The organism is Bartonella propinqua, assembly GCF_047263965.1.
In the GTDB taxonomy this organism is placed as follows: Bacteria; Pseudomonadota; Alphaproteobacteria; order Rhizobiales; family Rhizobiaceae; genus Bartonella.
The window spans coordinates 1-49,804 of the sequence record NZ_JBLEBK010000007.1; the positions used below are offsets into that span (position 1 = coordinate 1).

Annotated in this window: 51 protein-coding genes and 1 tRNA gene; 44 read left to right on the top strand and 8 right to left on the bottom strand. The window is 38.5% G+C overall.

Annotated elements, in window-relative coordinates:
• The 32 genes from ACMFKV_RS05580 to alaS all read left to right on the top strand — a co-directional run.
• A partial coding sequence (locus ACMFKV_RS05580; RefSeq protein WP_017196482.1) for an EF-Tu C-terminal domain-related protein occupies window positions 1–113 on the top strand: 113 nt, incomplete at its 5' end.
• A gap of 65 nt (window positions 114–178) precedes the next feature.
• Window positions 179–487, top strand: coding sequence for a 30S ribosomal protein S10 (gene rpsJ / locus ACMFKV_RS05585; protein ID WP_004855744.1), 309 nt, complete (start codon window positions 179–181; stop codon window positions 485–487).
• Window positions 488–514: 27 nt separating this feature from the next.
• Window positions 515–1,255 (top strand): 50S ribosomal protein L3, encoded by a 741-nt coding sequence (gene rplC / locus ACMFKV_RS05590; RefSeq protein ID WP_336288574.1) that lies wholly within the window; start codon window positions 515–517, stop codon window positions 1,253–1,255.
• The gene (gene rplD, locus ACMFKV_RS05595; protein WP_413154720.1) at window positions 1,255–1,875 is read left to right on the top strand and encodes a 50S ribosomal protein L4; all 621 of its coding nucleotides are present in this window, start codon (window positions 1,255–1,257) and stop codon (window positions 1,873–1,875) included. Before rplC ends, rplD begins: the two co-directional genes overlap by 1 nt.
• Window positions 1,872–2,165 (top strand): 50S ribosomal protein L23, encoded by a 294-nt coding sequence (locus tag ACMFKV_RS05600; protein WP_336288575.1) that lies wholly within the window; start codon window positions 1,872–1,874, stop codon window positions 2,163–2,165. Before rplD ends, ACMFKV_RS05600 begins: the two co-directional genes overlap by 4 nt.
• Before the next feature lie 20 nt (window positions 2,166–2,185).
• Window positions 2,186–3,019 (top strand): 50S ribosomal protein L2, encoded by an 834-nt coding sequence (gene rplB / locus ACMFKV_RS05605; RefSeq protein WP_336288576.1) that lies wholly within the window; start codon window positions 2,186–2,188, stop codon window positions 3,017–3,019.
• A 15-nt stretch (window positions 3,020–3,034) separates the two neighbouring features.
• On the top strand, window positions 3,035–3,313 hold the full coding sequence (gene rpsS, locus ACMFKV_RS05610) for a 30S ribosomal protein S19 (protein WP_004855734.1): 279 nt from the start codon (window positions 3,035–3,037) through the stop codon (window positions 3,311–3,313).
• Window positions 3,314–3,315: 2 nt separating this feature from the next.
• Window positions 3,316–3,705 (top strand): 50S ribosomal protein L22, encoded by a 390-nt coding sequence (gene rplV, locus ACMFKV_RS05615; RefSeq protein ID WP_336288577.1) that lies wholly within the window; start codon window positions 3,316–3,318, stop codon window positions 3,703–3,705.
• A complete protein-coding gene (gene rpsC, locus ACMFKV_RS05620) occupies window positions 3,705–4,415 on the top strand; it encodes a 30S ribosomal protein S3 (protein WP_336288578.1) in 711 nt (236 codons plus the stop codon). The genes rplV and rpsC overlap by 1 nt, the downstream gene beginning before the upstream one ends.
• 36 nt (window positions 4,416–4,451) lie before the next feature.
• Window positions 4,452–4,865: a 50S ribosomal protein L16 gene (rplP, locus tag ACMFKV_RS05625; protein ID WP_332060950.1), complete on the top strand. Its 414-nt coding sequence runs from the start codon at window positions 4,452–4,454 to the stop codon at window positions 4,863–4,865.
• 11 nt (window positions 4,866–4,876) lie between these two features.
• The gene (rpmC, locus tag ACMFKV_RS05630; protein WP_336288579.1) at window positions 4,877–5,077 is read left to right on the top strand and encodes a 50S ribosomal protein L29; all 201 of its coding nucleotides are present in this window, start codon (window positions 4,877–4,879) and stop codon (window positions 5,075–5,077) included.
• Window positions 5,078–5,088: 11 nt separating this feature from the next.
• Window positions 5,089–5,313: a 30S ribosomal protein S17 gene (rpsQ, locus tag ACMFKV_RS05635; RefSeq protein WP_336288580.1), complete on the top strand. Its 225-nt coding sequence runs from the start codon at window positions 5,089–5,091 to the stop codon at window positions 5,311–5,313.
• Window positions 5,314–5,469: 156 nt separating this feature from the next.
• A complete protein-coding gene (gene rplN, locus ACMFKV_RS05640; RefSeq protein WP_332060953.1) occupies window positions 5,470–5,838 on the top strand; it encodes a 50S ribosomal protein L14 in 369 nt (122 codons plus the stop codon).
• Between the two features lie 11 nt (window positions 5,839–5,849).
• Window positions 5,850–6,164, top strand: coding sequence for a 50S ribosomal protein L24 (rplX, locus tag ACMFKV_RS05645; protein WP_336288581.1), 315 nt, complete (start codon window positions 5,850–5,852; stop codon window positions 6,162–6,164).
• Complete coding sequence (rplE, locus tag ACMFKV_RS05650) at window positions 6,157–6,714, top strand: 50S ribosomal protein L5 (protein WP_332060955.1); 558 nt, start codon at window positions 6,157–6,159, stop codon at window positions 6,712–6,714. Before rplX ends, rplE begins: the two co-directional genes overlap by 8 nt.
• Before the next feature lie 24 nt (window positions 6,715–6,738).
• The gene (gene rpsN, locus ACMFKV_RS05655; protein ID WP_336288583.1) at window positions 6,739–7,044 is read left to right on the top strand and encodes a 30S ribosomal protein S14; all 306 of its coding nucleotides are present in this window, start codon (window positions 6,739–6,741) and stop codon (window positions 7,042–7,044) included.
• Window positions 7,045–7,058: 14 nt separating this feature from the next.
• The gene (gene rpsH, locus ACMFKV_RS05660) at window positions 7,059–7,457 is read left to right on the top strand and encodes a 30S ribosomal protein S8 (protein WP_413154709.1); all 399 of its coding nucleotides are present in this window, start codon (window positions 7,059–7,061) and stop codon (window positions 7,455–7,457) included.
• 38 nt (window positions 7,458–7,495) lie between these two features.
• Complete coding sequence (rplF, locus tag ACMFKV_RS05665) at window positions 7,496–8,029, top strand: 50S ribosomal protein L6 (RefSeq protein WP_336288585.1); 534 nt, start codon at window positions 7,496–7,498, stop codon at window positions 8,027–8,029.
• A 12-nt stretch (window positions 8,030–8,041) separates the two neighbouring features.
• Entirely contained in the window at window positions 8,042–8,404 is a 363-nt protein-coding gene (gene rplR, locus ACMFKV_RS05670; RefSeq protein WP_336288586.1) for a 50S ribosomal protein L18, read from the top strand.
• Between the two features lie 114 nt (window positions 8,405–8,518).
• Entirely contained in the window at window positions 8,519–9,067 is a 549-nt protein-coding gene (gene rpsE / locus ACMFKV_RS05675; protein WP_336288587.1) for a 30S ribosomal protein S5, read from the top strand.
• A 31-nt stretch (window positions 9,068–9,098) separates the two neighbouring features.
• Complete coding sequence (gene rpmD, locus ACMFKV_RS05680) at window positions 9,099–9,305, top strand: 50S ribosomal protein L30 (RefSeq protein ID WP_336288588.1); 207 nt, start codon at window positions 9,099–9,101, stop codon at window positions 9,303–9,305.
• Window positions 9,306–9,325: 20 nt separating this feature from the next.
• A complete protein-coding gene (rplO, locus tag ACMFKV_RS05685; protein ID WP_336288589.1) occupies window positions 9,326–9,793 on the top strand; it encodes a 50S ribosomal protein L15 in 468 nt (155 codons plus the stop codon).
• Window positions 9,794–9,959: 166 nt separating this feature from the next.
• Window positions 9,960–11,306 (top strand): preprotein translocase subunit SecY, encoded by a 1,347-nt coding sequence (gene secY / locus ACMFKV_RS05690; protein ID WP_413154710.1) that lies wholly within the window; start codon window positions 9,960–9,962, stop codon window positions 11,304–11,306.
• A complete protein-coding gene (locus ACMFKV_RS05695) occupies window positions 11,303–11,878 on the top strand; it encodes an adenylate kinase (protein ID WP_336288591.1) in 576 nt (191 codons plus the stop codon). The genes secY and ACMFKV_RS05695 overlap by 4 nt, the downstream gene beginning before the upstream one ends.
• Window positions 11,879–12,062: 184 nt before the next feature.
• Window positions 12,063–12,431, top strand: coding sequence for a 30S ribosomal protein S13 (rpsM, locus tag ACMFKV_RS05700; protein WP_336288592.1), 369 nt, complete (start codon window positions 12,063–12,065; stop codon window positions 12,429–12,431).
• Window positions 12,432–12,555: 124 nt separating this feature from the next.
• Entirely contained in the window at window positions 12,556–12,945 is a 390-nt protein-coding gene (gene rpsK / locus ACMFKV_RS05705; RefSeq protein WP_332060966.1) for a 30S ribosomal protein S11, read from the top strand.
• A 95-nt stretch (window positions 12,946–13,040) separates the two neighbouring features.
• Window positions 13,041–14,054, top strand: coding sequence for a DNA-directed RNA polymerase subunit alpha (locus ACMFKV_RS05710; RefSeq protein WP_336288593.1), 1,014 nt, complete (start codon window positions 13,041–13,043; stop codon window positions 14,052–14,054).
• Between the two features lie 25 nt (window positions 14,055–14,079).
• Window positions 14,080–14,508: a 50S ribosomal protein L17 gene (gene rplQ, locus ACMFKV_RS05715; RefSeq protein WP_336288594.1), complete on the top strand. Its 429-nt coding sequence runs from the start codon at window positions 14,080–14,082 to the stop codon at window positions 14,506–14,508.
• Between the two features lie 261 nt (window positions 14,509–14,769).
• The gene (locus tag ACMFKV_RS05720; RefSeq protein WP_413154711.1) at window positions 14,770–16,164 is read left to right on the top strand and encodes a DegQ family serine endoprotease; all 1,395 of its coding nucleotides are present in this window, start codon (window positions 14,770–14,772) and stop codon (window positions 16,162–16,164) included.
• A gap of 9 nt (window positions 16,165–16,173) precedes the next feature.
• On the top strand, window positions 16,174–17,487 hold the full coding sequence (locus tag ACMFKV_RS05725) for a replication-associated recombination protein A (RefSeq protein ID WP_413154712.1): 1,314 nt from the start codon (window positions 16,174–16,176) through the stop codon (window positions 17,485–17,487).
• 566 nt (window positions 17,488–18,053) lie between these two features.
• The gene (gene recA / locus ACMFKV_RS05730) at window positions 18,054–19,097 is read left to right on the top strand and encodes a recombinase RecA (protein ID WP_336288597.1); all 1,044 of its coding nucleotides are present in this window, start codon (window positions 18,054–18,056) and stop codon (window positions 19,095–19,097) included.
• A gap of 192 nt (window positions 19,098–19,289) precedes the next feature.
• Window positions 19,290–21,953 (top strand): alanine--tRNA ligase, encoded by a 2,664-nt coding sequence (gene alaS, locus ACMFKV_RS05735; protein WP_413154713.1) that lies wholly within the window; start codon window positions 19,290–19,292, stop codon window positions 21,951–21,953.
• A 65-nt stretch (window positions 21,954–22,018) separates the two neighbouring features.
• On the opposite strand, the gene ACMFKV_RS05740 is transcribed toward alaS, so the two are convergent.
• On the bottom strand, window positions 22,019–23,794 hold the full coding sequence (locus ACMFKV_RS05740; RefSeq protein ID WP_413154714.1) for a glucan ABC transporter ATP-binding protein/ permease: 1,776 nt from the start codon (window positions 23,792–23,794) through the stop codon (window positions 22,019–22,021).
• Window positions 23,795–24,002: 208 nt separating this feature from the next.
• On the opposite strand from ACMFKV_RS05740, the gene ACMFKV_RS05745 reads away from it, so the two are divergent.
• Window positions 24,003–24,986: an RluA family pseudouridine synthase gene (locus ACMFKV_RS05745; RefSeq protein WP_413154715.1), complete on the top strand. Its 984-nt coding sequence runs from the start codon at window positions 24,003–24,005 to the stop codon at window positions 24,984–24,986.
• Between the two features lie 205 nt (window positions 24,987–25,191).
• The gene (locus tag ACMFKV_RS05750) at window positions 25,192–25,974 is read left to right on the top strand and encodes an ATP12 family chaperone protein (RefSeq protein ID WP_336288601.1); all 783 of its coding nucleotides are present in this window, start codon (window positions 25,192–25,194) and stop codon (window positions 25,972–25,974) included.
• 506 nt (window positions 25,975–26,480) lie between these two features.
• On the opposite strand, the gene glnA is transcribed toward ACMFKV_RS05750, so the two are convergent.
• From glnA to uvrA, 3 genes are all read right to left on the bottom strand, one after another.
• Window positions 26,481–27,890: a type I glutamate--ammonia ligase gene (glnA, locus tag ACMFKV_RS05755; RefSeq protein ID WP_336288602.1), complete on the bottom strand. Its 1,410-nt coding sequence runs from the start codon at window positions 27,888–27,890 to the stop codon at window positions 26,481–26,483.
• 54 nt (window positions 27,891–27,944) lie between these two features.
• A complete protein-coding gene (locus tag ACMFKV_RS05760) occupies window positions 27,945–28,283 on the bottom strand; it encodes a P-II family nitrogen regulator (protein WP_413154716.1) in 339 nt (112 codons plus the stop codon).
• Window positions 28,284–28,563: 280 nt separating this feature from the next.
• Window positions 28,564–31,473, bottom strand: a complete 2,910-nt coding sequence (uvrA, locus tag ACMFKV_RS05765) for an excinuclease ABC subunit UvrA (protein WP_413154717.1) — start codon at window positions 31,471–31,473, stop codon at window positions 28,564–28,566.
• Between the two features lie 224 nt (window positions 31,474–31,697).
• Between uvrA and ssb the strand changes: the two genes are divergently transcribed.
• The 7 genes from ssb to ACMFKV_RS05800 all read left to right on the top strand — a co-directional run bounded on the left by ssb (window position 31,698) and on the right by ACMFKV_RS05800 (window position 40,935).
• Entirely contained in the window at window positions 31,698–32,216 is a 519-nt protein-coding gene (ssb, locus tag ACMFKV_RS05770) for a single-stranded DNA-binding protein (protein ID WP_336288605.1), read from the top strand.
• Window positions 32,217–32,448: 232 nt separating this feature from the next.
• Entirely contained in the window at window positions 32,449–35,229 is a 2,781-nt protein-coding gene (gene gyrA / locus ACMFKV_RS05775; RefSeq protein ID WP_336288606.1) for a DNA gyrase subunit A, read from the top strand.
• Window positions 35,230–35,253: 24 nt separating this feature from the next.
• Window positions 35,254–35,772 carry a pantetheine-phosphate adenylyltransferase gene (coaD, locus tag ACMFKV_RS05780; RefSeq protein ID WP_336288607.1) on the top strand — a complete coding sequence of 173 codons (519 nt, stop codon included), beginning with the start codon at window positions 35,254–35,256 and terminating at the stop codon, window positions 35,770–35,772.
• The gene (locus ACMFKV_RS05785) at window positions 35,762–36,337 is read left to right on the top strand and encodes a peptidylprolyl isomerase (protein WP_336288608.1); all 576 of its coding nucleotides are present in this window, start codon (window positions 35,762–35,764) and stop codon (window positions 36,335–36,337) included. Before coaD ends, ACMFKV_RS05785 begins: the two co-directional genes overlap by 11 nt.
• A gap of 17 nt (window positions 36,338–36,354) precedes the next feature.
• Window positions 36,355–36,867, top strand: coding sequence for a peptidylprolyl isomerase (locus ACMFKV_RS05790; RefSeq protein WP_413154718.1), 513 nt, complete (start codon window positions 36,355–36,357; stop codon window positions 36,865–36,867).
• Window positions 36,868–37,799: 932 nt separating this feature from the next.
• The gene (tgt, locus tag ACMFKV_RS05795; RefSeq protein WP_336288617.1) at window positions 37,800–38,918 is read left to right on the top strand and encodes a tRNA guanosine(34) transglycosylase Tgt; all 1,119 of its coding nucleotides are present in this window, start codon (window positions 37,800–37,802) and stop codon (window positions 38,916–38,918) included.
• An 802-nt stretch (window positions 38,919–39,720) separates the two neighbouring features.
• Window positions 39,721–40,935: an MFS transporter gene (locus tag ACMFKV_RS05800; protein WP_413154721.1), complete on the top strand. Its 1,215-nt coding sequence runs from the start codon at window positions 39,721–39,723 to the stop codon at window positions 40,933–40,935.
• A gap of 29 nt (window positions 40,936–40,964) precedes the next feature.
• Here the strand turns inward: ACMFKV_RS05800 and ACMFKV_RS05805 are convergent, their stop codons facing one another.
• The 3 genes from ACMFKV_RS05805 to ACMFKV_RS05815 all read right to left on the bottom strand — a co-directional run bounded on the left by ACMFKV_RS05805 (window position 40,965) and on the right by ACMFKV_RS05815 (window position 44,612).
• Entirely contained in the window at window positions 40,965–42,392 is a 1,428-nt protein-coding gene (locus tag ACMFKV_RS05805; RefSeq protein WP_336288610.1) for an MFS transporter, read from the bottom strand.
• A 126-nt stretch (window positions 42,393–42,518) separates the two neighbouring features.
• Window positions 42,519–43,733: an NADP-dependent isocitrate dehydrogenase gene (locus ACMFKV_RS05810; protein WP_336288611.1), complete on the bottom strand. Its 1,215-nt coding sequence runs from the start codon at window positions 43,731–43,733 to the stop codon at window positions 42,519–42,521.
• A gap of 804 nt (window positions 43,734–44,537) precedes the next feature.
• Window positions 44,538–44,612 (bottom strand) — tRNA-Glu (locus tag ACMFKV_RS05815).
• A gap of 354 nt (window positions 44,613–44,966) precedes the next feature.
• Here ACMFKV_RS05815 and ACMFKV_RS05820 point away from each other — a divergent pair.
• The 3 genes from ACMFKV_RS05820 to glpX all read left to right on the top strand — a co-directional run bounded on the left by ACMFKV_RS05820 (window position 44,967) and on the right by glpX (window position 48,261).
• Window positions 44,967–45,113, top strand: coding sequence for a hypothetical protein (locus ACMFKV_RS05820; RefSeq protein WP_336288677.1), 147 nt, complete (start codon window positions 44,967–44,969; stop codon window positions 45,111–45,113).
• Between the two features lie 690 nt (window positions 45,114–45,803).
• Complete coding sequence (locus tag ACMFKV_RS05825) at window positions 45,804–47,120, top strand: homoserine dehydrogenase (protein WP_413154719.1); 1,317 nt, start codon at window positions 45,804–45,806, stop codon at window positions 47,118–47,120.
• A gap of 154 nt (window positions 47,121–47,274) precedes the next feature.
• A complete protein-coding gene (glpX, locus tag ACMFKV_RS05830) occupies window positions 47,275–48,261 on the top strand; it encodes a class II fructose-bisphosphatase (protein ID WP_336288674.1) in 987 nt (328 codons plus the stop codon).
• Between the two features lie 108 nt (window positions 48,262–48,369).
• Here glpX and ACMFKV_RS05835 read toward each other — a convergent pair whose 3' ends face one another.
• Window positions 48,370–49,476 (bottom strand): branched-chain amino acid aminotransferase, encoded by a 1,107-nt coding sequence (locus tag ACMFKV_RS05835; protein WP_336288673.1) that lies wholly within the window; start codon window positions 49,474–49,476, stop codon window positions 48,370–48,372.
• Window positions 49,477–49,804 lie beyond the last annotated feature (328 nt).

Genomic DNA, 49,804 nt, shown 5'->3' on the forward strand with positions numbered 1-49,804 from the left:
CTATGGATGTTTCTTTGATTGTTCCAATTGCAATGGAAGAAAAACTTCGTTTCGCTATTCGTGAAGGTGGTCGTACTGTTGGTGCAGGTATCGTTTCTAAGATCATTGAGTAAATAATGGTTACTGAAAATTCGTCTTTTTTATTAAAGGCGTTTTGTGTAACAGGGAAATAAAGAGCATGAACAGTCAAAATATCCGCATTCGTTTGAAAGCATTTGATCATCGTATCCTTGATGCGTCGACTCGTGAGATTGTGTCGACCGCTAAGCGTACTGGTGCTAATGTCCGTGGTCCCATTCCGCTTCCAACGCGGATTGAAAAATTTACGGTTAATCGTGGTCCGCACATCGATAAGAAGAGTCGTGAGCAGTTTGAAATGCGTACACATAAGCGTCTTCTTGATATTGTTGATCCAACACCGCAAACAGTTGATGCGCTTATGAAGCTCGATCTTTCTGCTGGTGTAGATGTTGAGATTAAGCTCTGAGGTTTGAGGATAGAAGGAACAGATCCTATGCGTTCAGGTGTAATAGCACAGAAACTGGGCATGACCCGTATTTATAATGATGCTGGTGAGCATGTACCAGTCACAGTACTTCGTTTGGAAAATTGTCAAGTTATTGCTCAACGGACAATTGAAAAAAATGGTTATACTGCTGTTCAATTAGGTGTGGGCTTTGTTAAGGTTAAGAATACTTCGAAAGCTCTTCGTGGACACTTTGCTAAAGCTTCAGTTGAGCCAAAAGCTAAGATAGTAGAATTTCGTGTTAGTCCCGATAATCTTCTTGATGTTGGTACTGAAATTACAGTAGAACATTTTATTCCAGGACAGAAGGTTGATGTGACAGGTACGAGTATTGGTAAAGGTTTTGCTGGTGTTATGAAGCGGCATAATTTTGGTGGGCATCGTGCTTCACATGGTAATTCAATCACGCATCGTGCTCATGGTTCGACAGGTCAATGTCAAGATCCAGGTAAAGTGTTTAAAGGTAAAAAGATGGCTGGCCATATGGGGCAGGTGCGTGTAACGACGCAAAATATTGAAGTTGTTTCTACGGATGTTGAGCGTGGCTTAATTTTAGTGCGTGGTTCTGTTTCTGGTGCTAAAGGAGCTTGGATTTTGGTACGAGATGCTGTAAAAAAGCGTCTTCCTGATAATGTGCCAAAACCTGCTGGCATTCGTCATCTTATGAAGGAAAAAATGGAGATGGTTGCTCCAGTGAAGGAAAACTCTGAATCTGAAGGAGCCGAATGATGGATCTTATAGTTAAAAATTTTGATGGTAATGAATTTGGCAAAATAGAAGTTTCTGAAGGTATTTTTGGTCTTATTCCGCGTGAGGATATTTTGCAGCGTGTTGTTCGTTGGCAGCTTTCTCATCGCCAACAAGGAACGCATCAATCTCAGGGTCGATCTGATGTGTCTCGAACAGGAGCGAAGATGTTTAAGCAAAAAGGGACTGGGCGTGCTCGGCACTCATCTGCTCGTGCGCCACAGTTTAGAGGTGGTGGTAAGGCGCATGGTCCAGTGGTACGTAGTCATGCGCATTCTCTCCCTAAAAAAGTTCGTGCACTTGGATTGTGTTTTGCTTTGTCGGCAAAATTAAAGGCGGATAATTTGATTGTAGTTGATGAACTGAGTATTAAGAATCCTAAAACTAAAGCGCTTGTTTCTAATTTTTCTAAGCTTGGATTTAATAATGCTTTGATAATTGGTGGTAGGGAAATTGATATTAATTTTTCTCGTGCGGCATCTAATATTCCTAATATTGATGTTTTGCCGATTCAAGGAATTAATGTTTATGATATTTTGCGTCGCAGAAAGCTTGTTTTGTCAAAAGCGGCTGTCGAGGTTCTTGAGGAGCGTTTTAAATGACAGATCTTCGCTATTATGATGTAATTGTTAGTCCAATTATTACTGAAAAGTCGACTATGATTTCTGAATATAATCAGGTTGCTTTTAATGTTGCACTAAAAGCAACAAAGTCTGAAATTAAGGCTGCTGTTGAAGCGCTTTTTAGCGTTAAGGTTAAGGCAGTTAACACGATTATCCGTAAGGGTAAAGTGAAACGTTTCAAAGGTGTTATTGGTCAACAGAGTAATGTTAAGAAAGCGATCGTGACATTGGCTCATGGTCAGTCTATTGATGTGTCGACAGGTCTTTAAGAAGCTCGGAGATAAAAATAATGGCACTTAAGCACTTTAATCCGACTAGCTCAGGGCGACGTCAGCTTGTTATTGTGGATCGTTCTTGTCTTTACAAGGGAAAGTCTGTAAAAGCACTGACTGAGGGTTTGTCATCGAAGGGTGGGCGTAACAATCGTGGTCGAGTTACTGCTCGCTTTCAAGGTGGTGGTCATAAGCGTAGTTATCGGTTTGTTGATTTTAAACGTCTCAAGCGTGATATTCCTGCAAAAGTTGAGCGTTTAGAATATGATCCGAATCGTACTGCTTTTATTGCGTTAATTCGTTATGAGGATGGGCAATTAAATTATATTCTTGCACCGCAGCGTCTTGATGTTGGTGATTCTGTTATTGCTGGTTTGAATGTTGATGTTAAATCAGGTAATGCGATGCCACTTGCTAATATGCCAGTAGGTACGATTATTCATAATGTTGAAATGAAACCGGGAAAAGGTGGTCAAATTGCACGCTCGGCAGGAACTTATGCACAGTTAGTTGGGCGAGATCAAGGAATGGCTATTCTTCGTCTTAATTCTGGTGAGCAACGTTTAGTACCTAGTAATTGTTTTGCGACTATTGGTGCAGTTTCAAATCCTGATCACGGGAATATTAATGATGGTAAGGCGGGTCGATCGCGTTGGCGTGGTAAGCGTCCACATGTTCGTGGTGTTGCTATGAATCCCGTTGATCATCCACATGGTGGTGGTGAGGGTCGTACGTCAGGGGGGCGTCATCCAGTGTCTCCTTGGGGTAAGCCTACAAAAGGTAAGCGTACGCGCTCTAATAAAGCCACTGATAAGTTTATTATGCGTACGCGTCATCAGCGCAAGAAGTAAGAGAGGTAGTCTGAAGTGGTTCGTTCAGTTTGGAAAGGTCCGTTTGTTGACGGCTATCTTCTTGGGAAGGCAGAGAAGGTACGTGCAAGTGGGCGCAATGAAGTTATTAAAATATGGAGTCGTCGCTCTACTATTTTACCACAGTTTGTTGGTTTAACTTTTGGTGTTTACAATGGAAATAAGCATATTCCTGTTTCTGTTTCTGAAGAGATGGTTGGGCATAAATTTGGTGAGTTCGCTCCCACCAGAACCTATTATGGGCATGGTGCAGATAAAAAAGCGAAGAGGAAATAGGAATGGGAAAAGCTAAGGTTCTGCGCCAGCTTAAGGATAATGAGGCGAAGGCTGTCGCTCGGACAATTCGTGTTAGTCCGCAAAAACTTAATTTGCTTGCTGCGATGATTCGTGGTAAAAAAGTTAATGTGGCGTTGGCTGATTTAACGTTTTCACGTAAGCGTATTGCTGGAACGGTTAAGAAAACTCTTGAATCAGCAATCGCGAATGCAGAAAATAATCATGATCTTGATATTGATTCGTTAATTGTTGCAGAAGCTTATGTTGGTAAGTCGATAGTGATGAAGCGTTTTCATGTTCGTGGTCGTGGTCGTACTAGTCGAATTGAACGTCCGTTTTCACATCTTACTGTTATTGTTCGTGAAGTTACCGAAAAAGTGGAGGCCGCATAATGGGTCAGAAGATTAATCCAATAGGGCTTCGTCTCGGAGTTAATCGAACTTGGGATTCGCGTTGGTATGCCGATAGTGGTGAGTATGGACATCTTCTTCATGAGGATTTGAAAATTCGTTTGTATGTTCTCGAGGAGTTGAAGCAGGCGGCTATTTCTAAAGTTGTTATTGAGCGTCCTCATAAGAAGTGTCGTGTAACAATTCATTCAGCACGTCCTGGTCTTATTATCGGTAAAAAAGGTGTTGATATTGAAAAGCTTCGTCGTAAGCTTTCAGAAATGACGAATGCTGAGACTTCATTGAATATTGTGGAAATTCGTAAACCAGAAGTTGATGCAACAATTATTGCACAGTCAATTGCTCAGCAACTTGAGCGTCGTGTTGCTTTTCGGCGTGCGATGAAGCGTGCAGTTCAGTCGGCTATGCGTCTTGGAGCAGAAGGTATTCGTATCAATTGTTCTGGTCGTCTTGGTGGTGCTGAAATTGCTCGTATGGAATGGTATCGTGAAGGTCGTGTTCCGCTTCACACTTTGCGTGCTGATGTTGATTATGGTACAGCAGAAGCTAAGACCGCTTATGGTATTTGTGGTATTAAGGTTTGGGTCTTTAAGGGTGAGATTCTTGAGCATGATCCGATGGCTTCGGAGCGTCGTGCTATGGAAACTGATCACTCTGGTTCTTCGTCGAATCGTCGCCGCGAGAATGCTTAATTTTTGTGGTTGAATTAAAATTTGGAGTAGAGAGCAATGTTGCAGCCAAAGCGCACAAAGTTCCGTAAGCAATTTAAAGGTCGTATTCGTGGTGCTTCGAAAGGTGGTACGGATTTGAATTTCGGTGCTTATGGTTTAAAAGCTGTTGAGCCAGAGCGTATTACTGCTCGTCAAATTGAAGCAGCGCGTCGTGCAATTACACGTTATATGAGGCGTTCTGGTCGTGTTTGGATTCGTATTTTTCCAGATCTTCCGGTTACATCTAAACCGACTGAAGTTCGTATGGGTAAGGGTAAGGGAAGTGTTGATTATTGGGCAGCTCGTGTTGCTCCTGGGCGTGTTATGTTTGAACTTGATGGGGTTCCTGAAGATGTGGCACGTGAAGCATTGAGGTTAGGTGCTGCGAAGTTGCCTATTAAGACGCGATTCATTCAGCGTATTGCTGAGTAAGAGGTTAAGCGATGAGAGCTACAGAATTACGGGCACAAACGCTCGATCAAATGAGAGATGAGTTGGCAAAATTGAAGAAAGAACAGTTTAATTTACGTTTTCAAAAGGCGACAGGTCAATTAGAAAAGACAGCGCGTGTTAAGCAAGTTCGTCGTGATATTGCGCGTATTAAAACTTTTCTTCATCAGAAAATAAACGAAAATAAGGCTTAAGGAAGTAAAAGATGCCTAAACGCATTTTGCAGGGTGTTGTCGTTAGCGACAGAAACGATAAGACTGTGGTTGTGAAGGTGGAGCGTTATTATTCTCATCCACTTCTTAAAAAGACCGTTCGGCAGTCTAAAAAATATAAGGCGCATGACGAAAATAATCAGTTCAAAATTGGTGATCAGATTTCTATTCAAGAATCTAGACCAATTTCGAAAGATAAGTGCTGGATTGTTGTTTAAAGACAGTTTAGTGTAATTAGTTAGGTTTATTGTTTCAAAATTTAACAGTGTTTTTTTGTTGAGTTTGGGAGCAGTGACTTTGTCATTGTTTGGTGGGCGAGTCCGAATGTCCAAAGGGCGTAATCGGGCATAAATATTAAGAGAAGGTGGCCAATCATGATTCAGATGCAAACAAACCTCGACGTGGCAGATAATTCTGGTGCTCGTCGTGTCATGTGCATCAAAGTGTTAGGTGGTTCAAAGCGGAAATATGCTTCGGTCGGTGACATTATTGTTGTTTCGGTTAAGGATGCTATTCCTCGTGGCCGTGTTAAAAAGGGTGATGTGATGAAGGCTGTAGTAGTTCGTGCTGCTAAAGATATTCGCCGCGCGGATGGTAGTGTAATTCGTTTTGATAGTAATGCTGCTGTTTTGGTAGATAATAAGAAAGAGCCGATAGGTACGCGTATCTTTGGTCCTGTTCCCCGTGAGCTTCGTGGTAAGAATCATATGAAGATCATTTCGCTCGCTCCTGAAGTGTTATAAGGAGTGGTGTTATGCAGAAGATTCGAAAAGGTGATAAAGTTGTCGTTTTATCTGGTAAAGATAAAGGGATTAGTGGTGAAGTAATGAAGGTAAATCCAAAGGAGAATAATGCTTTTGTTCGTGGGGTTAATATGATTAAGCGTCATCAGCGCCAAACGCAAAAGCAAGAGGCTGGGATTATTTCTAAAGAAGCTCCAATTCATTTATCTAATTTGGCGATTGCTGATCCTAAAGATGGTAAGCCTACGCGTGTAGGTTTTCGTATGAATGCAGATGGTAATAAGGTTCGTTTTGCCAAGCGTTCGGGAGAGTTGATTAATGGCTGAAGAAAAACAAAAGCCGCGCATGAAGACGCATTATTTTGAGGTGGTTCGTAAGACACTTCAGGATAAATTCAATTATAAAAATGAGATGCAGATTCCGCGGATTGATAAAATTGTGATTAATATGGGGGTTGGTGAAGCAACTGCTGATTCCAAGAAACCATCTATTGCAGCTGAAGATTTGGCTTTGATAACAGGTCAGAAAGCTGTTGTTACCCGTGCGCGTAATTCTATCGCTACTTTTAAGGTTCGTGAAGGTATGCCGCTTGGAGCCAAAGTTACGTTGCGTAAAGATCGTATGTTTGAGTTTTTGGATCGTCTTGTTACGATTGCACTTCCACGGGTTCGTGATTTTCGTAGTCTGAATCCAAAAAGTTTTGATGGTCGTGGCAATTTTGCTATGGGGATCAAAGAGCACATTGTGTTTCCAGAAATTAACTATGATAAAGTTGATCAAATTTGGGGCATGGATATTATCGTTTGTACGACAGCAAGGACGGATGATGAGGCGCGTGAATTATTGCGTGCTTTTAATTTTCCGTTTCGTTCGTAACGGCAAACGTAGCGAGGTAATGTTATGGCTAAAGTGAGTGCCGTTGAAAAAAATAAGCATCGTGAGGTGATGGTGAAGCGTTTTGCAGCACGTCGTGCACGTTTAAAAGCGATAACTATGGATCAGAAGATCCCTCTTGAAGAGCGTTTTAAAGCTTCTATCCAATTGGCAGAATTGCCACGTAATTCTGCAAGGGTTCGTGTTCGTAATCGTTGTGAAGTTTCGGGACGTCCGCGAGCTTATTATCGTAAGTTAAAGATGTCGCGTATTGCATTGCGAGAGCTTGGTTCTTTGGGTTATATCCCTGGTATTGTTAAGTCTAGTTGGTAAGAGGAGATTATTCAATGTCTATGTCGGATCCTCTTGGTGATATGTTAACACGTATTCGTAATGCACTTTGTCGTAAAAAAGGAAAAGTTTTTACACCTACTTCGAAGCTTCGTGCGCGTGTTCTTGATGTTCTTCAGTCAGAAGGTTATATCCGCGGATATAATCAGATTGATTTAGGTGGTGGAAAATCTGAAATCGAAATTGAATTGAAGTATTTTGAAGGGTTAGCTGCTATTCGTGAAATTTCACGCGTTTCTAAACCTGGTCGTCGTGTGTATGTTTCTGCTAATTCTATTCCTCAGGTAGCAAATGGTCTTGGTATTTCAATTTTATCAACTCCTAAAGGAGTAATGGCAGATCATGAGGCGCGTAAACAAAATGTTGGTGGAGAGCTTCTTTGTCGTGTTTTCTGAGTGATTATAAGAAAACAGAAGAAAGATAGGTGAAGAAAATGTCTCGTATTGGAAAAAAGCCCATTTCAATTCCTTCTGGCGTTACTGCTACTGTTGAAGGTCAGCTGGTTAAGGCAAAAGGTCCCAAAGGTGAGCTAAGTTACGTTGTGAATGATGAGGTTTTAGTCAAATTTGAAGAAAATGTTATATCAGTTGCGCCACGTGATCAATCGAAAGATGCTCGCTCTAAATGGGGAATGTCGCGCTCAATGATTGAAAATATTTTTTGTGGTGTAAAGGATGGCTTTGAAAAAAAGCTTGAGATTAGTGGTGTTGGTTATCGTGCTGCTTTGCAGGGGCGGGATGTTCAGCTGTCGTTAGGTTTTTCACACGATGTTATTTATAAAGTGCCATTGGGTGTTACTGTAGCAGTTCCTAAGCCAACAGAAATTATTATTTCTGGAATTGATAAGCAGCAAGTTGGACAAGTTGCGGCAGAAATTCGTGAATATCGTAGACCTGAGCCTTATAAAGGTAAAGGTGTTAAGCATGCAGATGAACGTATTTTCCGTAAAGAAGGTAAAAAGAAGTAAGGATCTTGCATCATGGTTTCGTCTAAGGACATTATTCAACGTCGTGCACGGCGTGTTCGTCGTCGAATTAAAATAGTTTCTAATGATCGTCCACGGCTCAGCGTTTATCGCTCAAATCAGAATATTTATGCTCAAATTATTGATGACTCGCGTGGACATACGCTTGTTTCCGCATCTACTCTTGAAGGTGATTTGAAGAAGTCTTTAAAAACTGGTTCTGATAAAGAGGCAGCTTTTGCTGTTGGAAAGTTAATTGCTGAGCGTGCGAAAAAGGTTGGTGTTGATAAAGTGGTTTTTGATCGTGGTGCGTATGTTTATCATGGTAGAGTGAAAGCATTGGCTGAGGCTGCTCGTGAAAGTGGTTTGAGCTTTTAAAGTGTTTTATTTGAAGATTTTTATAAAGAAATTTTAGGGTGTTTCGTATAAGTTTCTTCAGTTTTATGTTGAAACTTTATTAGCGTGCTTCCGGAAAAGAAAAAGGAATGAGGAATGGCACAGAAAGAACGTAGTGAGCGAGAAGAGCGTGATGGTGAGTTTGTTGATAGGCTTGTTCACATTAATCGTGTTGCTAAAGTTGTTAAGGGTGGTCGACGTTTTGGTTTTGCTGCTCTTGTTGTTGTTGGGGATCAGAAGGGACGTGTTGGTTTTGGTCATGGTAAAGCGAGAGAAGTGCCAGAGGCAGTTCGGAAGGCTACAGAGTCTGCTAAGCGTGCGATGATTTATGTTCCACTTCGGTCTGGGCGTACCTTGCATCATGATCTTGAGGGACGTCATGGGGCTGGTCGTGTTTTGCTCCGTTCGGCTTCTGCTGGTACTGGTATTATTGCTGGAGGTCCAATGCGTGCTATTTTTGAAACTCTTGGTATGCAAGATGTTGTTGCAAAGTCGCTTGGGTCATCAAACCCTTATAACATGGTGCGCGCAACTTTTGATGCGTTAAAACATCAGATGCACCCTAAAGATATTGCTGCCCAACGTGGTATCAAATATTCGATTTTGCAGGCGCGTCGTCAAGGTTTTGTTGATGCGGAAGGATAATTTCTGAGGTTATCAGAAAAGGAATTAGGAAATGGTTCAGAAAAAATCTCAGAACGGTAAAACTGTGACGGTAGAGCAGATTGGGAGTCCAATTCGGAATCCGCAGTTTCAGCGTGCAACGTTGAAGGGGCTTGGGTTGAATAAAATGCGGCGGCGGCGTGTTTTAAATGATACACTTTGTGTGCGAGGTATGATTGCTAAGGTTCGGCATCTCGTTCGAGTTATAGATGAAGATTAAAGGTCGCGGGAGTATAGAATATGAAACTCAATGAACTGCGTGATTGTAAAGGTGCGACAAAGAGTTGTAAACGTGTAGGGCGTGGTACTGGTTCTGGTATTGGTAAAACTGGTGGTCGCGGTGTTAAAGGGCAAAGATCTCGTTCTGGTGTTTCGCTGAATGGTTTTGAAGGCGGGCAGATGCCTATTTATCGTCGTTTGCCAAAGCGTGGATTTAGAAATTTTTTTGCTAAGAATTATAATGAAGTTTCTCTGGGACGTGTCCAATTGGCAGTTGATTCAGGAAGATTGAATATTGAGAAACCAGTTGATGCTGTTACATTGAAAGAAGCAGGAATTATTCGTCGTGTAAAAGATGGGGTTCGTCTTCTTTCTGATGGTGAGTTGAAGGCTAAGATTACGTTTAATGTTTCTGGTGCTTCTGAGGCTGCTCGTATCAAGATTGAAAAAGTTGGTGGTCAGGTTATTTTTCCTGCAGTTGTTCGATAAATTTGTTTTGATATGAATAGTGATTAAGGAAAGGGGTGTAAGCATCTCTTTATAGGGTGTTTTTTAAAAAAGTATTTCAGTTTTATATTCATTTATGTGTAACAATATGAGTTTTAGAGTTGCGCTTTTGTGATTTAAAGACTGGAGTGTGGATTGGAGACGTTTTATGGCATCAGCGGCAGAGCAATTTGCTTCCAATATAAACTTTGGTACTTTTTCGCGTGCAACAGAACTGAAAAAGCGCATCTGGTTTACCTTAGCTGCGCTTCTTGTGTATCGTTTTGGTACTTATATTTCTCTTCCTGGTATTAATATTGATGCTTTACGGCAAACATTTGAACATCATGCATCAGGTGTGTTGGGATTATTTAATATGTTTGCTGGGGGCGCTGTTGGACGCATGGCAATTTTTGCGCTGGGGATTATGCCTTATATATCAGCGTCAATTATTGTGCAATTGTTAACTTCAGTTGTTCCTTCATTAGAATCTCTTAAAAAAGAGGGAGAGTTAGGGCGCAAGGTTATTAATCAGTATACCCGTTATGTGACCGTAATATTAGCAATTTTGCAGGCTTTTGGTATTGCTGTTGCACTTGAAACTGGTATAGGAACAGGGCTTCAGATTGTCTTAGAGCCAGGTCTTATGTTCCGTATTTCTTCTGTCATTACGCTTGTTGGCGGAACGATGTTTTTAATGTGGCTTGGTGAGCAGATCACGTCACGTGGTATTGGGAATGGAGTTTCCCTTATTATTTTTACAGGAATTGTAGCTAATTTTCCCTCTACTTTCGCTCAGCTTTTAACTGCTCATAGTCAGGCTGATCTATCAACTTTTTTACTAATAGGAATTGTTTTTATTGCTGTTTTTGTTATCGGAATTATTGTTTTTGTAGAACGTGCGCAACGGCGAATCCTTATTCAGTATCCGAAGCGTCAGGTTGGTAATCAAATGTTTCAAGGCGATATGTCGCATCTTCCTTTAAAATTGAATACTGCTGGTGTTATTCCACCAATTTTTGCTTCATCTTTGTTGTTGTTGCCTGCAACTGTTAATAATTTTTCTGATAATATGCCACATTGGGTTCAAGCAATTTCTTATTCTCTTGCTCATGGGCAGCCACTTTATATGATTGTTTATGCTGGTTTAATGGCGTTTTTTTGCTTTTTTTATACAGCTATTGTATTTAATCCGAGCGATACAGCAGATCAATTAAAAAAGCATTCTGGTTTTATTCTAGGGATTCGTCCTGGGGAGCGTACAGCTGAATATATTGATTATGTTTTGACGCGTATTACTGTTGTGGGTGCGATTTATATTATTTTGGTTTGTTTATTACCTGAGTTTATGATATCTGCATTAGGAGTTCCTTTTTATCTTGGGGGGACGTCTTTGCTAATTGTTGTTACTGTTACACTTGACACAGTCGCTCAAATTCAGGGGCATCTTGTTGCGCATCAATATGAAGGGTTGATTAAAAAGTCAAAGCTTCGTGGGGGTAAAAGGAATCGATGAAAATTATTCTTTTAGGTCCTCCTGGAGCTGGAAAAGGTACACAGGCTAAAATGTTGGCTGAGGAATATAATATTCCTCAATTATCAACAGGTGATATGCTGCGTGAGGCTATTATTAGAGAAACAGAAGTTGGCAAAAAAGCTAAAACTATTGTGGATTCTGGTGTTTTAGTGCCCGATAGTATCGTTAATCAAATTGTATCGGATCGTATTGAAAAAAGTGATTGTGCGAGTGGTTTTGTATTGGATGGATACCCGCGCACTGTTGCGCAGGCGGAGGCTTTACAACAGATATTGCAGTCAAAAAATATGCAACTCGATGCTGTTATCGAGTTGACTGTTGATGAAGGTGCGTTGATTGAGCGAATGAAAAAACGTGCTCAGGAAACAGTAGCTGCTGGTAAAAAGGTTCGTTCAGATGATACTCCTGCTATTTTTGCAAAGCGATTAGTGGAATATCATGAAAAAACTGCTCCCTTATCAAAATTTTATTTAGAGAGGGGATTATTAAAAATGGTTGATGGAATGGTTAGTGTTACAGAGGTATCGCGCATGATTAAAAATTTTTTTTAATAAGGAAATTTTTCTAGAAATAAATGAAAAGAGTTGACTTTTATGGTGAAATCTATCAAAAGCGAACTTAGTTTATTTCAGTGAAATGATGGGCTTTAGAGCATTCTTATGCTAAGTCTTTATTTTCTGTAAGATACATCAAATATTTTATGGTTGACTGTCAACATCATCAAGGAGAATAGGCGTGGCTCGTATTGCTGGCGTCAATATCCCGACAAACAAGCGTGTAGTTATTGCGCTTCAGTATATTTACGGGATTGGACAAAAATTTGCTCAAGAAATTACCAAAAAAGTTGGCATTCCTGCAGAGCGTCGTGTGCATGAGCTTTCGGATGCAGAAGTGTTACAGATTCGTGAAGCGATAGATCAGGGCTATCAAGTTGAAGGGGATCTTCGGCGTGAGGTTGCAATGAATGTTAAGCGTTTAATGGATCTTGGTTGTTATCGTGGGTTGCGGCATCGCCGCTCTTTACCTGTTCGTGGGCAGCGTACACATACAAATGCGCGTACACGTAAAGGTCCTGCTAAGGCAATCGCTGGTAAGAAGAAGTGATGATGTCTTTATAAAGAGAGTTTTGTTTTTTAGATGTTTTATTTCTTGTTGAGGTTTTTTACAAGGACAAAAAGGGTGGAGCTGCTGGTATTACGGCGGTGAAGAGATCGTTGGAAGGAAAATTATGGCAAAGGAAGCCACACGTGTTCGTCGTCGCGAACGTAAAAATATTTCATCGGGTGTTGTGCATATTAATTCAACATTTAACAATACGATGATTACCATTACTGATGCTCAGGGAAATACAATTGCGTGGTCTTCTGCTGGTGCTCAGGGGTTTAAAGGTTCACGTAAATCTACACCTTTTGCAGCTCAAGTTGCAGCAGAGGATTGTGCTAAAAAAGCACAAGAACATGGTATGCGCTCATTAGAGGTTGAGGTTTGTGGTCCTGGGGCAGGTCGCGAATCAGCTTTGCGTGCATTGCAGTCTGTTGGTTTTACAATTGTTTCCATTCGCGATGTAACACCGATCCCTCATAATGGGTGTCGTCCGAGGAAAAGGCGGCGTGTTTAATTGGGTATTGTTTTTCGTTGTCAGAGTCTTCTCTGATGTTCACATTGTCCGTTACGATTGAATGGTAGCGGAACTAAAAGAACGGGAATAAAAGTATGATCCAGAAAAACTGGCAGGAATTGATAAAACCCAATAAAGTTGAGTTTTATGCACATGATAATCCAAATGTTTCTAGTGTGGTTGCGGAGCCTCTTGAGCGGGGTTTTGGTTTAACGTTAGGGAATGCGCTCCGTCGTGTCTTGTTGTCATCGCTTCGTGGCGCTGCAATTACCGCTGTACAAATTGATGGTGTATTGCATGAATTTTCATCAATTTCGGGTGTTCGTGAGGATGTTACAGATATTATTTTGAATATTAAAGAGATCGCTATTCGTATGGAAGAAGAGGGTCCTAAGCGTATTGTACTTTGTAAAGAAGGTCCTGGTATTGTTAAAGCTGGAGATATCAAGACTGTTGGAGATATGGAAATTCTAAATCCTGAGCATGTTATTTGTACTCTTGATGAAGGTGCTGAGATTCGTATGGAGTTTATTGTCAATTCAGGAAAAGGTTATGTCCCATCTGACCGTAACTGTGTTGATGATGCACCAATAGGTCTTATTCCAGTTGATAGTCTTTATTCACCAATTCGTAAAGTATCTTATAAAGTAGAAAATACGCGTGAAGGTCAAGTTCTGGATTACGATAAATTGACGCTAACTATTGAAACGAATGGTGCAGTTAATGGAGAGGATGCGGTTGCTTTTGCTGCACGGATTCTTCAGGATCAATTGTCACTGTTTGTCAATTTTGAAGAGCCACAGAAAGAGATTGTTGAAGAGTCCGCTTCTGAGCTTGCTTTTAATCCTGCACTTCTTAAGAAAGTGGATGAGTTAGAACTTTCAGTTCGTTCGGCAAATTGTCTTAAAAATGATAATATTGTCTATATTGGTGATCTTATTCAAAAAACAGAATCTGAAATGCTTCGGACACCGAATTTTGGACGAAAGTCATTAAATGAGATTAAGGAAGTTTTGGCTTGCATGGGGCTTCATCTCGGTATGGAAGTTCCTACATGGCCACCTGAAAACATTGATGATCTCGCTAAACGTTATGAAGATCAGTATTGAAATTTGAGATTTAAGGAGAGAGCTCATGCGTCATAGTAGGTCAGGTCGTAAGTTGAACCGGACTGCCAGTCACCGTAAAGCGATGTTTGCAAATATGGCAATTTCGCTGATCGAGCATGAGCAGGTCGTGACAACGCTTCCAAAAGCGAAAGAAATTCGCCCTATTGTTGAAAAATTAATTACGCTTGGTAAGCGTGGGGACTTACATGCACGTCGGCAAGCAATTTCAGCTATTCGTGATGTTGGGAAAGTTGCAAAATTATTTGATACACTTGCGCCGCGTTATGCGTCACGTAATGGTGGGTATTTGCGCATTATGAAAGCAGGTTTTCGTACTGGTGATAATGCTCCTATGGCTGTTATAGAATTTGTGGATCGTGATGTTGATGCGAAGGGTGCTGTAGATCGCGCGCACATGGAAAGTATGGAAAAAGAGAAAAAAGTTTCTTCATAAAGCCGTTTTCTTTTTGCTAGATTTTAAAAAGCCGTCTTTTCAAGGCGGTTTTTTATTAGCATTCTAGAGTGATGTTTTATCCATGAAGTGAATGCAAAAATAAGATTATGTAATATTGTATTATTTTGTTTTTATAATATTTGTTATTCAGGTGAGTTTTTGTTATTTTGAATTATAAATATCAATAATAATCTTTAGCTTATGGGGAAGAGAAGAGTTTATTGTCTTGTTGAAGGATAGGTTATTTAGTAGGAGCGAATAATGAGGCGTTCTCTTTTTTTGTGTGTTTTTTTAGCTATTGTGGTGCAGGCATTATTCCATTGTGCGTATGCTCAAATTCCGCAAACAAAATCAGAAATTACTCTTTCATTTGCTCCTTTAGTTAAAAAGACTATTCCTTCTGTTGTAAATATTTATGCGGCTCGGAAAATTAGAGCACGCTCTCCTTTTGAAGGTGATCCGTTTTTTGAGCAATTTTTTGGTCGTTTCCAAAATAATCGTCCCTTACGTACGCAATCATCGTTAGGTTCTGGAGTGATTGTTGATGCACGTGGTTTGGTTGTTACCAATTATCATGTTATTAAAGATGCGAGCGAAATTAAGGTTGCTCTTTCTGATGGACGGGAGTTTGCCAGTAAGATCATGCTAAAAGATGAGGCAACTGATATTGCGGTGCTTGAAATTGATACGCAAGGTGCTCAATTCCCTGTTCTTTCTTTGGGCGATTCTGATGCAGTTGAGGTAGGCGACCTTGTTCTTGCAATTGGGAATCCTTTTGGTGTTGGTCAAACAGTTACAAGTGGTATTGTTTCAGCACAAGCGCGTACGCGTGTTGGTATTTCTGATTTTGATTTTTTTATTCAAACAGATGCTGCCATTAACCCAGGGAATTCTGGGGGCGCTTTAATTGATATGAAAGGACAACTCATCGGGATTAATACAGCTATTTATTCGCGTTCTGGTGGTTCTGTCGGAATTGGTTTTGCTATTCCAGCAAATCTTGTGAAGGTAATGCTTGATACTGTTCGACGTGGAGAGAAATATTTTATACCACCTTATATTGGTGCATCTTTTCAAAATATTACACCTGATATTGCGGCTGCTTTAAGTTTAGAACGTCCTTATGGCGTTCTTGTTGTTGAGGTTATTAAAGATAGTCCTGCTGCAAAAGCTGGTTTGAAAATAGGTGATATTATTTTGAGTGTACAAGGGATGCGAGTTGATAGTTCTGATGGTCTTGGATATCGTTTAATGATAGCTGGTATTGGGCACAGTTTTGTTTTAGAATATTTGCGAAATGGGAAAAGGTTTAAAACAAACATAACTGTTTCACCAATATCAGAATCTGCACTTTCAAAGTCTGAAAAAATTATGAATGAAGGTCCACTTCTAGGTGCTGAAGTATTGGATTTAACATCGCAAAATAGTTGGCGTTTTCATCTTCCTAGAACTGCAAAAGGTGTTGTGATTACTAATCTTGATGAAATGAGCAACGCTTCAGAAATTTTTCGCTCTGGAGATATTTTGCGTGTTGTGAATGGTCATAAAATTCATACAGTCAGTCAGCTAAAAAAGATTCTTATGCAAGCTCGTCCACGTGTTTGGCAATTAGAATATGAACGTGACGGTATGTATATTCGCCAATTTGTTCGCTGAGGTTTTTTTTTGAGTAAAGATTTTTTTACTTCGTCTTTTGATTTTCAAGTTGATAAAAATCGACCACTTGCAGAAAGGATGCGTCCTCGCTCTCTTAATGATGTAACGGGACAAAATCATCTGGTTGGAGAAAATGGCTTACTTTCGCGTATGGTGGCATCTGGTTCGTTTGGTTCGATGATTTTTTGGGGACCTCCAGGGACAGGAAAAACAACGATTGCACGCTTGTTAGCACTTGAAACAAATCTCGCTTTTGAGCAAGTTTCTGCTATTTTTACTGGAGTTTCTGAGCTTAAGAAGATTTTTGAAGTCGCTCAGAGTCGCTTTATGTCTGGGTGTAAAACGCTTTTGTTTGTCGATGAAATTCATCGGTTTAATCGTGCTCAGCAGGATAGTTTTCTTCCCGTTATGGAAGATGGGACTGTGATTCTCATAGGTGCAACAACTGAAAATCCATCATTTGAACTTAATGCTGCCCTTCTTTCTCGTGCACGTGTTTTGACCTTTTTTCCTCATGATAACGAAAGTTTAAATGTGCTTTTGAAACGTGCCGAGGAAGTGGAAGGGAAGAGACTTCCCTTGGATGGTGATGCTAGAGATGTTGTGATAACGATGTCTGATGGTGATGCGCGGGCAGCGTTAACATTGGCAGAAGAAATTTGGTGTGCTGCACAACCAGGAGAGATTTTCGATTCTGTGGCTTTACAAGAAATTATTCAACGTCGCGCTCCAATTTATGATAAAGGACGAGATGGTCATTATAATCTCATTTCAGCGTTGCATAAATCAGTTCGTGGGTCTGACCCTGATGCTTCCCTTTATTATTTGGCTCGTATGTTTGATGCGGGTGAAGATCCTTTGTATATTGGACGAAGATTAATTCGTATGGCTGTCGAAGATGTTGGTTTGGCGGATCCGCAAGCTCTTGTCATTTGTAATGCAGCGAAGGACGCTTATGATTATTTAGGATCTCCTGAGGGAGAATTGGCTTTGGCGCAAGCATGTCTTTATATTGCGACTGCACCAAAATCAAATGCAACATATCTTGCTTATAAGGCGGCGATGAATTGCGCGCGCAAACATGGTTCTTTGCCTCCTCCTAGACATATTCTTAATGCGCCTACAAAATTTATGGAAAAGGAAGGATATGGGCGTGGTTATCGCTATGACCATGATGAACCAGATGCTTTTTCAGGACAAGAATATTTCCCTGAAAAACTTGGGCGCCAAATTTATTATCAGCCGCAAAAACGTGGTTTTGAGCGTGAAATTATTAAACGTCTTGAATGGTGGAAAAAATTGCGACAAGAACGCGGCAATTAAAGGTAAAATTTAATTGAGATGGAACTTTTTTTATTGTTCTCGAACTCGTTTTATTCCAATTTATACCTCTTATTTCAGTTTAGATTCATGCTTTAAACGTTTATTATTTTCTATAGAGTAAAATATTTCCCTTTTTGTATAATCAGAAGATTCATATACCCTTACGCCTTAAAATGAAGTTTTAAGGAATGTTTATGCAGTTGTAATTGTAGACTGCCCTGTAATTTAAAAGTTTGCTTTGAATATCAGTATTTTATAGCTTTGATTGGTGATAATATCAATAATGAGATGATTATTAAGGGGACTGATCTTTAAATTTCTTACAAAGAAATGTTAAAGAGATGTGTATAAAGTGTTGTGGGGAAATTTAAATTGTTTCTTTTGGGGAAGAGAGCTATAAATGTGCCAAGCTTCTCTCTTTTTTATGCGTTAATGAGATGTTGTGGACACAATATGGTAATAAAAATGGAAATAGTTTGTGAAAATCTAAACTCAAGGCTTTAGTTAAGTTAAAAGAACAGTATACATTGAATACTGGAGTGTTATGACTTGGTAAGGATATAATCGTGGATAAAACAAAAGCTCTAGATGCTGCTCTATCACAAATTGAACGTTCTTTTGGTAAAGGCTCGATTATGCGTCTTGGGCAAAAAGAGCAAGTTGTTGAAATTGAAACAGTTCCAACTGGTTCATTATCTCTGGATATTGCTTTGGGTGTAGGTGGATTACCAAAAGGACGCATTGTTGAGATTTATGGACCAGAAAGCTCTGGGAAGACTACACTGGCTCTTCATGCTATTGCTGAAGCACAGAAAACTGGTGGGGTTTGCGCTTTTATAGATGCGGAGCATGCCCTTGATCCTATTTATGCACGTAAGCTTGGTGTTGATTTAGAAAATTTGTTTATTTCTCAGCCAGATACTGGCGAACAAGCATTAGAAATTACTGAGACACTTGTTCGATCTGGTGCAGTTGATGTGCTCGTTGTTGATTCAGTGGCAGCTTTGACACCGCGTGCAGAAATTGATGGTGAAATGGGTGATGCTTTACCTGGATTACAAGCTCGATTAATGAGCAAAGCTTTACGAAAACTCACAGCATCAATTTTTCGTTCTAACTGCATGGTTATTTTTATTAATCAAATTCGTATGAAAATTGGAGTAATGTTTGGTTCTCCTGAAACAACAACAGGTGGAAATGCTCTAAAATTTTATGCTTCTGTTCGTTTGGATATTCGCCGCATTGGGGCAATTAAAGATCGGGATATGGTTGTTGGCAATCAGACGCGCGTTAAAGTGGTCAAGAATAAATTGGCGCCTCCATTTAAACAGGTTGAGTTTGATATTATTTACGGTGAGGGCATTTCCAAATTAGGTGAATTGATTGATTTGGGAGTTAAAGTTGGCATTGTAGAAAAGTCTGGCTCGTGGTTTTCTTACAACTCTCAACGTTTAGGGCAGGGGCGTGAAAATGTGAAGCAGTTTTTACGTGAACATACAGAAATAGCTACGGAAATCGAAAAGGCTTTGCGTCAAAATGCTGGTTTGATTGCGATTGAATTGTTAGAAAATGCAGGATCAGAGAATATAGAAAGCGATGAATCGATTTGATGGAGTGTTTGTTTAAGTACAATAACGTCATTTAATGCGTTATTTAAAATTTTTACATATAAGATCGCTTACTTTTCAATTTTTTTAAAAAAATATTTCTATTTTTGATTAAATCGATTCTACGAGTGAAAAAGAAGGTATTTAATAACAGGGTAGTATTTTTCTTTTATTCTGTATTCTGCAGGTGTCAATATGAATAGCGTTAATAGCATTCGGTCAACTTTTCTGGATTATTTTCATCTTAATGGACATAAAGTTCTTTCTTCCAGTCCACTTGTTCCGCGCAATGATCCTACACTTATGTTTACAAATGCAGGAATGGTGCAGTTTAAAAGTGTTTTCACTGGACTTGAACAGCCTTCTTATAAACAGGCTACGACAGCACAAAAATGTGTTCGTGCGGGTGGAAAGCATAATGATCTTGATAATGTTGGTTATACAGCGCGTCATCATACTTTTTTTGAAATGCTGGGTAATTTTTCTTTTGGAGATTATTTTAAAGAAGAAGCAATTTTTTTGGCATGGCATCTTTTAACAAAGGAATTTTGCCTCCCAAAAGAGAGGTTATTAGTGACCGTTTATCATAGTGATGATGTTGCTGCTGAATTGTGGCGTAAAATTTCAGGTCTTCCAGATGAAAAGATTGTTCGGATTGCGACAGCTGATAATTTTTGGGCGATGGGGGATATAGGTCCTTGTGGTCCTTGTTCAGAAATTTTTTATGACCATGGTGATGAAATTTGGGGAGGTCCTCCTGGAAGCGCTGATGAAGATGGTGATCGCTTTATTGAGATTTGGAATCTTGTCTTTATGCAGTATGAGCAGGTGAGTAAGGAAGAGCGTGTTGAATTGCCTCGTCCTTCTATAGATACGGGCATGGGATTAGAACGTATTGCTGCTGTTTTACAGGGTGTTCATGATAACTATGATATTGATCTTTTTCGTGCATTAATTGGTGCGTCACAAGAGTTAACAGGGGTTGAGGCAGTTGGTGATTTTGTTGCAAGCCACCGTGTGATTGCTGATCATCTTCGTTCATCTGCATTTTTAATTGCGGATGGTGTTCTTCCTTCCAATGAAGGTAGAGGATACGTTTTACGTCGTATTATGCGTCGTGCTATGCGTCATGCTCATCTTCTTGGTGCTAAGGAACCATTGATGTGGCGTCTTTTGCCTGCTTTAATTTGCGAAATGGGACAAGCTTATCCTGAGTTAGTGCGTGCTGAATCTTTGATTTCAGAAATTTTGAAATTAGAAGAAATACGTTTTCGTAAAACTCTTGAACGAGGACTTGGTTTGTTGAACGAGGCGAGTATCAATTTGATAGAAGGGGATCACTTTAACGGTGAAATTGCTTTCAAGCTTTATGATACATATGGTTTTCCACTTGATTTGACGCAAGACGTTCTTCGACGTCGAGGAATATCTGTTGATGTTGATGCTTTTGATAAAGCGATGGAGCGTCAAAAAGAAGAAGCGCGCGCTAATTGGTCTGGTTCTGGTGAATCTGTAACAGAAACGATTTGGTTTTCTGTTCGCGATCAAGTAGGGACTACAGAATTTTTAGGTTACGAAACAGAGAAAGCCGAAGGCATTATTACAGCTCTTGTATGTGATGGTAAAATTGTTGATCATATTTTTTCAGGGCAAAAAGCTGCTCTTGTTGTGAATCAAACTCCTTTTTATGGCGAATCTGGTGGGCAAATTGGTGATAGCGGGATCATTGCTGGTGAATGTTTTATTTTTGAGGTACATGATACTCAAAGAAAAGGTGATGGTGTTTTTGTTCATATTGGAGAAGTTAAATCTGGTCAGGCAAAGACGTCTGATTGTGTAGAATTAACTGTTGATATTGTTCGTCGTAAAAAAATCCGTGCGAATCATTCTGCTACCCATTTATTGCACGAAGCTTTACGTCAAATATTAGGACCTCATGTTACACAGAAGGGTTCTCTTGTATTGCCAGATCGGCTGCGTTTTGATTTTTCCCATCCAAAATCAGTTTCTTCAGAAGAGTTGAAAAAAATAGAGAATTTAGCAAATGATATTGTTTTACAAAATAGTAAAGTAACAACACGTCTCATGGCAGTAGATGACGCAATTTCTGAAGGAGCGATGGCGTTATTTGGTGAAAAATATGGTGATGAAGTTCGCGTTGTTTCTATGGGGAAGCAGTTTGGACAAGAGGAATTTAAAAAATGTTGGTCAGTTGAGCTTTGTGGAGGCACGCATGTGGAGAGGACAGGGGATATTGGTTTGATTCATATTGTTTCTGAAAGTTCTGTTGCTGCTGGAGTTCGCCGTATTGAAGCTTTAACTGGTACAGCTGCACGTCTCTATCTTAATCTCCAAGAAGAAAGAATCCGTGAAGTTGCGGATATTTTAAAAACTTCTTTTGTTGATGTGGAGGAACGTGTTCAAACTTTGCTTGATGATCGCCGTAAACTTGAAAAAGAGTTGAATGATGCACGAAAGAAAATTGTGCTGAATGCTGAAACTATAAAAAATGATCAAAAAGATATTACTATCGTCAATGGTATTTCTTTTATGGGGCGTGTTGTTAAAAATATTTCACCACGGGATCTTAAGGCGTTAGTGGATTCTGGAAAAAAGCAAATTGGGTCTGGAGTAATCGCTTTTATTGGTGTGTCAGAAGATAACAAGGGAAGTGCTGTTGTTGGCGTTACTGATGATTTAACTGATAGGTTAAATGCTGTTGATTTGGTTCATATTGTTGCAGATGTTCTTGGTGGTCAAGGTGGTGGTGGTCGTCCTGATATGGCGCAGGCTGGTGGTTCTAAAGGAGAAAAAGCTGGTGAGGCTCTTGCAGCGTTAAAAGCTTCTCTTGAAAGATAGTTTTGGACTTATCAGCGACTTTTTTTTCAGAAAAAGAGATGGTGTTTTTGTAGTTATTTAAATTTCTATGACGCAATGGCTTCACGCAATTGCATTACATTTTCGTTCATTGGCTGATCAATTGTTAAACCACCAGCTTTTAATAATTTGTAGAAGCGACCACCTTTATCGATTAATTCTTGGAAACTGCCTTTTTCAATTAAGTGTCCATGATCTAAAAATAACACAAGATCAGCGTGGCGAATTGTAGAAAGACGATGCGCTATAATTAAAGTGGTGCGATTTTGGCTTATACAATCAAGGGCGTCTTTAACTCTGGCTTCTGTTTCAATATCAAGAGCACTGGTTGCTTCATCCAGAATGAGAATAGGGGCATCTTTCAAAACTGCACGTGCAATCGCTAACCGTTGTCTTTCTCCACCTGACAATTGAGAGCCTCGTTCACCAACTAATGTATCGTAATGATCAGTTTTTTTCAGAATAAAATCATGGGCAGCTGCTATTTTTGCAGCCTCATGAAGTTCCTCATCCGTTGCGGTAGCTTTCCCTATCGCAATATTGTCGCGAATGCTACGATCAAAAAGACCAGCGTCTTGAAATACTGTTGCTAAAGATTTACGTAAAGATTCACGATTAACGGAACGTATATTTATTCCGTCAATAGAGATATGTCCAAATGTTGGGTCGTACACGCGCTGCAGTAAATTGATTAATGTTGTTTTTCCAGCGCCTGTTGGTCCGACGATAGCAACAGTTTGTCCTGTTTTCACTTCAAAGGAAATGTCAAAAATACCTTGAGAAGAATTTGGAAATTTATAAGTAACATGATGAAATTGTATTGCGCCCCTAATATTGGGGAGGCAGGGTAAATTTTCAGGTTTATTGATATGAAAAGTTGAGTCTTCCATTTCAAAAAACTCTTGTAATTTTGCTTGTGAGGATACTGCTACGTTGATGAAATTGCTAATTTGATCTAGACGACTAATCATTAATTGCGCAAAGCCGACAAAAGCGACAACTTCTCCTACACGTAATTGATCTTTTGTTACAAAAAAAGCTCCAAGGAGAAGAATACACACTATTGAAATGGTTGAGGCCATTCGGTTTAATCCACTTGCAAGAGCCCACCAATTTAAAACAGGGTTTTGTGCTTTAAGAAGATTGTTTGTATGCTTATGCAGTGCTAAAGTTTCCTCCTTTACTCGATTGTAGCTTTGTACAATAGAAACATTGGAGATTGAATCACTGATATGCTTAAAAAGGTTATGATGATAGCATTCTACAGCGGCTTGTCCGTCTTTTGTTTTTCGCATCACTAAACGTGCAATCAATATATAGATAATGGCAAGGACAACCAAGACTACTGAAAGGCGCCAATTCATGTTAAAGGCGATAGGTATAAGAACGAATAGTGCAACAAAAGTTGAGAGATGTTGACGCATAAAATCAAGCCATATGGCTGACATAGAATCTATAGCGCGCAATAGTATATGGAGGGCATTAGAAGTTCCGCGCTGTTGATGCCACATCAGTGGCATAGCGATAATACGTTCAAAAGATTCAGTTAAAACAGTTAAACGACGTCTATGTGCCAAACGATCGGCGCTGCGAGCAACAAGAACATAAGCAACAATATTAAAAATACCAAAACATACCCAAGCTGTGAGGGTAAAAATAATATCTGATTTATTTGTAATAGCATCAATGACACGCCCAAACAAAATAGGCTCTGCAATGGTAATAACAGCTAAGATAACATTAGCAATACAGATTAAAAGAGATGTATTTTTTTCTTTGTTTAAATAAGTAAGGACACGAGCATAAGTTTTGAATAAGGACACAGATGGTATCTCCAATAGCTATTGTAAGCATAAAGATTTGCAAGCCATCCTTTGAGCTAATAAAATTTTAACTGTAAGAAAATGCAATTTTTGATACGAACTGTAATGTGGTGTGATAAATCCAATTTTATCAGATGTTGATTATACTGTGTTTATAACATCGGATCACAAAAATAAGTCAATAAAATTATATGGCAAGAGGACTGTCATGGTAGGCGTAGAAATAAAAAAGGTTGAGGCGGATGAGAGCGGAATGCGTTTGGATCGCTGGTTTAAAGCGCGTTATCCAGGACTTGGGTTTGGATCTTTACAAAAATTGCTACGTTCTGGTCAGATACGGGTTAACGGTGGGCGTGTTAAAGCCGATACACGTATTTTAATGGGGCAATCTGTCCGTGTTCCACCTTTACCTATTGATGGTAAAGAGAGTTTCTCTATCACGGATAAAGTTATTCGTGGACAGGATGACGAAGTCATTTTGAAAAAAATGCTACTTTATGAAGATCCAAAAATTTTCGTTTTTAATAAACCAGCAGGTTTAGCTGTACAAGGTGGTTCTGGTTTAACACGCCATATAGATAGTATGCTTGAAGTGTGGCGCAATAAAAAAGGTGAAAAACCCCGTTTGGTTCATCGTCTTGATCGAGAGACATCAGGTGTACTCATTGTTGCTCGGTCAAGGGGAGCCGCGCAGGCTTTGACTGCCGCTTTTAGAGCACGGGAAACGAAAAAGACTTATTGGGCATTGGTTCGGGGGGTTCCTAGAAAGAAGCAGGATAAAATTTCAACATGGATGGTCAAAGATATAACTGCGCAGGGGGATAAAATGCGTGTTTGTGAACACGGGGAACCAGATTCTAGTCATGCAGTTTCTTATTATCGCGTTTTAGACACTCGAGGACAAACTCTTTCGTGGCTTGAAATGGAGCCTTATACTGGCAGAACACATCAGTTACGTGTGCATGCTGCTCATATGGATCATCCTATTATCGGTGATGCAAAATATTTTTTTTCTGATAGCAATTGGAAATTTCCAGGGGGCATTCAAAACCGACTTCACCTTCATGCACGTCGTATTCGCATTCCTCATCCTTCAGGAGGAATATTGGATATTGTCGCACCTTTACCACCTCATATGGTACAAAGTTTTAATCTTTTAGCTTTTAGTGAAACTGATGGAGACACAGAATAATAAAGGAAAAATTTTGCAGCTTATTTTATTTGATTATGTGCAAAAATATTGATTTAATTTTTACTACACAGGTGTAAAAATGGTTAGCGTAATGACAATTGATGTTTTTAAAATTATTATACTGTGCCTATTTTACAAAAGGTTAGTGCAGATTTTCCTCTCAACAAACCAGTAGATTTATTGAAAATAATATAGGTATAACGATATGCGTGAAATTTTTGATCACTTTGATATGTCTTTGAACAAAAGTCATTCTGTTCACGAGACTCAAAAACTTTCACATCAGTCACTACCTAAACGATTTTATAAAAAAGTGAAAATTACATGTGAAGAGAGAGGCTTTGCTATATTATTAGATGAATACCCAGTTAAAACACCAGCAAAACGTTGTTTTTTTGTGCCAACAGAGATGTTCGCTGCATTAGTGGCGCAGGAATTTGAGAATCAGAAAGAAGTTATTGATCCCACAAAAATGCCGATTACGCGCCTTGTTAACACTGTTATTGATGGTATAGCTGATGATATGCAGGCTGTTTTTGAAGACTTGTTGCGTTTTGTTGCGTGCGATATGCTTTTTTATCGTGCACCAGCACCAAAAGAGCTGGTACAACGACAATGTGAGGAGTGGGATCCTTTACTGGATTGGGCAGAAAAAAAACTTGGTTCACGCTTTAATTTGGCAGAAGGGCTTATGCACGTTGAGCAATCACGAGAAGCTATTCAAGCGGTGAGCAATTATTTACGCAAGGTAGAATCTCCTTATGTGCTTGCGGCACTGCATACGATAACAACTTTAACGGGATCAGCCCTTATCGCTCTTGCGGTTGCTGCGGAGGAAATCGATTCAGATCATGCTTGGGATATTGCGCATTTAGATGAAAATTGGATGATGGAACAATGGGGAACTGACGAAGAAGCAATAGCACGTCGTGCTTATAAGAAAGCTGAATTTAATGCAGCAGCTACAATCATTAAAGTTTGTTTGTAAAGTTAAATTTACTTCTGTTTATCAGTGTGCATCTGTTTTAAAAATCACGATTTTTATGATTTTTGGTGGATTGGTTTTTATATTGCCAGCCTAAGAGGTATTTCTCTGATTATGTTGAAGATTGTTGCGCTTATTGCCACGGATAAAATATCCTATGCGCTATTGTAAAGAAGAGCAATAATCTCAGTCAAAAATAAAGAACTTTCCCAGTATTGGTTGTGGTGCAGTTATAAATAAAATAGGGGAATACCATTATAACTTTATCTTCATGTTTTCTCTTTTATCGGTTGGGTATTTAATCTTATAATTTTTTGCCAATGTTTTATTTGGTTTTTCATGATTGGTTGGTATTATGATTCTCGATGGTTTTTTTACAATTAGATTATTTGATGATTGATTAAGGAAGAACACGTTTGCAAAAAGCGCATTGTGCTTTCTGAAAAAAACACCGCAGAAAATGGAGATTTTAAATCTCCATTTCTAAATTGAAAAGAATAGTCTATTCTTTAAACAGAATAATACATATCAAATTCGATGGGATGTGGGGTTGTTTCATAGCGCAAAACTTCTTGCATTTTTAATTCAATGAAAGAATTAATCTGGTCATCATCAAAAACATCGCCAGCTTTAAGGAAGCTACGATCTTTATCAAGTGCTTCAAGGGCTTCGCGCAGACTTCCTGAGACCGTCGGGATTTCTTTGAGTTCTTTTGGAGGAAGATCATAAAGATCTTTATCCATAGCATGTCCAGGATGAATTTTATTTTTGATTCCATCAAGACCAGCCATTAAGAGTGCGGAAAACGCCAAATATGGGTTTGCTGTTGGATCTGGAAAACGAACTTCTACGCGTTTTGAATTTGGCGAAGAACTTGTTGGAATACGGCAAGATGCAGAGCGATTGCGTGCAGAATAGGCAAGAAGAACAGGGGCTTCATAACCAGGAACCAAACGCTTGTAGGAATTGGTAGATGGATTTGTGAAGGCATTGATCGCTTTTGCATGCTTAATAATACCACCGATAAAGAATAGGCAGGTTTCTGATAGTCCTGCATATTCATTTCCTGCAAAGATCGGTTTGCCATCTTTCCAAATGGATATATGTACATGCATGCCAGATCCATTATCACCAAAAACTGGTTTTGGCATAAAAGTTGCTGTTTTTCCGTAGCTATTTGCTATTTGATGCACAACATATTTAAAAATTTGCATTTTATCAGCTTCACGAACTAAAGTATCAAAACGAATACCTAATTCATGCTGGGCTGCAGCCACTTCGTGATGGTGTTTTTCAACACGAACGCCCATATCTTTTAGCGTCGTGAGCATTTCAGAGCGCATATCTTGGCAAGAGTCGATTGGAGGAACTGGAAAATAACCGCCTTTCATTCGTGGACGGTGACCGAGATTCCCCATCTCATATTCAGTGTCATCATTTGATGGAAGTTCATTTGAATCGAGTTTAAATCCTGTGTTGTAGGGGTCAGTCTTATAGCGCACGTCATCAAAAATAAAAAATTCTGCCTCCGGACCTACATTGATTACATCTCCGATTCCTAAGGATTTCATATAAACTTCAGCCCTTTTGGCAATAGAACGAGGATCTCTACGATAAAATGCTCCAGAAACAGGATCGAATACGTCACAAAATATGACTAAAGTAGATTGAGCAAAAAAAGGATCAATATGTGCTGTTTCTGGGTCTGGCATCAGTGCCATATCGGATTCATTAATTGTTTTCCATCCAGAAACTGACGAGCCGTCAAACATAACACCATCGCTAAATGTATCTTCGTTGATTTCTGCAATATCCATTGTGACGTGATGCAATTTTCCTCGTGGGTCGGTAAAGCGTAAATCGACAAAACGTATGTCATTGTCTGCAATCTGTTTAAGAATATCTGATGCGGTTGTCATATTCCATTTCCTTATTGGATTGAGGTGGATAAAAAAGGTGAAAAATTTTGAGGATTAAAGGGCATCAGTTCCAGATTCGCCAGTGCTAATACGAATGGCATTATCAATGGAAGAAATGAATATTTTTCCATCTCCGATATGTTTTGTTTGAGCTGCTTTACGTATTGCATCAACGGTTTTCTCCAGCATTTCATCAGTAATAACAATTTCAATCTTTACTTTAGGTAAAAAATCAACAACATATTTAGCACCACGATAAAGTTCTGTATGTCCTTTTTGACGTCCAAAACCCTTTGCTTCTGTTACGGTAATAGCATGTAATCCAATTTTTTGAAGCGCTTCTTTCACTTCATCAAGTTTGAAAGGTTTTATAATGGCTTCAATTTTTTTCATGCTGAAATTATCTCCAACGTTATTTTGTCTTTTTAGACTGCACTACATTATATTGGCAACCGTGAGATGTGCAAACAGATACTTTCTACACGGAAAAGTCAAAAATCATATAACTATGTGTTTTTTTTGAAAGATTCTCTTACAGCATAGAAGATGAAGAGCTGTTATTTTGTGAAAAAAAAGCTACAAAAGTTTGTAAAAAAACAAAATGATACAATAAGAAACATGTGACGTTCTTTATTTTATGGTACCATTGATGTTCTATAATGTGGCAAATTTTTTAAGAGTTGGGATCATATAAAGGTCGACGCAGCAAAATTTCTTTCAGAAATTTTCCAGTATAGGAAGTGGGAGCATTAATAATATCTTCAGGGCGTCCAACTGCAACGATTTCACCGCCGCGATCCCCCCCTTCTGGTCCTAAGTCAATAATCCAGTCGGCTGTCTTGATGACTTCAAGGTTATGCTCAATTACCGCAACTGTATTGCCTTGTTCAACAAGTTCATGCAGTACTTCAAGAAGTTTAGAAATATCATGAAAATGTAGTCCTGTTGTTGGTTCGTCTAAAATATAAAGTGTACGCCCCGTTGTTTTGCGTGAAAGTTCTTTAGCAAGCTTTATGCGTTGCGCTTCACCGCCAGAAAGTGTTGTGGCTTGCTGCCCTACTTTAAGATAACCGAGACCGACTTTTATAAGAGTCTTCATTTTGTTGTGAATAGCAGGAACAGCTTGAAAAAAATTCTCTGCCTTTTCTATTGTCATATCTAGGATGTCTGCAATAGACTTTTCTTTAAATTTTACTTCCAGCGTTTCTCGATTATAGCGCTTGCCTTGGCATACGTCGCAAGTAACATAGACATCGGGCAGAAAATGCATTTCAATTTTGATAACCCCATCACCTTGACATGCTTCACATCGTCCTCCCTTAACATTAAATGAAAAACGTCCAGCTCGATAACCGCGGGCTTTTGATTCTGGTAATTCGGCAAACCATTCACGGATTGGAGTAAACGCGCCTGTGTAGGTTGCTGGATTAGAGCGCGGGGTGCGTCCAATAGGTGCTTGGTTGATATCGATGACTTTATCAAGAAATTCTAAACCTTCAATTTTGTCGTAGTTTGCTGGGCTGTGATGACTTCCCATGATATGACGTGATGCAGCTTTGAAAAGGGTTTCAATGAGGAATGTTGATTTTCCTCCACCTGAAATGCCAGTTATGCATGTGAAGGTTCCAAGAGGGATGTTAGCACTAATATTTTTGAGGTTATTACCTCGAGCACCGATGACTTTGAGTGTTTTTGATTTTGATATTTTGCGCCGTTGAGTGGGCACTGTAATTGCCATTTTTCCTGAAAGATATTGGCCTGTGAGGGAAGATGGATTTTCTATAATCTCTTGTGGTGTTCCCTGCGCTATGATTTCTCCACCATGAATACCTGCAGCAGGACCAATATCAACGACATGGTCTGCAGTAAGAATAGCATCTTCATCATGTTCGACAACAATAACTGTATTGCCGAGATCGCGCAGATGGCGCAGCATTTTTAAGAGACGTTCATTATCGCGTTGGTGTAAACCAATAGATGGCTCATCTAAAATATAAAGAACACCTGTAAGACCAGATCCAATCTGAGATGCTAACCGAATACGTTGGCTTTCTCCTCCTGAAAGTGTGCCTGAATTTCGAGATAAGGTAAGATATTCAAGTCCTACATCATTTAAAAAAGCCAGACGTTCACGAATTTCTTTTAAAATACGTACTGCAATATGACGCTGCTTTTCAGTCAAATATTGGTGAATGTTAGTAAACCAATCATTTGCTTTTAAGATAGAAAGTTCTGATATTTGCCCAATATGCATCCCATGAATTTTTACAGCTAATGCTTCTGGTTTTAAACGATAACCATGGCAAGCTGGGCAAGGTGAGGAAGACATATAACGTTCGATTTCTTCACGTGACCATGCCGAATCTGGCTTTTCCCACCGTCGTTTCATATTTGGAATAACACCTTCAAAATATTGGGTTATTTTATCCTCATCTAAATCATTTTTATGGGCAGAAAAAATTTCTTTTCTTTTTGTGCCATATAAAATAGCGTTTTGTGCTTCATTAGAAAGTGCGCACCATTTATCTGTGAGTTTGAATTCATAAATTTTTCCCAATGTTTCTAGGGTTTTGTTATGAAAACATGAGGATGATTTAGACCAAGGGACAATTGCTCCAGCTTTTAAGGTGAGGTTTTTATTGGGTATAATTTTTTCTGGGTCGATTGTCTTTTTTATGCCTAGTCCATCACAAATAGGGCAAGCTCCAAAAGGATTATTAAATGAAAAGAGTCGTGGTTCAATCTCAGGGATAGAAAAACCAGATATAGGGCAGGAAAATTTTTCCGAAAAAATAAGCCGTTTATGTGTTTCATTTTTCGATTTATTGACAGCTTCTTTTTCTTTTTGTGGCAAAGGTTGATCTGCCATTTCAGCAACCGCAATCCCATTTGCTAGCTTTAAACATGTTTCTATACTGTCAGCTAAGCGAGACGCCATATCATCGCGCACAACAATGCGGTCAACAACTACATCTATGTCATGTTTATATTTTTTATCAAGGGGAGGGGCATCAGGAATTTCATAAAATTTTCCATCAACTTTAACACGTTGGAAACCTTTTTTTAAAAGTTCCATTAACTCTTTTTTATACTCTCCCTTTCGTCCTCGCACTAAGGGTGCCATAATAAAAACCCGCGTACCTTCTGGTAAGTCCATAATTTGATCGACCATTTGGCTTACAGTCTGGCTTTCAATGGGAAGTCCCGTAGCAGGAGAATGAGGGATACCAATACGTGCAAAGAGAAGACGCATATAGTCGTGAATTTCGGTGACAGTTCCCACCGTTGAACGAGGATTACGGCTGGTCGTTTTTTGTTCAATGGAGATGGCTGGAGAAAGACCATCTATTCGGTCGACATCTGGTTTTTGCATCATTTCTAAAAATTGACGCGCATAAGCGGAAAGGCTTTCAACATAGCGGCGTTGACCTTCAGCATAAATTGTATCAAAAGCCAAGGATGATTTTCCTGAGCCAGAAAGTCCTGTTATGATAATCAATTTATCACGGGGGAGGTCTAGATCAATATTTTTAAGGTTATGTTCACGTGCGCCGCGAATGGAGATGTATTTTTGATGAGTCATGTCTATCCTTGGCATATGTAACAAAAATTGAACATTTGAAATGAAATAAAACTGTTTTTTTGGAACTACAATGTGTTTAATTACCTTAACATCGCAAAAGATTGCAAGTTTTGTGGGAAAAAAGACAAAGATAGAAAGCTTTTTATTCTAAAAGACGGAATAAACTATACGTTGTTGTCATTTTTTGTTATAATTGCTCTGTTTACGATTTTGGAGTTTATGCGATGGCTGGTAGCCTTAATAAAGTTATTTTGATTGGTAATCTTGGTGCGGATCCTGAAATCCGCCGTTTAAATTCTGGTGATCAAGTGGCAAATCTGCGTATTGCTACTTCAGAAAGTTGGCGTGATCGCAATACAAATGAGCGTAAAGAACGCACCGAGTGGCATAGTATTGTTATTTTTAACGAAAATCTTATCAAAATTGTGGAGCAATATTTAAAAAAAGGGAGCAAAATTTACATTGAAGGTCAGTTGCAGACGCGCAAATGGCAAGATCAGAATGGTAACGACCGTTATACAACAGAGGTTGTTTTGCAAAAATACCGTGGTGAATTACAAATGCTTGATGGACGTGGAGTAGCGGGTGGAGAGCAAATGCAAGGAGCAAATCAATCGAGTGGTAATTATGGCAGCGGTGGTTTTGGTGACAGTAGCTCAAATCCGAGAGATGTTTTTGGTCAAAGCAATAACACGTCGGGAGAGAGTTTTTCACATAAATTAGATGATGACGTACCTTTTTGATGGTTTTAAAGATACAATATTGTTTTTTGTATCTGTGTGGTTATTTGTTTTAACTTTTTAAATGCAGGATAGTAAATACTGGTCGTTTTGTTTACGATTATGAGTACAAGTAAATAACATATTGAAAATTATTGTTAAACTTCTTCTCTGTTGCAGGAGGGAAGTTAGCTTTTTGACATATTTTTCGATATACAAAGAGTAAAGTGATTCTTTTTTTGAAAGTCTTGAAACTGTGACCGATCTTACTCCACTACCAGAGCGTGATGTGCTCACTGGTATTGAACCAATCAATATTGTTGATGAAATGCAACGCTCCTATCTCGATTATGCGATGAGCGTGATTGTTTCGCGAGCACTTCCTGATGTTCGTGATGGTCTTAAACCGGTTCATCGGCGTATTCTTCATGCTATGAATGAGATGGGGCTCTCTTTCAATAAGCCTTATCGTAAGTCTGCGGGGGTTGTTGGTGAAGTTATGGGGAAGTTTCATCCCCATGGTGATGCTTCAATTTATGACGCGTTGGTACGTATGGCACAGGATTTTTCTTTACGAAATCCGTTGATTGATGGTCAAGGAAATTTTGGTTCTGTTGATGGTGATCCGCCTGCAGCAATGCGTTATACAGAATGTCGTTTAGAAAAAATTTCAGAAGAGCTTTTAGCTGATATTGATAAAGATACTATTGACTTTCAGGATAATTATGATGGACGCGAATGTGAACCTGTAGTTTTGCCAGCGCGTTTTCCTAATCTTTTGGTCAATGGATCAGGTGGTATCGCTGTGGGAATGGCAACCAATATTCCTCCCCATAATCTTGGTGAAGTCGTTGATGGTTGTATCGCCTTGATTGACAATCCCGATATAGCGCTTGATAAAATGATTGAAATCATTCCTGGTCCAGATTTCCCCACTGGTGGTATTATTCTTGGTCACTCTGGTATCCGTTCAGCTTATGAAACTGGGCGTGGTTCAATTATTATGCGTGCTAAGGTTGATATTGAGGAAATTCGCAATGGTCGACAGGCAATTATTGTAAGTGAAATACCTTATCAAGTTAACAAAGCGACAATGATTGAAAAAATGGCTGAATTGGTGCGTGATAAGCGCATCGAAGGGATTTCTGATTTGCGTGACGAATCTGATCGTGATGGGTATCGTGTCGTTATTGAGCTTAAAAGAGACGTTGTTGCAGATGTTGTTTTGAATCAATTGTATCGTTATACGCCACTGCAAACTTCCTTTGGTTGCAATATGGTTGCGTTAAACGGGGGAAAGCCTGAACAAATGACGTTGCTTGATATCCTTCGTGCATTTGTTTCTTTCCGAGAAGAAGTTGTAAGTCGGCGAACAAAATATCTTTTGCGCAAAGCGCGTGAGCGTGCGCATGTTTTGGTTGGTCTTGCTATTGCTGTTGCCAATATTGATGAAATCATAGCGTTAATTCGCAGGGCACCGGATCCGCAGACAGCACGTGTACAGTTAATGGAGCGGCGTTGGTTAGCGGCTGATGTAGCGCCTTTGATAAAACTCATTGATGATCCGCGTCATATTATCCATGAGGATAATACTTATAATTTATCTGAAGAACAGGCGCGTGCTATTTTGGAGTTGCGTTTGCAACGATTGACAGCGCTCGGGCGTGATGAGATTGCTGATGAGTTGAATAAAATTGGAGTGGATATTACCGATTATCTTCATATTTTGGCATCGCGTTCGCGGATCATGGATATCGTGAAAGATGAACTAAGTGCTCTTCGTGAGGCATTTGCAACTCCTCGACGTACTGTATTTGGTTTTGGTAATGCTGAGATGGATCATGAAGACCTGATCGCGCCAGAAGACATGGTGGTAACGGTTAGTCATAGTGGCTATATTAAGCGTGTTCCTCTCAATACATACCGTGCGCAGCGGCGCGGTGGTAAGGGACGTTCTGGTATGTCCACGAAAGATGAAGATTTTGTAACGCGTTTGTTTGTGGTTAATACACATACACCAGTTCTTTTCTTTTCATCACGTGGGATTGTTTATAAGGAGAAAGTTTGGCGTTTACCTCTTGGTACACCACAATCACGCGGGCGTGCTTTAATTAACATGCTTCCCTTGCAGCAAGGTGAACGCATAACAACTATTATGCCTTTGCCAGAAGATGAAGCCAGTTGGAGCGCATTGGATGTTATGTTTGCAACTACGCGTGGAACTGTGCGCCGCAATAAATTATCAGATTTCGTTCAAGTTAATCGTAATGGTAAAATTGCAATGAAACTTGATGAAGAGGGAGATGAGATTCTTTCTGTAGAAACTTGTACAGAATCTGATGATGTTGTTCTGACAACAGCTAATGGACAATGTATTCGTTTTCCAGTTGTTGATGTTCGGGTATTTGCGGGTCGTAATTCAGTTGGAGTGCGTGGTATCAACTTAGTTAAAGGGGATAAAGTTATTTCAATGACTATCTTAGAGCATGTTGAAGCAACATCGGTTGAGCGTTCTGCTTATGTTAAACGTGTGATTAATGAACGGCGTGCAGCTGGTGCGGATGCTGAAGATGTTTTAACTCTGGATGAAGGTGATGGAGAAACTGAAACAGAATTGACGGATGAACGTTATACCGAACTTCATGCTCGCGAGCAAATGCTTTTAACAGTGAGTGAATTTGGTTATGGGAAACGGTCTTCCTCATATGAGTTTCGTATTTCTGGACGTGGTGGAAAAGGGATTCGCGCAACCGATCCATCTAAGACGGCTGAAATTGGTAAATTAGTGGCAGCTTTTCCAGTGAAGGTACAAGATCAAATTATGTTGGTATCGGATGGGGGGCAACTTATTCGTGTTCCTGTTGATGGTATTCGTATAGCTGGTCGTTCGACTAAGGGAGTAACGATTTTCAACACAGCTGAGGGGGAAAAAGTCGTATCGGTTGAGCGTATTTCTGAATCTGAAGATGATGTTAGCCAATTAGATGATGAGGGTGGAAATCACTCTGATATGGTTAATATTAGCGAAGAAAAATGACTCTGAAGGTAGCGGAGTGAAATAATGAAAATTGCTCTTTATGCGGGTTCTTTCGATCCTTTTACAAACGGTCATCTAGATGTTTTGCAGGGTGGTTTAGTTTTGGCTGACAAGGTGGTTGTGGCTATAGGTATACAAGCTAGAAAAACACCACTCTTTAGCATTGAAGAGCGTGTTGGCTTAATTGCGCAAGCGGGGCAAGATTTTTTAAGCGTGGGTTCTGACCGATTACAGGTTATTTCATTTGACACTCTTTTGATTAATAAGGCGCGTGAAATTGGTGCTTCATTTCTGATTCGTGGTTTACGTGATGGCACTGATCTTGATTATGAAATGCAAATGGCAGGGGTCAATGGTATTATGGCTCCTGAGTTGCAAACTGTTTTTTTGCCAGCAAGTGTTTCTGGACGTGCGATAACTTCTACATTGGTGCGTCAGATTGCTTCTATGGGAGGTGATGTGACACCTTTTGTGCCTTCAAATGTTGCACGAGCTTTACACTTGAAATTTCAATCTTCAGGAGAAAATAATTGTGTATCTTAGAATTTTTGCTGTTTTGACATGTGTTTTTTGCTTTTTTTCATTCAGTGCTGCTGCAGATGATTCTAACATCCTTGTTTTATCTCTTAAAAATGGTGATGTAATTATTCGTTTGCGTCCTGATCTTGCTCCAAAACATGTAGCACAAATTAAGAAACTAACAGAAGAAGGTGCTTACAATAATGTTGTGTTTCACCGTGTGATTCCTGGCTTTATGGCGCAGACTGGTGATATAAAATTTGGAAAAAAGGGCAGCACAGATTTTGATCTTAAGCGCGCTGGTATGGGTGGATCAAATTATCCCAATATACCAGCAGAATTTTCAAAGCAGCCATTTGTGCGTGGCACTGTTGGTATGGCGCGTTCACAAGATCCTCATTCTGCAAATTCTCAATTTTTCATTTGTTTTAGTGATGCTGCTTTTTTAAATGGTCAATATACCGTTGTCGGGGAGGTCATAGAGGGAATGGATGTTGTTGATAAAATAAAAAAGGGTACCACAAGTAATAATGGATCTGTAAAAAATCCTGATGTTATTAATGCTGCCTATTTACAAGATGATAGATGAGTCAAAGGAGTAGCCGTATGGCTGAGATTAAAGATATAGAAAATACCTTAATTCTTGAAACAACCAAGGGCAGAGTCGTTATTGAGCTTCTTGTTGATTTGGCTCCTTATCATGTTGCGCGTGTTAAAGAGCTTGTGCGTGAGGGTGCTTATGATAATGTTATTTTTCATCGCGTTATTGATGATTTTATGGCTCAAACTGGTGACGTACAATTTGGAAAAAAAGATGGTGAAAAATTTAATTTATCACGTGCTGGTATGGGAGGATCAGATAAACCCGATTTAAAAGCAGAATTTTCGAATCTTTCTCATAAGCGTGGTACCGTTTCTATGGCACGCAGTCAGAATCCAAATTCTGCTAATTCGCAATTTTTTATCTGCTTTGAGGATGCTCCTTGGCTTAATCGTCAATATTCTATCTGGGGGCAGGTTATTGAGGGTATGGAAAATGTCGATCAAATTAAGCGCGGTGAGCCTGTTGTAGATCCTGATTCCATTATCAAAGCTACAATTGCTGCGGATGTAAAATAGTATAATATTATATAGAGGATAATTGCTACTCATGAGCTATTTTAAGATTCATTAAAATAGGTTTCAATTTTATATTTTTGTGCAAATAGAGTTTTTCTATTTTAATGATTCAGTGCAATAAATCGCATTGAGATCAGCTTTTTTGGGTAAAAATATTATTTTATTTGTGTTTGTCAAAAGAAGATGTGATGAAGCTTTTTCATTTATGCTTTTTGGAAGAGCTTTTGATGAAGGAAAGGCATCGGTTTGAATATTATGAAGGCTATTTAAGTGTAGTCAGCGGGATAATATTTATAGGCATAGTGTTGGCTGTTATGACAGTTTTTAGCATATGTATTTTCAGCTTGTCATATTATGTCAAAATGTTGTCAGAAATTTAAAATAAAAAATATGAATCTTTTTTTCGTCAAAAAATGTAGTTCAGGTCTAGCTATTGGTTTTCATTTTACTGAGACATTTTGGGTCATGTTTGGGAACTGTTTACATTGCATACAGATACGTTTTTTATCTGTAAAAATAAAGGATATCTGTCATTGTGAGTGTATTCAGAAATTTTTTCTATCGATGTTAAATCTGCTAAAAGCATTATTTGTCATAAAAGCTAGTGGAAGTAAGGTCATTTTTATTGAAGAAACAATAGCCTTGTAATATTAAACACTGCTGCGAGTAAGTGCTAACACTTTGAGGTGTTTATGTTGTCAGGCACTATTGATGTTTTATGAACCTAGATATTATCTTTACTGTAGTGACCGCTTGACAACAAATATTCCATTTATCTCGTTGAATTTTTTTATGCTGATTACAATATTGAGCGAATCAAAAAACAATTCGTAAAACTTATGAAATGTTATTCAATGCTATTAAGAAAGGAGGTATTGCCTTTCTTTCTTTTTATGGCGATGTAAGTTTATAGCTTCAAAGAGATGAAAGTGATGATAAAAACATTTCACTATAGAAAGATTTCTCAAGATGGGTATGCGCGTCGAGGTGAAATTATAACGGGACGCGGGTGTATTCGCACACCTGCATTTATGCCAGTTGGAACGGCAGGAACTGTTAAAGCTATGTATATGGATCAGCTTCATGCTCTTGGAGCAGATATCATTTTGGGTAATACTTATCATTTAATGTTGCGACCAGGAGCTGAGCGTGTTGCGCGTTTAGGGGGATTACATGACTTTATACGCTGGTCTAAACCGATTTTAACAGATTCTGGTGGATTTCAAGTTATGTCTCTTGCAGGAATCCGTAAAATTACAGAGCAAGGTGTGATTTTTCGCTCCTATATTAATGGAGCGTATTATGAAATGAGTCCAGAGCGTTCTATCGAAATTCAAGGGCTTCTTAATTCTGATATTCAGATGCAGTTGGATCAATGTATTGCATTGCCTGCAAGTGAAAAGGAAATGGAAGCCGCTATGGAGCTTTCATTACGCTGGGCGCAGCGTTGTAAAATAGCTTTTGGTAATCAGCCAGACAAGGCTATGTTTGGTATTGTTCAGGGCGGTGATAATATGAAACTGCGTGAACGCTCTGCCCAAGCATTAAAAGAGATGGATTTGAAAGGCTATGCTATTGGAGGACTGGCTGTTGGTGAACCGCAAAATGTTATGACAGCCGTATTGGATGTTACTTGTCCGATTTTGCCAGAGGATAAGCCACGCTATCTTATGGGGGTGGGAACGCCTGATGATATTTTGAAAAGTGTTGCGCGCGGTATTGATATGTTTGACTGTGTTATGCCGACGCGTGCGGGGCGTCATGGTTTAGCTTTTACGCGCTTTGGTAGAATTAATTTACGTAATGCGCGTTATGCAGAGGATCCACATCCTCTTGATCCACAGTCGCTTTGTCCTGCTGCATATGATTATAGCTGTGCTTATTTACACCATTTAATTAAATCTGGTGAATCTCTTGGTGGGATGTTGCTGACTTGGAATAATCTTTTTTATTATCAACAACTTATGCAAGGTATTCGTGATTCCATTGAAACAGGGTGTTATGCTGATTTTTGTGCTGAAACGAGTGCTTTATGGATGCAAGGACGATAGGGTGGTGATAGGGCACTGACTATTAATATGGTGTTTACTTTTTCTCCTGTTGCTCAATTATTTTTGCACAAAGTAAAAGTAAGGATATTGTAATAATGTTCTTCAAAAGCATAAAACTGCGCTGCCCTAAAAGATGGATGCGCAGTTTTATCGATACATATTTTCCCTGCAATACTAATATTCAGAAGAAATTATTACTCCGGTACGCATTACCTGACCCGGAGAAAAACAGTTTGTTTCTGTTTCTGATAATTGTTTAGATCAACAATATTAATGAGGAGTTAGTGAATTCTTAAAGAAGTATAAAAATTGTGTTTTTATGAGGAATTATATATTTTTTACCATTAAATGGTGAAGTCTTAACACAAGATGTCGATACAGCTTATTCACACAAAGAATGGTTTTTTGTTATTCATTGTTACATAAAATTGCGTAAAATTTTATGTAAAGATAGATAGAAGATGTTTTACTTATGATGGTGTGAAAGTGATTATGTTTGAGACTAAGATCTAAGAAGTTAATACTATAAAGTGCTGGAATTGTTTTTACAGACAGTGACATTTCAATAACTGATTTTTCATTTAGCTTACAGAATATTACAGTTGCAATGCGTTCTAAAGAAACAGACTCTGTTATAAATATATATTCATCGCTATGAAAAAATTAAAAATGTTGCCCTTTTTGTTGTGGAAGATATTTTTCAAATTTTGTTTGGCAAGATATAGATTAAAAAATATTGTGAGTTTATTTGCATATGTTACAGATATTAATGATAAAATGCCCCTAGACAAAAATAATGACAATGAAGAATTTTCGTAAAAAAAATTTTTTTGCATCTTGTGAGATTGATTCTAGAACGCGACATTTGGCAATTTTAACTCTTGCAGTGGGAAGTTTTGCTATTGGCACTGCTGAGTTTGTTGCGATGGGTTTACAGCCAGAGATGGCACGTAGTTCACATGTTGATATTCCTACAGCTGGTCAATATATTTCTGCTTATGCACTGGGAGTTGTGATTGGGGCACCTCTTTTAGCTGTTGCAACAGCTAAGTTATTACGCAAAACTGTTTTGATAGGATTGATGTTTTTTTATGCACTGGCAAATATTGCAAGTGCTTTTTTTTCTGATTTTAGCGTACTGGTGGCATTGCGGTTTGTCAGTGGTCTTCCCCATGGTATCTATTTCGGGCTTGCAACTATGGTTGCATCCTCAATGGTGGAAATAAATAAACGTCCAAAAGCTGTTGGGAATGTTATGCTTGGTTTAACAATTGCAACAGTTTTGGGTGCACCAAGTGCAACATGGATTGGGCAGCTTGTTGGTTGGCAGATTGCTTTTATTCTTGTAGGTGTTATTGCTTTATTGTGTTGTTTACTTATTGGAAAATTCTTACCTTCCATTCCAAATACTTCTAAAACAAGTCCTCTGCGCGAATTGAGTGCATTAAAGCAAAAGCAAGTGTGGCTTCTCTTGGCAATGGTTTCGATTGGTGCATCGGGGTTATTTTCTGTTTTCACTTATATCAAGTCAACATTAATGCATATTTCTGGTATTTTACTTGATTGGGTGCCATTTATTATGCCATTGGTTGGATTAGGGATGGTTGTGGGCAATCTTGTGGGGCCTAAACTTGCAGTTAAAGTTGGCATTTCGCCGATGATATTTTTTGCTATGCTTTGGAGTGCATTTGTTTTTTTTCTTTTTTTCTTTTTATCTCATACTCCATTAACAGCAGCGTTAGGATGTTTTCTTGTTGGTACTTCTTTTGCATCTATGCCTTCTATACAAACAAAAATTATGGATGTTTCTGTACATGGACAGATTTTGGCAGGAGCTTTAATGCAATCTGCTTTTAATATTGCGAATGCTCTTGGAGCAGAATCTGGGGCGTGGGTTTTAAAATTAGGCTATAGTTATGAATATACTGCTATTTTGGGAGGTATTTTAACTTTGTGTGGATTATTGATTTTTTGTTTTTCATGGTACGTGGAAAAGCGTAATCAAAATTTTTTTTGATTATGAATGTTTTTAAAAAGAGTATTTATTTAATCACTTGATTGCCCAGTTGGATTTTTTAATATGCTGTAAGAAACGCGTAAAGCAAACGGAATACCGAGACAAAATAAAAGACTGATGAGTGTTGCAAGAAGAGCTTTTGCTGCAAGAATCATTCCAGCAATTCCTCCAGGGTTAAATAAACCAGCAAGATTTGTGGTTGCTCCTGCAAGTGTTGCGCTTAGTGCTGCTGAAAATAGCTGTACAGAGGTGAGAGATTCGCTGGCGCGTAACGCATCTTTATCATTTGCACATTGTAGAATTCTTGTTAACAAATGCGGCCATGCTATACCAGCGCTAATCCCGATAGCAAACAATGCTAAGCAAATGATAAAAGTATATTTAGGTGTGGAAACTTCTGTTGGAACAAGCCATAAAAGTACGCCTATGCCTAAAAGGCTTAGTATGGGAGAATATACAATAATACTGCGAATGTTTTTTGTCGACACACCAGCACTTGAGAGAGAACCGCATGTCCAACCAAGGCTTATGAGTGCTGCCATGTAACCCGCAATAAGTGGGTCTTGCCCGTGAAGTTCTTGAAGAAAAAGTGGAAAATAAAGCTCTATACTATACGCTACTATCGTTATAACGAGTATTAATGAGTAAACAGGAAAAAATTCAGAAGAGAAAGAGAAGCTTTTACGTGGCAACATAGGATGAAGTGCAGATAATTCGATTTTTGCTAAAACGAAAAGGAGACTAAATCCGATAACCAGTCCGCAGATTTGTGCAACTGCAGTATCCATAGTTCCACCAACGGAAATGATAAAAATTAACAAAATGAGTGTAAGAAGTTGTGGGAAGGGGAGTGGAGACGTTGGAATGTAATTTGTATTTTTTTTTGGTAAAACTTTAAATGCTATAAATGAGAAGATTATTGCCAATACTCCAACTACCCAAAAGGAGGTTCTCCACACACTATATTGTACAGAAATACCGCCGATAGCTGGTCCTAATAAGGTTGATATTCCCCATATTCCAGAGATAATACTGAATGCATGTGACCATAAAGGTGGGCTGAAAACGATACGCACCATGGAATAAGATAAGGATAGCAAAGCACCGCTTCCAAATCCTTGAACAAAGCGTCCTATTAAAAATAATGGCATAGTTGGCGCCATGCTGCACATGAAGGTACCAACAGTAAAAATAAATCCAGAAACAACATAAGCTTGGCGAGGACCTATTTTTTCTAATATTTTTGTTGCAAGTGAAGTACCAAGGAGTGAGGCTGTAATAAAAACAGTAGCTACCCACGAATAATATAGCTCACCGCCAATATCATCCATAAGAGAAGGCAAAATAGTGATAACAATGTAAACGTTGATAGCATGCAACGCCACACCGCCCGTAAATGTTAAAGAGCGAATACCATTTTTACCCCATAAAAGCGCGAACCAGTTCTGTTTTTTCACTATTTTTGCTATTTAATAGAGAATTGATCTTTTTTATTTATAAGACAGTTATTTAAATTTTCCAAGAGGGGAAGAATTCAAAGCTCTCTTTTCGTAGAGCTTTGAAATTTAAATTAAATCTATAATTTAATTGACCATTATTTTTTTTAGGTTTTCATCAATTTTATCGAGGAATCCTGTTGTAGAAAGCCATCTTTGTTTAGGTCCAATTAACAGTGCAAGATCTTTGGTCATAAAACCTTCTTCAACGGTTTTAATACAAACTTCTTCCAATGTTGTGGCAAAGTTTTTTAATTTCTCATTACCATCCAATTTGGCACGGTGCGCCAATCCGCGTGTCCATGCAAAAATAGAAGCAATAGAATTTGTTGATGTTTCTTCATTTTTTTGATGCTGACGGTAATGACGTGTTACTGTACCATGTGCGGCTTCTGCTTCAACAATTTTACCGTCTGGTGTCATGAGGACAGAAGTCATGAGCCCAAGGGAACCAAAACCTTGGGCAACGATATCTGACTGGACATCACCATCATAGTTTTTACATGCCCAGACATAACCTCCTGACCATTTAAGCGCAGAAGCAACCATATCATCAATCAGGCGATGCTCATAATATAATTTACGACTTTCAAATTCAGCTTTAAATTCTGCATCAAATATTTCTTGAAAGATATCTTTAAAACGTCCGTCATAAGCTTTCAGAATGGTGTTTTTTGTTGAAAGATAGACAGGGACATTTCGCTGTAGTCCATAATTAAAAGATGCGCGGGCAAAGTCACGAATTGATTCATCGAGATTATACATGGCCATGGCAACTCCCGCACTTGGAGCATCAAAAACATCATGTTCGATAACTTGATTGTCATCGCCGACAAATTTAATAGTTAGTTTTCCCTTACTGGGAAATTTAAAATCAGTTGCTTTGTACTGATCACCAAAAGCATGACGTCCGATAATAATTGGTTTTGTCCAATTAGAAACAAGACGTGGAATATTTTTACAGATAATAGGTTCGCGGAAAATGGTTCCCCCTAAAATATTGCGGATTGTACCATTAGGTGATTTCCACATTTTTTTTAGGTTAAATTCTTTTACACGTGACTCATCAGGAGTGATGGTTGCACATTTTATGCCAACTCCGTATTTTTTGATAGCGTTAGCAGAATCGATCGTTACTTGATCATTTGTTGCATCTCGATTTTCGACGGAAAGATCATAATATTTAAGATTAATGTCGAGATAGGGATGAATCAGTTTATCTTTAATATATTTCCAGATGATACGGGTCATTTCATCCCCATCGATTTCAACAACGGGATTTTCTACTTTGATCTTTGTCATTAGAAGTCCTTTTTCATTTAAGTGATATTGTCTTCTATAATACTTTCAGGATTAGAATGAAAAGTTAAAACAGGGAAGGTAGAGAAGCATTTAAACGATATCGCATATTATCGAGAGGATGTAAAACTTTATTAAAAAACGGACGCATTGCAAAGAAAGTCGTATATCTGCAATATTTGAGCATTATATAATTGATAAAAAATCAACTCTATTAAGGAGAATGGTAAGCAGATATTACTGGCAGTATTTTTTTGTTTTTTAGTCAAATATTTTATTTAAATATTTGATAAATTTATATTATTATAATTTTTTGAATAAAGTATAAATTTTTGTATTGTCATTTTATCTCTAAAGTCATGGTTTGCTAATTTAAATAAAAATCCAAATTTAGTAAAAGAGAATTATTATTATAAAATGGTTATGTAAACAAAACTGTAGGATAGCTTTTTAGTTTACATAAAAATTCTTAAAGTTATTTTTATGTAAAAAATTTACAAATTATGTGCATTTTATTTAAAATAAATAGTATATGCGTCGATATAGCTTAAAAATTGTTACTTTATTACAAGTTACAATAACTGAGACATTCTACCTTTGATGAATTTTTAATTTATTATCAATATGTGTGAAAAATCACTATCCTTGAAAAGAACGAAAAATCAGTCATCTAATAAACTTTACGATTCTCAGTACGCAGAAATGCCAGAAAATTCCATTCTCTAACCTTATTTCATCATTCGTAATAGTATAAATAATTAAAAAATATAAATAAAATCAAAATATTACGCAACATAAAGAAAAAGATGGTACGCCCAAGGGGAATTGAACCCCTGTTTCCGCCGTGAAAGGGCGGCGTCCTAACCGCTAGACGATGGGCGCAAACCAGTGATGAGGCTTATAGAGAGTATCTTTTTACTTCGCAAGCCCTATATGTAATTTTTTTAAAAAAACATGTTTTATTGAGCTAATTTGAATATCTTTATATTATTCTTTACCGAGATTATTTTATTTTTTAGAGCTTTGTATGAAAAATATAAAATAATTATAACAGTTAATAGGAAGACTTAAATTAGTACAATGATAGTTGGATGATGCTTTTTGAAGAATCGAATGAAATTTTAAAGGGGTATTTTATTCGTTATTGTTAGATATATGCGCGATGAAAATATTGCTTTATTTTCTCAAAGATTTTTCATGAAAGAGAATGGTCATTTATGATGAGGCAATAAAACCATGAGCTGCTACAGAGCAATTTACGAAATAGAACGAGCACTCGTAGATACGCTAAAAAATGATGCGAAGCGTGTAAAAGCTGCTTCTAAAGCACAAGCCAAAAATTCATTGAATTTAATTAAAATGCAAGAAGGCGCGTATTGGTGAAGCTGAGAAAACATCGAAGCATATTGAACAAAGTGGAAATTAATAATCATTTTTTTCATATTACCCATAAAGAAAGCTAGAAAAAGTTTTAAATTTGTTGTTTTTTATGTTTGAAGCAATCACTTATTGTTTAAAAAGTGCTGCACAGATAGAGATTTTGATATCATTGGTTTATCTCGATAAGTCGTATTTGGCTGATATTTTTAACTGGAATAGATAAGTTATCTGAAATATCCAAAAGCTGTAAATGTTATCATTATTCTAGTTTTTGTCATATTTCAGGGTTGTGTTGCCTGTAAGTCAAGTATTATGGTTTACATTTTTAATATGCAGTATAATCTAGAGAGGGAGGCAAGTTGTCTTAAATAGTGACAGTCTTGATATTGTAACAGTTTAAAAAATGTATAAAAGCGGTACAATAGTTTAATGATTTGGGGCTATGCTAATAATAATTTCTAGCTTTTGAAGCAGCACCATTTATGTCGGTTTTTATTTTCAAAAAATATGGTTATTTATGTTCTCTAAAGTTTTTGATTGAGCAGTTAGATATTGTTTTGCTAGGGATTGGCTTTTTATTTATAGGGTGGATAAGTGTTCAATATATATTATTGTTGGTAGGTATGATTTGTGCTGCGTTACATGTAATTAAAATATTTTTGAGTGAAAGTTAAAAGATAGGCAGTTTGAATAATGGCAGAAGCTTTGAAGGTTGGTATTGGAGGTTTGGGTACAGTCGGGACTGCAGTTATTCGGATTTTACGTGAAAAAGAAAATAGTTTGGCTTGCCGGTGCGGACGACCAATCAAAATTGTTGCTGTTAGCGCGCGTAATAAAGATCGCAATCGTGGAATTGATCTAAGTGATGTAAAATGGTTTGATTCACCTGTAGAAATGGCAGCTTCTGATGAAATTGACGTTTTTGTTGAATTAATTGGTGGTGAATTAGATATTGTGCATGCAGCTGTTAAGAAGGCGCTTGATGTGGGACATCACGTTGTTACTGCCAATAAGGCACTTCTTGCTCGACATGGAGGAGCACTTGCTGTTAGTGCAGAAAAAAGAGGTGTTTTTCTTAATTTTGAAGCCGCGGTTGCAGGTGGAATTCCTGTTATCAAAGCAATGAGAGAATCACTTTCTGGTAATCATATATCACGGATTTATGGCATTTTGAATGGAACCTGCAATTATATATTAACACGCATGTTTACGGAAGGTCTTTCATTTAAAGATTGTTTAGCAGATGCGCAAAGGCTTGGTTATGCTGAAGCTGATCCAACTTTTGATATTGGAGGAAATGATACTGCTCATAAATTAGCTTTGTTGACCAGTTTAGCGTTCGGAACTACCATTTCATTGGATGATGTCTATGTTGAAGGAATTAGCAATATTTCACAGATTGATATCCGTGCTGCTGATGAATTGGGTTATCGGATTAAACTTTTAGGAGTTGTGTTAAAAACTGATTCTGGAATCGAGCAACGTGTTCATCCAACAATGGTACCAACGTCATCAATGATTGCGCAGATTCATGGTGTGACGAATGCTCTTTCTATTCAAAGCGATTTATTAGGTGAATTATTGCTTTCTGGTCCTGGGGCTGGAGGAGTAGCAACAGCATCAGCAGTTATTGGCGATTTGGTTGATATAGCGAAAGCGCGCCCTCATTTTCAGTATGCACCTGTTTTAGGGAAACCAGCATTGACGCTCACTCCTTATAAAAAAGCACGTATCGCTCATCATGCAGGTGGCTATTTTATTCGTTTGAGTGTTCATGATCGCGCTGGTGTTTTTGCAACAGTTGCAAAACATATGGCTGATAATCATATTTCTTTAGAATCGATTGTGCAAAGGCCTTTTGTGGAAAGTCAAATTGTCGAAACAAAAACTATCATTTTAATAACGCATGAAACAACAGAAGTGAATATACAACAAGCGCTTGCAGCAATTGAAAAGGATGGTTATCTTGTTGCAAAGTCCCAATTTATCCGTATTGAACGTATGGGATAGCATAGAGTTGACGATTTATTACATCATGGTAAAAAGAGAGCTGAGTGTTTTTCTCTTGTGGAAAGCTTTCATCTTTGCAAAAATCTTTATTCTTAATGTTTTGCAATGAATGCTAGAATCTGTGCGCTCATATTGACTCGATAGGATTTTTTATATGCCCAAAATTCAGAAGACTTTAAATGGACTTGACCGTATCCTAACGCTTGAATTGGTACGTGTGACTGAACGCGCTGCTGTTGCAGCTGCGCGCTGGCGTGGGCGTGGTGATGAAAAAGCTGCTGACCAAGCTGCTGTTGATGCAATGCGTCAGGAACTTAATCGTTTACCTATTGAGGGTACAGTGGTGATTGGCGAAGGTGAACGCGATGAAGCTCCAATGTTGTATATTGGAGAGAAAGTTGGTCTTCAAAATGGGCTAGCAGTTGATATTGCGCTCGATCCTCTTGAGGGAACTACAATTTGTGCTAAAAATCTTGCCAATTCTTTGGCTGTGGTCGCAATTGCTGAGAAGGGTAACTTACTTTATGCACCTGACGTTTATATGAAAAAAATTGCTATTGGTCCTGGCTATCCAAAGGGGGTGGTTGATATAGATGCTTGTCCTGCGGATAATGTTCATGCCCTTGCAAAGGCGAAGGGAGTCGCTGTTAATCAGATTGCTGTTTGTGTTATGGATCGTCCTCGCCACGCAAAACTGATTGATGAGGTGCGTGCGACGGGTGCGTCTATTCGCTTAATTGGTGATGGAGATGTTGCTGCTGTTATTGATACAACTGATCCAGATGAAACGGGCATTGATATCTATATGGGCATTGGTGGAGCACCAGAAGGTGTATTAGCTGCTGCAGCTTTACGTTGTATTGGTGGACAGATACAAGGACGTTTACAGCTCGATACAGAAGAAAAAATTGCGCGCGCAGCCAAAATGGGCATCGATGATCCCAATAAGACTTACACAATGGAAGAGATGGCAAAAGGTGATGTTTTATTTTCTGCAACAGGTGTAACTGATGGAAATATGCTCTCTGGTGTCAAATTTACTCCTCGCTATATTCAAACGGAGACTATTGTGATGCGCTCACATACTGGTACAATTCGTAATATCAAAGCGCAACATAGAGATCACTCCAAGTTTGATTGATGCTTTTCGTTTTTACTATAAAAAATAAGAGAGGATCACTTTTTTGTAAAATGTTCTTCTGCGGAAAGGCTTTTTCTATGGATTGTATTTTAAAAATATTTTTTATCATTATGATAGTGGAACAGAGTGTATCCAACCGTTTTTATCTTCTGTATTCCCTTTTTGGAGATTGACCAATTGTGTGCGAAGTTGCTCTGTAATCTTGCCGACCATTTCATTGCCAATAACAAACTCTCCGCCTTTATATTTGAAACGACCAATTGCTGTGATAACGGCTGCAGTACCGCAAGCAAAGGCTTCTTTTAGGTAGCCACTTTGTGCATCTTCTTTGAGAGCTTCAAAAGAGTAAGGACGCTCTTCTATCGTTAAACCCATTTGTTGAGCTAACTTCAAAATTGAATGACGCGTTATTCCTGGAAGAATAGTGCCATTAAGTGCAGGTGTTACAAGTGTGTTATTTTCCATAATAAAACAAACATTCATGCCACCTAATTCTTCAATCCACTTATGTTCCACCATATCGAGAAAGAGCACTTGGCTACAATTATTTTGTGTTGCATTATTCTGTGCAAGCAGGCTTGCTGCATAGTTTCCTCCGCATTTGGCAGCACCTGTTCCACCTGGACCAGCGCGGCTATAGTCTGTTTCAAGCCATACACTGACAGATTTTTCTCCTTCTTTAAAATATGATTCCACTGGAGATGCTATAATACAGAAGATATATTCTCGAGAAGGGTGGACTTTTAAAATGTTTTCATTGCCAAACATAAATGGGCGTATGTAAAGGCTGGCATTTGGATGATCAGAAACCCACTTTTGATCAATCTTGACTAACTGATTCACTGCATCTAAAAAAATATCTTTTGGCAGTTCTGGCATCGCTAACCGTCGTGCCGATTCAGTAAAGCGCTGTGCATTGGCATCAGGGCGAAATAACAGGATACGTCCATCTTTTGCGCGGTATGCTTTTAAACCCTCAAAAACTTCCTGCGCATAATGCAGAACAGTACTTGCTGGACTAATTTCTAAAGGTTTGTGTTGAGAAATGACGGCATTATGCCAACCTTTACCTTCAGTCCACTGGATGGTTCCCATATGATCTGTAAAAAATTGCCCAAAACCAGGATTTTTTAGAATTTTTTCACGATTCTCATCTGACAAAGGGGAGTGGTGTTGCTCTATTTTAAATGGAAGCGACGATATGGGAATTCTCATCAGTAAAACCTTCTAAGGAAGATGCTGTATTTTTACGTATCTTTTATTAAAGGATAATAAAATGCTTTCATTAAAACATTATGATTAGCATCCTCTTTGAGTCAATATTTAATTATACCACTCAAAGAAAAGATTATTTAAGTGTGTTTTTTGATTATATTTTTTATTTATATTCATTTTTTTTCAAAATAATTATTTGAATAACTTCATATATAGGTACTATTTCAATAATTTATGGTAAGAACTGAGAAAAATAATTTTTTATAATTAGGAAAATTTATCTAAATATAGGCAATAATAAATAATAGTGTAATTTGACTACTAAAAT

What these genes read in the sequence shown, in the direction of transcription:
- rpsJ (WP_004855744.1), top strand. Translation starts at nt 179, where the DNA reads ATGAACAGTCAAAATATCCGCATTCGTTTGAAAGCATTTGATCATCGT.
- rplC (WP_336288574.1), top strand. Translation starts at nt 515, where the DNA reads ATGCGTTCAGGTGTAATAGCACAGAAACTGGGCATGACCCGTATTTAT.
- rplD (WP_413154720.1), top strand. Translation starts at nt 1,255, where the DNA reads ATGGATCTTATAGTTAAAAATTTTGATGGTAATGAATTTGGCAAAATA.
- ACMFKV_RS05600 (WP_336288575.1), top strand. Translation starts at nt 1,872, where the DNA reads ATGACAGATCTTCGCTATTATGATGTAATTGTTAGTCCAATTATTACT.
- rplB (WP_336288576.1), top strand. Translation starts at nt 2,186, where the DNA reads ATGGCACTTAAGCACTTTAATCCGACTAGCTCAGGGCGACGTCAGCTT.
- rplV (WP_336288577.1), top strand. Translation starts at nt 3,316, where the DNA reads ATGGGAAAAGCTAAGGTTCTGCGCCAGCTTAAGGATAATGAGGCGAAG.
- rpsC (WP_336288578.1), top strand. Translation starts at nt 3,705, where the DNA reads ATGGGTCAGAAGATTAATCCAATAGGGCTTCGTCTCGGAGTTAATCGA.
- rplP (WP_332060950.1), top strand. Translation starts at nt 4,452, where the DNA reads ATGTTGCAGCCAAAGCGCACAAAGTTCCGTAAGCAATTTAAAGGTCGT.
- rpmC (WP_336288579.1), top strand. Translation starts at nt 4,877, where the DNA reads ATGAGAGCTACAGAATTACGGGCACAAACGCTCGATCAAATGAGAGAT.
- rpsQ (WP_336288580.1), top strand. Translation starts at nt 5,089, where the DNA reads ATGCCTAAACGCATTTTGCAGGGTGTTGTCGTTAGCGACAGAAACGAT.
- rplN (WP_332060953.1), top strand. Translation starts at nt 5,470, where the DNA reads ATGATTCAGATGCAAACAAACCTCGACGTGGCAGATAATTCTGGTGCT.
- rplX (WP_336288581.1), top strand. Translation starts at nt 5,850, where the DNA reads ATGCAGAAGATTCGAAAAGGTGATAAAGTTGTCGTTTTATCTGGTAAA.
- rplE (WP_332060955.1), top strand. Translation starts at nt 6,157, where the DNA reads ATGGCTGAAGAAAAACAAAAGCCGCGCATGAAGACGCATTATTTTGAG.
- rpsN (WP_336288583.1), top strand. Translation starts at nt 6,739, where the DNA reads ATGGCTAAAGTGAGTGCCGTTGAAAAAAATAAGCATCGTGAGGTGATG.
- rpsH (WP_413154709.1), top strand. Translation starts at nt 7,059, where the DNA reads ATGTCTATGTCGGATCCTCTTGGTGATATGTTAACACGTATTCGTAAT.
- rplF (WP_336288585.1), top strand. Translation starts at nt 7,496, where the DNA reads ATGTCTCGTATTGGAAAAAAGCCCATTTCAATTCCTTCTGGCGTTACT.
- rplR (WP_336288586.1), top strand. Translation starts at nt 8,042, where the DNA reads ATGGTTTCGTCTAAGGACATTATTCAACGTCGTGCACGGCGTGTTCGT.
- rpsE (WP_336288587.1), top strand. Translation starts at nt 8,519, where the DNA reads ATGGCACAGAAAGAACGTAGTGAGCGAGAAGAGCGTGATGGTGAGTTT.
- rpmD (WP_336288588.1), top strand. Translation starts at nt 9,099, where the DNA reads ATGGTTCAGAAAAAATCTCAGAACGGTAAAACTGTGACGGTAGAGCAG.
- rplO (WP_336288589.1), top strand. Translation starts at nt 9,326, where the DNA reads ATGAAACTCAATGAACTGCGTGATTGTAAAGGTGCGACAAAGAGTTGT.
- secY (WP_413154710.1), top strand. Translation starts at nt 9,960, where the DNA reads ATGGCATCAGCGGCAGAGCAATTTGCTTCCAATATAAACTTTGGTACT.
- ACMFKV_RS05695 (WP_336288591.1), top strand. Translation starts at nt 11,303, where the DNA reads ATGAAAATTATTCTTTTAGGTCCTCCTGGAGCTGGAAAAGGTACACAG.
- rpsK (WP_332060966.1), top strand. Translation starts at nt 12,556, where the DNA reads ATGGCAAAGGAAGCCACACGTGTTCGTCGTCGCGAACGTAAAAATATT.
- ACMFKV_RS05710 (WP_336288593.1), top strand. Translation starts at nt 13,041, where the DNA reads ATGATCCAGAAAAACTGGCAGGAATTGATAAAACCCAATAAAGTTGAG.
- rplQ (WP_336288594.1), top strand. Translation starts at nt 14,080, where the DNA reads ATGCGTCATAGTAGGTCAGGTCGTAAGTTGAACCGGACTGCCAGTCAC.
- ACMFKV_RS05720 (WP_413154711.1), top strand. Translation starts at nt 14,770, where the DNA reads ATGAGGCGTTCTCTTTTTTTGTGTGTTTTTTTAGCTATTGTGGTGCAG.
- alaS (WP_413154713.1), top strand. Translation starts at nt 19,290, where the DNA reads ATGAATAGCGTTAATAGCATTCGGTCAACTTTTCTGGATTATTTTCAT.
- ACMFKV_RS05745 (WP_413154715.1), top strand. Translation starts at nt 24,003, where the DNA reads ATGGTAGGCGTAGAAATAAAAAAGGTTGAGGCGGATGAGAGCGGAATG.
- ACMFKV_RS05750 (WP_336288601.1), top strand. Translation starts at nt 25,192, where the DNA reads ATGCGTGAAATTTTTGATCACTTTGATATGTCTTTGAACAAAAGTCAT.
- glnA (WP_336288602.1), bottom strand. Translation starts at nt 27,890, where the DNA reads ATGACAACCGCATCAGATATTCTTAAACAGATTGCAGACAATGACATA.
- ACMFKV_RS05760 (WP_413154716.1), bottom strand. Translation starts at nt 28,283, where the DNA reads ATGAAAAAAATTGAAGCCATTATAAAACCTTTCAAACTTGATGAAGTG.
- uvrA (WP_413154717.1), bottom strand. Translation starts at nt 31,473, where the DNA reads ATGACTCATCAAAAATACATCTCCATTCGCGGCGCACGTGAACATAAC.
- ssb (WP_336288605.1), top strand. Translation starts at nt 31,698, where the DNA reads ATGGCTGGTAGCCTTAATAAAGTTATTTTGATTGGTAATCTTGGTGCG.
- coaD (WP_336288607.1), top strand. Translation starts at nt 35,254, where the DNA reads ATGAAAATTGCTCTTTATGCGGGTTCTTTCGATCCTTTTACAAACGGT.
- ACMFKV_RS05790 (WP_413154718.1), top strand. Translation starts at nt 36,355, where the DNA reads ATGGCTGAGATTAAAGATATAGAAAATACCTTAATTCTTGAAACAACC.
- tgt (WP_336288617.1), top strand. Translation starts at nt 37,800, where the DNA reads ATGATAAAAACATTTCACTATAGAAAGATTTCTCAAGATGGGTATGCG.
- ACMFKV_RS05800 (WP_413154721.1), top strand. Translation starts at nt 39,721, where the DNA reads ATGAAGAATTTTCGTAAAAAAAATTTTTTTGCATCTTGTGAGATTGAT.
- ACMFKV_RS05810 (WP_336288611.1), bottom strand. Translation starts at nt 43,733, where the DNA reads ATGACAAAGATCAAAGTAGAAAATCCCGTTGTTGAAATCGATGGGGAT.
- ACMFKV_RS05820 (WP_336288677.1), top strand. Translation starts at nt 44,967, where the DNA reads ATGAGCTGCTACAGAGCAATTTACGAAATAGAACGAGCACTCGTAGAT.
- ACMFKV_RS05825 (WP_413154719.1), top strand. Translation starts at nt 45,804, where the DNA reads ATGGCAGAAGCTTTGAAGGTTGGTATTGGAGGTTTGGGTACAGTCGGG.
- glpX (WP_336288674.1), top strand. Translation starts at nt 47,275, where the DNA reads ATGCCCAAAATTCAGAAGACTTTAAATGGACTTGACCGTATCCTAACG.
- ACMFKV_RS05835 (WP_336288673.1), bottom strand. Translation starts at nt 49,476, where the DNA reads ATGAGAATTCCCATATCGTCGCTTCCATTTAAAATAGAGCAACACCAC.